Consider the following 49,896-nt stretch of genomic DNA (forward strand, 5'->3'; position numbering starts at 1 on the left):
ACAGTATTTTGCGGCCAAAGCCGAGCTGGAGAGCCTGAAAGGACAATTGGAGGCGGCACGACAGGCAGTCGGCGAGGCGATCGCCGTATTCTACGATCCCCGCCAGAACGCCGAGCACGCCGCCGACCTGCAACGCTCGCATCGCTTGAGGGGAGAGATGGCGTCGCTGATGCAGCGTGCTGAAGCCTGGGGCAGGGCAGCATCGGGTGCTGACCGGCACGATAGATCGGAGGCGGAAGCGGAACCGGAAGAATGGCAGCCGTTTGAGAGGCGAGCCGATGCACTCTTCGGTACGTCGTCACGGTTAGACGATTAGCCGGGCCGCTCGTCCATTCTTTCGTTCCGCGTTGTTGTAGTAGCTCGCCGCTTGGGTGACCGATTTGTGCAGTGACTGCTGCATCGCTTCCGGCAGGGAAACACCGCGGTTGGCCGCCTCGGTCAGATAGCCGGACCGAAGTCCATGGGCGGAAAATAGTGCCGGATCGAGGCCGGCCTGTTTGCAGCGACTTTTCAGGATCAGGTTGACCGACTGCGGCGTCAGCGCCCGACGATCGAGGTTGCCCCACTGGTCGATGCGCCGGAACACCGGCCCATCGTTGATCTGCGCTTCCGCCAGCCAATGCTTCAGGGCGCTCACTGGTCGACCGATCAGCAGCACGTGTTCGTCGTCATCATGCGTCATCGTTTCGGTGCGACCAAGGCGGATCGACAGGCAGGGGAGGGGAGGGGAGCTGAAATCCGATGGGTCCGTCTGAACAGGCTCCTCGTCGACGAGATCCCCGACGCGCAATCCCGCCACTTCGGAGCGGCGACGGCCGCCGGAGGCGAAGGCGGTCAGGAGCAGCGCCCGATCGCGCACGTCAACCAGTCGATCGGAGGCGCATGTTTCGAGGAGCTTTGCGAGCACTTCGCCAGTGACTGCCTTCCTGCTCTTGCGTTCCCGCGGCCGGGCGCTGGCGCGAACGGCAAGCCGCAGCGCCGACTTGAGCGATGGCGCGGCAAAAGCGCCGATCAGGCCGCGCCAGCGGGTGAGGATCGACCACGAGGTCAGCCGCCGCCGCACCGTGCCTGGGGCGTGCGGGCCGTCGGCCTTGAGCAGGTGTTCGGCGCGCAATCCGACCTCGACGTCGGCCGGCATGCCGTGCGCCGGATCCTCGGCGCGCTTGACCGGATCCCAGAGATGATGAGCGACGAATTTCAAGAGCAGCGATTCCGGCGCCGGCCAGGGGAGGGGAGAGCCGGTTGCAAGCTGGCACCAGGCCTCGAGGTAGCCGAGATCGGAGGCAAGGGCCCTCAATGTGTTGTCGCCCGTGCCTTCGGCTGCCAGATGTTTCAGGGTCGCGACATCGTCGTCGGTCAGCAGCGCGGCGAGCTGATCGCGCCGATCAAACGGCAGGATGGCGCCGAGCGCGTCGAGTTCCTCGGCGCGGCTGGGGATCGATGTCGATGGCACGACAGTCATCGCGGCAGCGCGTCTTCGTCAGAGAGATCATCGTGCGCCGACGTCATATCACGTTCCCATCCCGGCTTGCCTTCCGCAGCGAGCATCCACACCTGGTCGACCGAAGAGACTTTTCCACCCTCGAACAGTTTGCCGCCCGGGGCGGTCGGCCCTGTCTCAGGAAAAGTCCCTGCGAATTCGTCCGAGCGGGGATCATCCTTCGTCCCTGAGAAGGCGCTGAGCTGAGCTACAGGCCGTCCGCCCCGGCACACATAGATTACATCCCGCTGGGACGCCAGGTCGATCAGCTCTTCCAGCCGTTCTGCCGCCTCGTCGACCTCGATCAATATCTTCATCGGCTTGCCTACCAGACCCGCTCATGCAGCACCCCATCGAAAGCGCTGTCGAGCGAAACAAACGTGCAATGTTCCAGCCGCGTCTGGGCGGCTAGAAGGCGGTCCCATGGGTCGCGGTGATCCCAGTCGAAGCTTGCGGCCAGTTCGGCATGCAGATCGGTGATGGCAAGGGTCTGCAAACCGCTGGCCGTGACGGCGGCGCGCAACTCTTGTGGCTTGAGATCGAGCTTCTTCAGCCGCATCTTGTTGTCGAGCTCGTAGAAGGAGACGGCGCTGACAAGAATCGTGTTGGCCTTGTCCTCGATCATGGAGCGTGCCGTGACGGAGAGGCGATCGCTGCCGATCGTCCACCAGTAAACCGCGTGGCTGTCGAGCAGGACCTTCACTTGGAGGGTTCGCGGTCGTTGGATTTGCCCTGCCAGACGCCGACATCGTCGGTCCAGTCGCCGGCGTCGATCGCCGCCTGTTCGGCGTCGACCTCGTCGAACAGGTCGTCCGGCAGGCCACGCTGGCGTAAGAGGCCGAACGGGCGCTTGCCGCCGTCGGCCGGGCCGATGCGGGCATAGACTTCGTTGCCGCGCATGATGATGATTTCCTCGCCGTGGTTGGCGCGTTCGAGCACCTCGGCGAAATGCTTGCGGGCTTCGCTGATCTTGTAGGTGATCTGGGGCATCGCAACCTCCGGCAATTTGGCGCGTGAGGCAGCATAGCATTGCTCTACGGTGCGTACAACTGACATGTACATATCACTATCGATACTTGAAACCTATCGATAGTGACCGAAGGGAAAATGGGCGTCCGGATGACGGAAAAATGTTTGGAGGTAGCTTCTGTTTATGGAAATACGGGCGTTAATTCAGATGGTTAATTGATCGTGAATTCGCGTGGGGGTTCACCACAGCGCCACGGCGCACTCGGTCCCCGTTAACGGGTCAGGCCAGCCAGAATCGAGAAAACTGGGGACGCAAAGAAGAGGAGAGACGCACCGTATTCGCTGACAAGATTGCAAATCCGGAGAATCCACCCTTATCTGTCGATTGTACGAAATGGCGGGGCAAGCCCAAGGAGAAGCACGCGCGCTAACTAGCCGGTATCTATGAAGTTGCGGGTGTCGATAACACGCTCCTCGGCCCGACGATGATCGTGATGCATATATTCGAGGATTGGTTTCGGTCTCATGAGTCGCAAGTCTAGTCGGTTGCCGTCGTCGCGACATTCAGTGGCGAGCAAGATTCCACGTCAGACCGTTCGCAACGCCCTGCTCAAGCTGGCCGCAACGCACAAAGGTTTCGAAGGTCTAATCGACTCGCTGCTGGCCGCCGAAACTGGTGATGCCCTCCGCCTCATGGCGTCTGGCGATCAACATGGGCTCGACGCGGTAGGTTCAGCGGGGCGCGGTCCGAGACGAGCAATGCAAGCCAAACGGTACGGCGATACCGCTAAGCTCGACCAAACGTATCTGCTCGGTGAAATGGATCGTGCTCGCGCTGGTTCGGCGGCATAGACTGCTGGCTTCTTGCAACCACGCAGCCCCTGCGCGGCAAGGAAGCCGAAGCGCTAAAAGCTCATGCCGAGAACCTCGGTTGGGGTTTCGTTGCGTTGGATTGGTCCGAATTGCAGCCGGGGCTTCCCTGCCTTGCTCTGCTTTGCGCGTCGCCCATCGACCTGGCTAGTGGCTGGACCGAGCTCGCCGCGGTTCGCGGCGAGCTCGAGGCAATTGCCAGCGATCCGAATTTCGGTATGGCGCGGCGCAAATTGCAATGCCAGCTCTCAGCAGGTGACACGGGGTTTGTGGCGGTACAACGCATCAGCCGCACCCGCCTCGCAGCGATCTACACAGACCCGGCAACCGCTCGCACCCTTGCTGGGGCATCACCTACTTTTCTCGCATCGGCTCCGCCCGTTGGACGTCCGGAGCTGCTAGTATCGGGGCAAAACTGGTGGGCGAGCCCACAGCAGGTGCGGGTTCAGCTCGGCCTGGAGGGCATGGGAAAGACGTGGAGTGCTCTCGAGCTTATGCGCGACCTCTCCGCGAGTGATGGCGGACCGATCCCTGTCATCATAACTTCGAAGCGTGCTGAGCACGCACCCGATGGCCTCGCTGCTGTGCTCGATGGGTTGGTCGCCTTGGGCGAACACGCTGGGCTGCATCTGTCCGATCCGCGCGGCTTCTGGCAGCGCCGACTTCGGCTTTGGGCACATCCTGCGGCGGGGTCAGATCCAAAGTTGCTCATTCTCGTCGATGGCCTTGACGAACTCGATCCTTTCGATTGGGAAGGTTGGCTGGCGCCTTTGTTCGCCCTGGAATGGCGTAGTCTGTTCCGGTTGATCATTACTTGTCGCGATGACGACTGGGTGCGCCGCGTCAGAGCTGCCTCAGTGCTACCCCGGGACACTGCTCCGGTTTCCGTGGGGCGGTTCGGCACGGCGGAACGCGACGTATATCTGTCGGCCCGCGGCATCAATACGACGGTGGTTTCGGAGCAGGTTCTTGAGGCGGCACTCCATCCACGCACGGCCTTCCATCTAACGCGCCTCGCAGCGGAGATCGGCGATCTTAAGCGCATAACCCGCGAGCAACTGCTGCTTCGCGACTTTGCCAACCGGCACATGCTCAAGGGGGGCGAGCTTGATGGCGATGGCTTCATGGCGCTGGTGTCCGCGCAGGCGCAGGCGGCACAGGCGGCAGCGCTTGCACAGCAGGCTTACCGGGTGACCCAAGGTGCGATCGTCGAGCTGGCGGCAGAGATCAGCGGCTATGACCGCAATCGAATGCGTTCCGTGCTCGGCGATTTGATCGGAGCGAGCTGGTTCGAACGTGATTCGAGCAAGCCGCATCTCCTCACCTTCAAGGATACCGCCCTGCCAGATGCGGTTGGTTTCGCGCTAGCCGACAAGATTCGGGGGTTATCGGTGGCGGACGCCGTTGTCGAGATCGACCGGTTCCTTGAGCCATGGAATGCCGACGATCTGGTCGAAAAGGTTCTGAGGACCTGCGCGACTGCGCTGGTCGTCGACTCAGCGGTCGAGGACGCGCTATGCATGGCGGTGCTCGAGCGCTGGGAAGAAAAGCCATTCCATGGGGACGCCGGTCAGGATTTTTGGCGGCGTCTCCACATTTTCCGTCCCACGCTTTTTCTTGACCTATGTGGGCGGCATGGCAGCTTCGACGGGTCTTGGCTCCTCCCATGGGGCATTGCCTGTCTTTGGGATGATCATCCATCCGCGCGCGGCGAGGTCGAGCAGCACATCAGCCGGTGGCTATCCGTCGTTCCCTTGTCCGATGATCGCGATTCTGGCGACCGATCCTACAATCGCGTGGTTAACCGCGAGCGTCGCAAACAGCGCCGTCGCTTGCGAGCGTTGGAGAAAATCCAACCCGGACAGTGGGCGCCGCGCATTGGTGTGCCGACCAGCGACTGGCCCCAAGGTACTGTGCGCTTAGCCTCCCGGATTGTTGGTTTTCTACCGCGTCTCTCGTTCGTTCCCGCCATCGCGGCCTGGGCCGAAAACCATGCTGCCGCCGGCCATGGCGGGAATGAGCGCGAGATCCTCGCTCTGCTGCGTTACAATGAGCTCGATCATACCGAAACCCTGACTGCCGTCCGGACCGAGGCGCATCGGCTCCAAGCACTGGATACCGATCTCGGACGCACGGCCGCGGCCATGCTGCTGCGGTCAACGAGCGAACCCGATGACGCGGCGAGCGCCGAGACGCTGAAGGCCGGACCGACAAAGAGATTGCCTTCCTACCTGACGCGCGGCAGAGACCGCGGGAGCAACCGGATTTGTTTCGTCCTCGACCGAACGCCGCCGTCCGGCCAAGCTCTGCTTCGAGAGCTGTCTGCCTATGCCGCCGATCCGTGGTCCCACCTCGATCCAGCAGTCGCTGCGGCGCTAGAGGGTGCTGTTGCCAATCTGAATGCTAAAGATGTGCCCACACTGTTCGAATTCAACGGGCAGGCGCTCGCGACGGTGCTGCGCTGGCATCCCGAAAGGTTCGATGCCCTTTATCGGGCATATCTGCGCGCAAACCGAGCAGGCGCAAGAACGGATGGGAGTGGGAATCCTGATCAAGTGAATCGCGATCATGCGCTTCACGCCCTTCCATTTTTTGAGGAGAGCGAGCTCACGTCATTGGCTGACCGCCTCGCGGTGAGCGCAAACAGCAATCATGCCGGCCGTGACTTCACCGATGCGTTCCGGCTCGCACATAGGCCGCTTTCCGAGCAGGTCGCTCTGTTGATCGCTGCTCCGATGACTGAGTGGCCCCAAAACTACAAGCATTTGCTCAACGAGCCAGAAGGGAGTGAGATCGCAGATCTGATCACCGGCATTGATTTTAAACAGGCGCGTGACGATATCTGGCCGGACCTGACGCTTGCTGACACCCTTGTTCGTCGGTTTGGCGCGGGCTGTACTCCGATCGAGCGGGATTGGCGGATCGGGCTCGGTCACGGCGACGAGGACGTCCGCCGCCGGGTCATCAGTCTTGCTACCCACGTCGCCCCCGCTGCAGCCGCGCTCGAGTTGGTTGCATTGAGCGGGCCGGGAGCGCTGACTGTGTCGGGCCGGCTCCCGTTTGAGGAGTCGGCGCCGCTGCTAGCGCTGGACGACGAAACTCTGAGGCGTTTCTTGCCACGACTCCACCCCGAAGTGCTGATGCGGGCCTATCAGCGCCGGCCGAATCTGCGAACTGACATCTCCGGACCGCTGCGTGCCTGGATGGCGGACAAGCTGCTTGTCAAGCGCAGCTCCCGCGCGTTAGGCAACGCATTCATGCAGTATGTTGACCGCGACGAGGCATACGCCGAGTTTTGCCGCGTAGAGCATGCCGAGGCGGTGCGCCTGATCCGTAGCGCGTGGGGGGATAAGCACTTTCGAGACAATATTCTCTGGGAGCATGGCGGAGGGCCAGCTTGGGCGATGATCAAAGCCCTGGCGACATCAGAGATTCAGCTGGTAAAGGAGATCTGGCGCGGCAGCCTGGACGAGACCAGTTCCATATGGGTCGGCGATGTGGAGATCTTCCCTGCGACTCTCCCTGTCGGCGAGACCTTTGATGACCTGCGTGCCGAAATGCTTCACCGGGCACTTACTGACGAGAGGCTGTTTGTGGCGGTGATTTCACTTGAGCGCGCTGGCCATGGCGCATTTTTGCGCGACTGGGTGCGTGCGCGTCTCGATGGGGGGCGTGCCCTCGACCGGGCGCGGGCATTGGCTGTGGCCGGTTTTCTCGACGGCACGGATGAGGCGATCGCGCTGTGGGCCGAGATCGAGGCCAGCCCGGTACCGGCGGGATGGCTCGGCGACGTCCGGACCACCGCTCGCAAATGGTTCAATCGTGCACTTGCCGCACGCCATTGGTACCGCGAGATGAGCAGCGCCACCAGCGAGTTCAGCGCTTATCGCTGTTTCTGGCTGGCCAGCAGACATTTCGACGACCGCTACGAACTCTATTTCCGAGCCCCTGGACTTCGGGTTGACAGGAACAGCTGGCGCGCGCAATGGCTCGATTTTTTCGGCGATATGATCAAGAATTTTCGGAGCAATGCCGACAAAGATCTCAAGAAAAGCTTCGCGTTCGATAAGCGCGCCAACGATATCATTCATGGCGCGTGAAAGCGTAGCCAAACCGCGTAATTGGAATTTGCTGCGGGACTCTTAGGTAGAGAAGCTCGTATTGGGTGATACGCTTTCGGCGGGCAAGCGTCAGAATGATCAGTGCATAGCTACTCAATCGACCAGGTCATAGCTTGCAGCGGCCTGTGCCTGCGCGCTACGGTACCGAGACTTCCATTCTTCACCTTTCATGCACAGGTATCCGCGTGAACAAACCTTATATTGACATTGCTTTTATTATACCACTTCGAGAAGAATTTGATCGCCTAACTGCAACGTTCCCAATAAAAAGGGACTTTGTTGATGGACTGAACTTCTGGGCTGAGCTTGATCTAGGGGTCGAGGATTGTTCGGCAGTCGCCTTACTTCAGGACGCTATGGGGAAGGCAGCTGCGGTTCGAGCGACCAATGCTGTTCTTGCGAAGTACGAGGTGGGATTTTTTGCGGTCGTAGGGATCGCAGGCGGGCTCAGCAGTGACGTTGCGATCGGGGACGTGTGTTTCACCGGCCCTCTCCTTGACATTCTTGAAAATTCGAAGGTTTCCGATAGCTCAAAAGGAAAACTGAAGATTGAGTTTAACTCAATTCCTTTCAAGACGGACGCTCTACTTACCTTCGCCTTGAAGTATGTTTCGCTTGGTAGCGATACCAAAGGCGCTTTTGAAGAGTGGCAGCTTACGCAGCATTACGATGGGGCAAGGCTAGTGCCGGGCGAGTTCATCGGACGTAAAGATAAAAATGAGAAACTCGGCCTCCCGCAAATTCACGAAGGAAGTATAGTTTGCGGAGCCGTCTCCAAGAGCGAGGTATATAAGAGTAACATATCGGGCCTGGATAGAAAGCTTCTGGCGATCGAGACTGAAACAGGAGGCGTATTTTCTGCTGCAGATCCGCACAAGGTGCCCGTTGTAACGATCCGAGGGATATGCGACTACGCCGATAAAAACAAAAATAAGCTTGAGGAACAAACCAACGGACATTGCCGCGCAATCGCGGCATCCAACGCCGTTAGCTTTGTAAAACTGCAATTGTTCAATCCTCAGCTGAGAAAATTCTTGGAGCATCGACGTCAAGAGTTGTCGGGCGTTGCCGAGCTTGCACTGAGAAGGCAGGCGTTGGATGAGCTAGTTCCATCAGCACTGTCCTCGCTCAGGATAGACGTCCACTCACAACTTTCTCAGCTGTCCCCGGAATATAATGGAAAGCCTGCTGGCTATCGCCTGCCACTGCCGCGCGTGAAGCCGTCATCGGCAAACGCTTCAATAAGCCCCGCTGCGCGAGATTACAGCCCTCAAAGCATCCTCGAGGCCGTGACCAAACATCGGACACTCCTGATCACTATCCCCAAAACTTTTCCAGACAATAGTCTGCCCTGGATCGTTGCATATGAGCTTAGTCTAATTGAAATCAACGGCAAACAAGCCGTTCCGGTTATGATTTCGGGTGAGGCGCTGAAGCCACCAAACGGATCGCTCGCAAAACAGTGCGACCTCGACCTCGAGGCATTAAACGCACGCCATGATGCGAGGCCAATCTTTATTATTCAAGGATTCCCGGTTGAGGCCAGAAACCGCGTCGATTTTCTGCATGGACAGATGGAGGTATACAAGGAAGCGTCCTTTGTAATCATGAATAAGGAAGAGGGGACGACTGCCGATTCCACCGCGCTCGTATTCGCGACGTCGGCGGAGCGCTTTGACGTATGTGACATCTCCTTCGTAGAGCTTTCGTCGTTTTTCAAGAGAACTTTTCAGTTGGGAGATCAGGAGGCTGGGGTCATTGCGCTTCGCCTCCAGGAGATGTTCCGCAAATTCGAATTGAATGCGCATCCCAGCTACTTTGCAGGGCTTAGCGTTGAAATCCTGTCTTCACTGCTAAAAGCAAACCGCAGAGCCGAACTGTTGCAATTGGCTGTTGGGGGCTTTCTGAGCTTCGTAGTTGCCGGCGACGAGGACAGTGTTGTCCTGAGTCGAACAACAAGAGAATCGTTTCTGAGAAATCTTGTGTTCCGAATGGAGGTCCAGAAAGAACGCTTTGACCGTTCCGCCCTAATAAAGCTCGTTGAAGACTTCGCATTAGAGAAAGACTTTGAGATTGATAGCATTCTGTTTATTAAGGCGTTCCAAGATAAGGGTATAATTCATTTTACTGACGGGTCTGTGCAGATTTCCTTACCCTTTATGGCTTCGTACCTGCTTGCAGCGGAGCTGGCGTCGCGGCCAAGTGACGCGAAGACATACTTTGATGTGCAAAATGATGACTTCGATTATCCAGCGTTTGACGTATACTGCGAGGTCAACCTAAATAACGAAATCACTGATAGAATAATATCTACATTAAAAAAGGTAGCTGACGACGAAAAATCACACAAGCCGAATCAGCACATTCTGCTAACCAACGAAATTCGGCCTGTTTTAGTTGATCATCCGGAAAGGCACCGAAGCCTTCAGGAACAGCTCGAGAAGGCTTTTAGCGATGTAGTTAATAATCGTTCGAATAGCGCGGAAAAGCAGAGAATCTTGGACGTTGCGCAAAACGTCGAGGCGAGGGCGCGAGAGGCACAAGAAACAGCTCAATTGGCATACCGAGAGGAGACCAAGGCTGAAGAACGCAAGTTCAATGACCTTCTTCGCATCTGGAGCATTGCTATTGTCCTGTTAGGTTCCGGGTCAGAGCGCCTAAACCGTGAACCGAAGCGAGAACTTGCGCGTCTAATTGTTGAGCTCAGTAGCATTCTGTTGGAAAAGCTCCTTCGGGGATTCCCACGTGAGCAGTTTAAGGAATTGAAGGATAAACTCAAAAGCGATGATGTAATTCGGGCCGTTTTCGAACTTTCAGAGCAGGAGTCTGTAAGTGAAAAACAACGCGGCTACATTGAGCTGCTCGTCGACGCCTATGAATTTTCCGTTATGGGATATCCGATACGTGTGATTTTTGAACAGCTAGGCAATCTCGCCGGTCAGGCGGTACTTCGCGCGAGTGTCGCGAGCGTCGAATCCGACGATGCGATGGAAAACCTCATTGCGCGGATATGGGCGGCGGAAATTAACGCGGCGCAAGAGAAGTCTGCTTTGTTGCGAGCGTTGCATAATCTTCCTGTGGTCCCGTTCCTTCGGTATTCCCTATCAACATATTTTTTAACTCGCGTCTTTTGGAATCATTGGGACGTTGCTAACCGGTTGGCATTACTGGATGCCGCTGAGGAATCGCTTCGCCCGATAGCGGCCGGGATCGACAAGGGCAGAATGCAGCGAATCATTACCAGCAAGCGTGACGAGGAAGAGCAAGAATGACCCCCTGGTCGGGGAGCGCGGTGAACGGGCCGCTCATCGTTCTGCTCGAGCAGCAGCGAGCCGACCAGGCGGATGATGGCGTCGTCAATCGGGAAGATGCCGACAACTTCTGTGTACCGCTTGATCTCGCCGTTGAGGCGTTCGATTGGCTTGGCCCAATGCGGCTTGGCCCAATGTGGCTTGGGAAAGGTCCTGTAGGCGAGGACGTCGTTCTCGGCCTCGTCCATGATGGCGGAGAGCCTGGGCCCTTTCGGCCGGATCCGGTCGGCGATGTTGCGCCACTGCTGGCTAGCGGCTTCCGGCGTGCCTGCGCGAAGGCCGTGGCGATGAAGTGAACCCCGGCAGCGTTGCCAGATGGCGCTGAGCACTTGGAAACCGCTGCCTTGATCATGCGCATCGGAGACGACGAGCTTGACGCTGCGCAGGCCCCGCCGCGTCAGCTTGCGCAGGAATTCCGTCCAGATCGGCTCAGCGTCGGAGGTCCCGATCTCCGTGCCCAGCACCTCGCGGCGGCCGTCGGTGTGGTTGACGGCGACCGAGACGATGCGCCCACAGCGCCGAACCTTGAGAAAGGTGGCATCGAGCGCTTCTTCGCGGCACCGGGATTACCCCAGTTACACAGGGCTCTGCTGCATTCGTCATAGATGCAAAGGGCGTGTCGTCGTTCGCGTGGACGGCAATGAGCTGTGAAGGAGTTGATCTGCCCTGCTGACAAGAACCTACTTATCGTCCTTCTTCCCGATCACGGCAGCAACGAGCTGGCCAGCAACCGAAATGATTTGCGGATCAATCTCGGCTGCATTCAACGTCGAGAAGGTCGAGCCGCGATCAATGTTCCAGTTCGCGAAAGCTTCTCGAACCTCTTCAGGCGAAAGCCGCGAGCCATAGGCCTTTAGGTAGAACTGGCCGAAGTGGATGGCATGAATCCGATCTGCGGACTTTAGGGCCTCGCTCATGAAAGACCTGCCGAGCGAATAACCGTATTTCGCAAGGGCGCCGAGAAATCCGATGGCTACGATATTGGCGATTCCGGCAGCGATCATCCGCGCAGGGTCTAAGACCGTCTTAGGGTCCATTGCCCGCTGAAGCGCCTCGATGGTCAGCACCAAGCCAGCAAACAGCGACAGCGCTCCGCCGAGGTAGCACAGGTAGGCCACAAGCTTGTTGTTCTTGCCTTCTTTCTTCTGCGTCTCAATCGCATCGTCCACGAATTTGGACAGGTCTTGCTCGACCTCGCGCAGCCTTGTTTCCTGATGCTCGCGTCTGCTTTCAAAATTGGCAATGCTCAGGGCGATTTCGCCAGTCACTTCCCTTGCAGGACGACCACGACCCATCAGGGCCAGCCATTGGCGGAGGATGTCAGGAACCGGTATGTTATCGATGATGACGGGGATGAGAAGCTTGCGCCCACCGCCAGCCAGTGCCTTGGCGCGGCCAATCTCGTTCAGCACCCACGAGCTTTCCATGCTCTCCTGAGAAATTAGGAAGACGATGACATCGGCGTCATCAAGCGCCTGCTCGAGGATCTTGTTCCACTCGGAACCGGGAGACAGCAGCGTACCATCATAAAGGGGCTGATGGCCGAACTCGATCAGACCATGCGCGAGCTGGTCGGCATATTCTTTATTTCTGCTGGAATGGGAGATGAAGACCTTGGCCATGCGAAGTCCTGGAGCGGCTGGTATTTCCTTGACAATATTTTGCAGGTTTACCGCTCACAATCTCTGAATAAGCGCATGGCGAGTAATACACAATTTTGCAAGTGAAGCTTGAAGATCGGCAAACGAATTCTTTTTACGGGGCTGGCGGACGCGCCGGCGCATACGAACCTGCGATCTGTTCAATCTGTCTATACGCCGAAATCTGAACCTACGCTCGAACCTAAAAGCGCTCCTACGTCTCAATCGAACTGTTGCTGAAAGCCGACCTACGCTGAAAAGAACCTACGAAGCTACGCTGAAACGATCTCTAAAAAACGCGCTCACGGACCTGATTTGAAAACGAACCTACACTCTTACGAACAAACGACATGAAAGGTTCTGCTCCGGTCGGCCGGCTGGAGGTTCCTTCCCGAAATGCCTCACTGACTTAGCCCGCACTCATTTTTGAGAAAATGCAGCCCAAGAACCGGTTACGCTGCTAAAAATCGGCGCATATCTCCAACGCAGTGGGCCTCATTGCTCGACAACGAAAATGCATCGCAAGGCTGAAAACGGCGGCCGCCCTCATTGCGTTCAATCTCCCAGACCCATACCTGGTATTTTGGTTGGCCAGCGTCAGTATCGGAGACTGCAGCCGTGACGCTGTAGGGGTATGAGTAGGGTTGCTTTAGGAAAATGTCGCTTGGGAACGATCCGGTTGCGTACTTTTCAAAGTAGGGCCGCAGCTTCTGCAAATATTTTCCAGTCAGTTTTTCGACCGCAACACTAGCCCGATCGACGCGGTCAAAAAGCAACCCCTCGACTAGCCTGGCGTTTTGCCATTGATAACGAGCCGCTTCGAAAACTTCGGTCATTCGGTCTCGCTTGCCCGCCAACACAAAGTAGGCCTCAGCATTCTCGGCATGGGCGACCATTTCCAAACGGATCAAATCCCAGATGATCGCCTCAACTTTTACACCCGCGTCATTCAGCCACTTTGATTCAACCAACGCGCGGACTTTTGGATAGTGTTCAATCACGGCGAAATCTACAGATGGCTTCGCGCCCCGCCCTCCACGCACTGGGCCCAGAGTCGGATGTGGATGCTCTGCCGAAACGCCACACTTGAATCTGTACGATAGCACTTGGGAGATTGGCGTGCTGATATAGCGCTCATTAAACAATCCGCCTCGGCCGAGTGCATATTCGTACTGAAGCCAGGAACCGAGAGCTTGCGCGAGGACCTTTGTTGTGGTTGGCATTCTTTAACCTTGACTAACTGCTTGAATAAGTCGCGAGCAGACTAGTGCTGGTCGGTAACTGATATCCTGAAAATATTGGCTTAAAGGACACGATTAACAGAAGCTTGCCCGAGCGAAACGCTGCCCATTTACGCTCGAAGATTGATCGAGCTGTCACCAGTTTTGCTCTAGGTCTTCGAACTATTTCAGGCTTGTGGGCACTTTAGAAAAGGGGTCGTTGGTTCGAGTCCTTTCAAGGCGAGGGATGCAAAGTCCGCTTCCGGTGACAGCCGGGTAGGTTCTGTTGAATCCACCCGCTCGGAGCGGGCACGTTGTGACGATCACCGCCACGATCGAAGCGTGAATTTTCTCTCGCCTAGGTGGAGCGCAGGCTGGTATAGTGGCGTTATATTTGCGGCACGAGCACTGAGGGGCTGAACGTGCGTGCAGCGCTGTCCTTGATGGGGAAGAAATCTGCAGACGCAATCCCGGTCGGGGAGGGTGGCGAGGGATATAGATACAGGGCCTTCATCAGTTACTCCTCCAAGGATCGCTCGGCAGCAGAGAAGCTTCAAAGGTCATTGGAGTCATACAGGATACCTAAGCCACTCCGCAGGTCCGGGATCCATCGGAACGAAAGGGTCTCGCCGATCTTCCGAGATCGATCTGATCTAAAGGCCTCTGCAGACCTCGGGCAAACAATCCGGGAAGCACTGGAGAGCTCCGAGTACCTGATAGTGCTATGCAGTCCAGCAGCCGCCAACTCGCAGTGGGTGGACAGGGAGATTTCGTTTTTCAAGGAGCTTGGCCGATCGGGCAACATCATAGCGGTGATCGTGCGCGGTGTGCCTGCCGTTAACGATCCCGTCCGAGAGCCGCAGGGAGCTTTCCCAAAAGCCTTGGTCGGCCTACTCGGCGGCGATGGCTCGTTGACGGAACCTTTGGCCGCCGACATCCAGGAGCCGGCCGCGGACGGACGAGGCGGTGATGGTTTCAATCTGGCGAAGCTCAAAATTGTCGCGACGCTGCTTGGCGTTTCCCTTGCCGAACTCACGCAGAGACAGGCTGAGGTGGATCGACGTCAACGTCGCGTAGCTCAAGCCGTTGCCGTTGGAATGCTTGTGCTCGCCGTTGTCGCGGGTATAGGGGCATGGATCGCAGTGGAGCAAAGTAGGGCCGCCGAGCGACGCCTTCAGAACGCTGTCGAAAGTGCAGCTAGGCAGATAGGGGCCACAGTCCGATATAGAGATCGATACGGCGTGCCGTCAGACGTAATCCAGGAGCTGCTGAGATCTGCGGAGCTAGATTTCGGCAAGCTCATCTCGGACGATGACACTTCGCCAATGCTCGTGTTTCAACGCGCGCGACTCAATCTGGAATTCGCCGAGCTGTTTAATCTTGTTGGCGATGAGCAATCGCAACAGAAGGTTGCGCCCCTCATCGCGGAAACGACCACAGCCTTGGATCGGTTGGAGCAAAGGTCCCCGTCGGCTTTGGAATGGATCGGTCTGGCCTCGGCACCGGATCCAGCGGCGCTTGCGATGTTGCGATTGAAACTGTTCGACGTCGTCGGGCAGGAAAAAAACTATGCAGGGAGGTTCAATGAAGCAATCGCGTCGGCGGAATCGAGGATTGCCTTGTCGCAGGCATGGTTCGTCAAGACAGGTGGCCTGTCATGGCTTCGGGAATTGGCACAAGGACATTGCCGGCTGGGAGGATACAATTATCGATGGGGGAAGCTGGCGGCTTCCGCGGCTTCATACGAAAAATGCCTGGAGACAACCAGGTCGCTCATGCAAAAGAGGAACCAGCCACCAGATCGCGGAGATCTGATGGCTGCGCTTTCCTCTCTGGCGACGACACTCGTGGAGATGGACCGTCGTTCCGATGCACTGTCGCGACAGCAGGAAGCTGCGAACACTGCGAAGGCTTTAGTTTCCGCCGAACCTCAAAACACCGAGTACCAGCGAACTGAGCTGGTCACGTTGACGAGGCTCGGCGATATGGTTCTTTCGGTGGAAATGAATGTTGCCAGGTCCCTAAAGGACTATGAGCAGGCTTTATTCATCTCTAATATGCTCACAAGATCCGATTCCTCGCGGCTCGACTGGCAACGGGACCGCTCTCTCCTGCTGGAGCGACTGGCGAGCGCCCACCTCCGTTTAGCAGATAATGCGGATATCACGAGATCCTTGGAGAACTTGCGTCAAGCGGAGCAATACGCTCGGGATGCTTTCGAGATCGCCGAGCGAATTCTGAATAACGATCCTCTTAACCAGGAATGGTTAAGAGATAGGAGCGTGCTCGAGGAAAGGCGAGGTCAAATAGCTTTCGCGAGCTACAAGCGCGGTGGCGATACGAGAATATTGGAGGACTCTGCGCGGTGGTACGCCAAAGCGATCGCCGATCGCCGCGTTATTCTAAAAGCGGATGCGGAGCGCTCGTTCTACAAACTCGACTTGGCTGTTGTGTTGATTCAATTCGGCGAGGTTGCGGTGGAAAGGCGCGAGAGCGATAGCGCGGAACGTTCACTGCGAGAAGCGTTGTTGCTTTTGGAGGAGCTGACGAGCGGCAATGAAGCGCAGCCAATATGGTTGCGTGAGACTGCTAAGGTCCATTCTGCGCTTGCGAACCTCTTTCAACAAAGGGGAGATATAGTGAGCGCCCAGGCGGAAATTCAGCGCGCTATAGCGCTAATACACGATTTGCGTGGAAAATTCCCGGACATTGTTCAGTATCGACGGGACGAAGAATACCTAGTGGGCAAACAAAGCGAACTCGCGAAACTCGCGCCGGAAGTCCCGGAGTGGCCGCAGCCGTAGGCAAAACGCGCGCTGTGCTTTTCAGAAAGATATCCGCAATCCTCCCGTAACCCCGTAATTGTCTACAAGTTCATTCGCTAGGATCGCCCGCCCATCGATGTAAGCCACTCCCCCATTAAATACTTCGGCTATGACGCCGGTTCGTAGCTCGAAGAAATCACGGTCCGGTGGATTTGTCTTAAAAGTAAACCTAAAAGGGTCAGGTCGACCGTCCTCGACAAAAGTCGCCCTGATTGTGCGCTGATCATTCGCGAACTCATGGATGTAGTCCAACTGTGCGAACGGAACGACTGTCATAGTATTAAACGTGAACGGCCTCGACACCGCTACGCCGATGCGCGTCTGTACGGACGAGATGTCTTGGTCCTCATAGTTTAGGCTAGCACCCGTGATTGGATAACCCAAGGTGCCTGGCTCCTCTGTTTCAGAATAGCTATCGACCTTCTTCCATTTGGCGCTAAAGGAAAGCCGGGGTCCGACAATTATACTGTTGTAATCCCAATCGTATCCGGCGTTGATGTCTGCGGATAATCCCAAAATATCCGGATTGCCGCGAATTATACCGGCTGTTTGATCAATCGGAAATGGAACAAAAACGTCTTCTGCTATCGTCTCAAAATCCAAGTCGAACTTACAGAGGCTGTTCCGATACTTTAAGCGCGTCTTGCTTACACCTAGCTCGGTGTTGATGAAGCCATCTTGCAGAAACATGGTTTGATAGAATACAGATCCCCCGAACTCGTTGGTATCTATTGTGCCTTCGTGGGGAACGCCGCAGATATTCTCAAAGTTACCACTAAATACTTGCCCACCGATTGCATTACCTGTGCCCAAGATAGTAATCGTCTCGGGTCGCGGGGATGTGCCATTCCCATCCGAATACAGCCCCTTGAATCCCGCCACACTGTCAACCGAGACGTTCCAAAAGGCTCCGGCTTCCGCGGTAAAAATATCGATTTTCTTTCCTGGTTCAAATTTAGAGTTGGATTGGCGATAGTTTTGATACTCAATCTGTCCAAAGATGCTAAAACCGTCGAATGGTACAAATCCACTTGCGCTAAGTGCATCATCACTATCGCTGATAAGACTAAAAGCTGAGTCTCCCGATGACGTGATGCTTCCTTGGTAAAAGTAGTTGGAAATAACGGTGTTCCTACTGTCGCTGTCGTTGCATTCTGGATCTTCTGCCGGATCACATGGTTCGGATCGGCGGCGCGTGGTGTCGAATTGCGATACGGTTCTGGTTGACTGCAATGACGACAGGCTTCCCCCGACGACGGAGCCGCCAGATAGATTGGTGTTATCTGTGTTCGGATGGCAGTGACGCGAAAGATTCGGGCCGATTAAACCCGTGCTCGGAGGAAGACCGCTTACGTTACCCGGTAATATTGTGAGGGCGGGATTGGGGCCATTCGGAGTACTTGTCACAAACCCACAAAATCTGTCGCCCGCTCCAAGGAGAAAATTTAGCGCTTCGCTGTACGTCTCGAAGTTGTGTCTAACTTGAGTGGGAGCAATTTGAGCATACGCCCCGCCGGTATACAGCAGACAGCAGCAAGTTGCTGCAATGACCAGTTTTATTCGCATCACGTCCCCCTCGACGCGTTGACGTTCCCGTAATCTGGTTCGCGGGAAGAAAAGAGTGCTCCGATGGTGCGGCTCACGCTCTCAATGGCCCGATGATCACATCTTTTTGAAGGAAGACAATAGTTATCCCACCGCTCCTCTAGATTGCAGCCGAAGGATGCAGAAAAACAACAGTCGCTAATCTGATGGGAGCGTGCCGCGAGTCCGCCACTCCAATCCGATAGCTGCGCTGGTTGCCGACGGAACCTCTTGCAGCGTAGGTAGTGCCGAAGCTCAAGCTATAGCTGAAATCCATGCGCAAAAGGTGCAAGATGGACTTGGTGGACGGAATAGACGACCTTTTGGCAGTGAGGAAGCGGGTCCCTGCGAAGAAGGTACTTGGCTCAAATTGCGATAGCTTCATTTCAGGTGTGGCGTACGGACGGACCCGCGAAGCGCACAGCGTCCGCGCTCGAGAGACTCGATTGCTAGAGCGGCGCACGTAGAAACTCGTTATCACTCGTGCACAGTGCGGCGTTTGAGGTATTCTGTCGCAGATGGAGATCCCTTAATCGGAGCGGCGATGGCGGTTTCTATTCTTTTCACCGGCCACATGATCGATAAGCCAGGCCGCCCGAACGCGCGTTTTCCATCTGAGCTGGAGGCGGCGGCTGCAGCACGCATTGCTACAGCAATTGTACCGTATGCAACCATAGACAAGGCAGCCTCTGTTATTGGGTTTGCAAGCTGCGCCCGGGGTGGGGACATACTGTTTCACGAACAATGCAGGGCCGTTAGAATCCCGACGTCCATCGTGCTACCGTACTCTCCAGAGCTTTTTGTCCAGACGTCGGTGAAAGGGATTCCCGGGAGCGATTGGGAGCAACGCTTCTGGCATCTGTGGACCACGACATCCGAGGCGCAGCGTGAAACCATGAACCTGCCTCGGTCTGACGAAGCATACAGCATCTGTAACGTCCACCTCCTTGAGCGCGCTCAGGAGCATGGCGCAGTTCATTTGATCGCTTTATGGGACGGCCAACGCGGCGATGGGCCCGGCGGGACGGCCGATCTCGTGGACCGCGTAGGTCTTTCGGATAAGCCGGACATATTCACGCCGGCGGGTCTAGCGGCGGACCAGTAGCACCTGCGACACGGAGACAGGGGTGTGTCCTGATCCGGACTTCGGTCGCTACGAACCTCGTAGTGATCCCTGGGGCATTGGCAGAAAATCTCCCGCCCAGAAATTGATGTTCGCCCAATCCGCCGCCCGCCCATCATTGGCGAGCTTAGATATACTGTGTTACGGTTAGATTATTTGACTTGTGAATTTCAGGAAGTCAGTGACGTCACAGCAAGTAAGCGCAGCCAAGAGCAACGCTTTGCCTGGGGGATGGCGATGTCATCGGAAACGCTGGCCCAGAAGCTGAAGGCGGCTGGAGCCAAGCCGGCGCTGGAGCAAAGGCGCTAGCCGGGCGGTACTGCGCAGCTGAGACGCCTTTGTGAACTCTGAGCGACTAGAGCGCGTGGCAGTGCGGCAGGGACCGAGGTTGGTGAGATCAATAGCGGAGCTACCGGGGCGGCTGCCAATTCTTCGTCGGCGCGTTCCGGCTTTGGACTTCGAGGAGGGTGTGCATGGCGAGGGAAAGTCTGCCAGATTCGATGCGCTTTATTATGAAGTGGGAGGGCGGCTTCGTTGACGATCCCGATGACCGCGGCGGTCGCACGAATAAAGGGATCACGCAGGAGGTCTATAATTCTTGGCGGAGCCGCATTGGTCAGCCTTCGCGCGACGTCAAGCAGATCGACGATGAGGAGGTCCAGGCCATCTACGATGGCAACTACTGGACTCCCGCGGGATGTGATCTGCTGAGGCGTAGGCTCGACTTGGCGCAGTTCGACACAGCGGTGAACATGGGAACCGGCCGCGCGATTCGGATTCTTCAAGCGGCTGTTGGCACGCGGATTGATGGGCAGTTCGGACCCACGACGAAGCGCGCCTGCGATGCCTGTGATCTCGGTACGACGCTGATTCATTACACTCAAATACGGGAAGGTCTATACCGGAGATTTGCTCAGGCGCCAGGGCAATCTAAGTTCCTAAGGGGTTGGATGAACCGGTTGAACGATCTTCGCCGCGAGATCGGGTTACCAGGTTTCGAACGGATTCGGCAGGAATCAGACTTCGGGGATATGCCCTACATCGCTCGCATTCCCGATTTGCCGGAAGGCGCGCCATTGGAACGCTGGGATTAGCGAAGGGGACCCAAGGGAGGAGAGGGGACGCATGGCACATGTCACAATGATCCATGGCATCGGTCAGAAGCCCGAGGAGGCCGCGCTCCTGGCGGTCTGGCGACGCGCGTTGGCGGGTGGTCCACAAGAGACTCGGATCGATTTAGGCGCGAAGGGCGTAAGCAGCTCCATGGTCTACTGGGCCGATGTGCTCTATCCGGCACCCGATCCGAATGTCGCGGCTCATGAAAGTACAGATGAGCTGGAGACGTTGAAGAGCGACGTCGGCCACATTGGGCACGCGATAACAGTGAATGGGGCGGCAGACCCCGAGTGGCTCGCGAGACTGGCAGGACGGCTCCTTCTTGAGGATCCGGCATTGGACGAGCCGGAATATTCGGTTGGTTCCGCATCACGTGTGGAGGAGCGCTTTCCTCTCCCTTGGGCGCTCAAGCAACGCTTCCTTGCTGCTTTTCTGCGCGACGTGCACCACTACCTTTTCAACGTCTCCTGGACGCCCCGAGCGGGTGAGACCTACCAGGTTCAACACGAGATTCGGCGGCGATTCGTTGAGAAGATCGCGGCTGGCGCCGAAAGGGGGCGACCTCACGTGGTCGTCAGCCATAGCATGGGTACGGTGATCGCTTATGACTGCCTAATGCGGGTACCGGCGTGCCCTACCATCGACGCGCTGGTGACACTCGGCAGTCCGCTCGGCATCGACGAGGTACAGGACAAGCTCACGCCAGAATGGACGCGGTCGGATGGGTTCCCCGCCCAAAAAATTGAAGGCGACTGGGTAAACATCTTTGATCGCCTCGATGTCGTGGCGGCGCTCGATCCGGAGCTGGCTAACGATTTCCGTCGCGGGGGACTTGATGTGATCAGGGACATCCATGAGCCTAATAACGGTCTGTGGCGTCACAACCTGAGAAAGTATTTCGAGGGGCAACTGTTCAGGACAGAGCTCCGGAGACTGCTGAAACTGTAGGGAACGTCGATGAACTGCTCGGCAGAGGCGATGAAGGTTCTCGTGGCGGCCGCGAGCCTTGAGGAAAATCAGGTTGAGACAGCATGCAGCGACTGGGTCGAGTGCCTGAGGGACGGGGGCGAGGTTCCGAATCCAGAGATCGCTCGACAGGTACTGGACGGACTGCGAAGGCACCGGCACATGGGCGCGCTAAAGCGGCTGGCCGACAATCTATTGCGCCTCGGATCTCGAGAGGACGTTGTCTATCGTCACTACAGCCAGGCCCTGATCGAGAGCGGCGAACTCATTGCAGCAATCGCGATGCTTCAAGGTTTGGTCAGGAGAGCCACCCCTGGGGCGAGCGAGTGGAATGAAGCTCAGGGGCTGCTCGGTCGCGCCTACAAACAGATTTACATTGACGCCTGCGGCTCCAAGTTGGGAATGGCAGAGGATGCGTTGGAAGCTGCAATTGCTGCCTATCGTCAGGTATTTGACCGTGACCCAACGCAGATCTGGCACGGGGTGAATCTGGTCGCCTTGTTGGCGCGGGCTGAACGCGACGGTGTTAAGATTTCAGACTTTCCGCGAAAAGACACCCTTATTGAGGGATTGCGTCGTGAAGTCGAGCAGCTCTGGTCGGCAGGCACACTTGAGGCGTGGGACTATGCGTCCGCCGCTGAACTGTCGCTGGCGCGTGGTGATCTGGCCGGAGTGCAGCGCTGGCTAAAGGAGTACCTTAGTGCGGCCGATGTCGACGCTTTCAAGATCGCCGGGACCCTGCGCCAGTTCACCGAAGTGTGGAGACTTCGCGCGGATGAGGGCGAAGCGGGGGCTGTGATAGCTGTTCTCAGAGCGGCATTGCTCCGAACCAGGTCCGGCACACTCAGCCTCACGCCACAGCAGGTCCAACGCACTGCCGAAGCGGACATGGTGTCCTTCGAAAAGATTCTCGGAAATACGGGAGTTCAGACGTACTGGTGGATGCGAGCGGCGATGAACCGGGCACGTTCGGTTGCGCTGATCCGTCAGCCTGATGGGCGAGGCGTCGGGACCGGATTTCTGGTCCGCGGTCGCGACCTCCACGAACCGCTCGGCGACGAACTCTTCCTGCTCACCAATGCTCATGTGGTAAGCGATTCCCCAGAACAGAGGGGAGCGCTTCGAAGCGACAAGGCATCCGTAGCCTTCGAGGCAACGGCCGACTCGGACCGGACCCCGCGGCGACATCTGGTGCGTGAGATTGCATGGAACTCGCCACCTGAACTCCTGGACGCCAGTCTGCTGCGCTTTGTGGAACCGCCAGTCGGGATAGAGCCGTGTCCCGTGTCGGATTCGCTTCCGGTGACAGATGAGGATCAGCGGGTTTACGTGATCGGCCATCCACTTGGGGGCGACCTCAGCTTCTCGCTTCAGGATAATCGACTGCTGGACCACGAAGGTCCGACCAGCGGCAAGCCGACAATCGCCGGGCGGGTTCTCTTGCATTACCGAGCTCCTACCGAACCGGGAAGTTCCGGCAGTCCGGTATTCTCAGCTGATTGGGACGTGATCGGTCTCCACCACGCGGGAGCGGACTTCATGCCAAAGTTGAACGGGAAGCAGGGAACCTACGCAGCCAACGAAGGAATATGGATTCGTTCGATCAAAGAGGCGATTGCGCGCAGCTTCATTGGTGGAAGTCACTGAGCCGACGGACGGAACGCTGATTGACTGTATTAGGTCGGCGATAGCCCCGAATGCGAGCGCTAATCGATAATCACGGACGTTGTTGCGTCACGAAATAGACGTCGGTGACGAGACGTTCTCGTTTTGTGCCAAAAGGATCGCATAATGTATCAACGGGAACCGCGTTGCTCCACGCCGGCATCATGAGCGACTAGGTTCTGTTGACAAAGTACGGGAGCCAGATTTTTGCTGCAGCTAAGGCGAGGAACGCTGCGTATGAGGTTCTCGTCTTGTCATAGCGCGTAGCGATCCGGCGAAACTGCTTGATCCTGTTGAACAGAGTAAGCGTGGCGTGATGACCGCGGGGATGCGTTCGGTCTGGGGCCGGATAGTGTCCACTATGGATTTAAGTGGGCACTATGATTGGGCGGACCAGTTCCAAGGAAGGAGTTCGTCGATCCTGTTTACGGGATGATCGGCGATGCGATTGATGATGTCGGCGAGGTAGGCGTGCGGGTTGATGCCGCCCATTTTGCAGGTCTCGACGATGGTGTAGATGACGGCGGCACGCTCACCGCCGGCGTCTGAGCGTAAGCGGCAAGCAGACCCCGTCTGGCGGAGGGGGTGAGCGGTCGGATATTGGTAGCGGACACAATGAACTGCTGTGAGCTTCTATGTCTGCGCCTAGTTCTGGAACTAGAACCTTCCATATGATCGAAGCTGTTGCCGACCGCCTTGAGGGTGCGCCGCGGCAGCTTCGCCGGCGCTGGTCGGATGAGTTCAAGGCACGGGCGGTGGCGGAGGCATTGGAGTCAGGCGCGAGCGTCTCGGCGATCGCGCATCGGCTCGGCATTCACCCGTCGCAGCTCTTTGGCTGGCGTCGTGCGGTCTTAGATGCTCGAAAGGTTTCCACGGAACCGGCGCGTCGCGAGGTAGTCGCGGCGTATGCTGGCGAAGCGGTGATCGAGGTTGTCATCGGCGAGGTGATCGTGCGTGCTCGCGCTGACGTCAGTGAGGCGCACTTGCAGCGGGTGATCCGGGCGGTGCGTTCGGCATGATCCCCTCCGGCGTGAAGGTGTTCCTCGCCAGTCATCCGGTCGATTTCCGCAAGGGCCCGGACAGCTTGCTGTCGCTGGTGCGTGACGCCGGCAGTGATCCGTTCAACGGTGCGCTTTACGTCTTCCGGGCCAAACGAGCGGATAGAGTGAAGATCGTCTGGTGGGACGGCTCCGGCGTCTGCCTTTATGCCAAGCGCTAAAGCCATCTTTTTACGAATCCATCACACGCGGCCTCACACCCTTTTGACGGGGACGGAGGATCGTTGCGGACGACGCCGCACGTCGAGGTTGGAGGGTAGTGCAATGAGTTTCATCCGTAAAGGCGAAGAGGAGATGCGCAAGGGAGCCGAGAGGCCCTGGTGGTGGACGCGCCTGCATGATCTATGGATTGCTGCCCTCAATCCGGTTGTCCTATGGCACCGACAGAGCGAGCATCTTCTGCGGGATATCGGCAAGACCGCTGCCGATGCCGAGTGGGAGGCGTATCGGAGAAGCTTTGGCTTGTTTCGCCGATTTCGTTTTCCGGATCGCGAATAGGCGTGTTTTTGGCAAGCGGCCCTGACCGGGCGTTCGTCCGACGTGTGAACGGCACCCCTGTGCCCGGTCACCGCGGCGCTCCGCGGGCGGCGGTGCGTGTGCGTATAAACGCCCAGTTGATCGATGCGATTGGAGGGGACCACCTTTGGGCCGAACGGTTCGACCGTGGCTTGGAGGACATCTTCGCCGTTCAGGATGAGGTGACGGGCAAGATAGTCGAAGCGTTGGTCGGCAGATTGACGGCCGCGCCGGTGCGCAACAGACTCACGAACCTGACTTCTGCCGATCTGCGAACCAGCTTCCGCATTCACAGCATGTCGCTGCACGAGATATGATAGGCGAAGTCATTTTGACCGATTTCAGGTTAGGCCTTGGATCAGGAAATCCGACTTTTTGGCGCTGTTGCTGTCCGGCCCGCCGTCCTTGCTCTCATATCTCCGTTCGAAACAGCGACAGGATATACTGTTGCGGCCAAGTTCGAACCCAATCCGACAGTAAAGAAGCAGATTGAGGCCGGTGAGCCTTTTGACGTCGTCATCATCAATCCACATATGGTTCAGCATCTGACCGCCTTGGGAAAGGTGAAGGTGGGGGAGTCAGGTTGCGTTTGGCCGGATAGCAATGGGCGTGGCAGCCAAGGCAGGCAGTCCACCGCTCGACATAGCGTCCGTGGAAGCGTTCGAACACGCATTGAAGAGCGCCAGATCAATCGCCTATGCCGCTGACGGAACCAGCGGCGGCTACTTCTCCGGGTTGCTGGAGCGCCTGGGGATAGCGGACGAGGTGAAGCCTAAGCTGGTGGGCAGAACGGGAGGGCAGACAGCGCTGGCTGTAGCCCGCGGGGAAGCCGAATTGGGGGTCGTTCCCGTGACTTCGATTCTCGCCGCCGCACCCGATGTCATGCTCGTCGGCCGATTTCCCGCGGAACTGCAAAGTTACATCGACTTCGCCATTGGCATCAGCGCCGATCCAAGGGACGCAGAAGCTGCCAAGCGACTGTCGGAGTTTCTGATGGCGGATGAGGTCGATGACACTTTGCGGCAAAGGGTGTCGAGCGCCGCCAATCGCATGCTTGATAAGCTCGGCTCACGGCCGCCAGCCGATGGGCGTCGTGGTGGCAACTCTTGCTGGTGCCCAAGCGTCCGCTCTGGGTCGAAGCGAGCCGTTCTTCACGAGCCCTGTGCGCCCTTGTTGGGATGACGTTCACGTTCTGGGCTGAGAAAATCGCATAATATATCGACTGGAACACTGGAATTTGCGCGATGAAGGGTCGCCGCCAGACAGGCTTTCAGCGTACCGGAAAGAACGCCGAAAGCCGTAGGGGCGAATGCCATAAAGCGCGCGAGCGCGCGCCGTCGCATTCGCCGTGTAGGTAAGCCAACCTGAGTGCATCGAAGCTCGCGCCTTTCTTCCTTCCAGAGTGTGCCGACATATTCGGCGAAACCCCTCTTTGCCTTCCCTAGGTGTGAGCTTCCAATAGGTTGTCCATTCGGTCCCGGCGGGGAAAGCTGAGGTTGTCGAAGCTTCAGTGATTCTCGGGAGACCGAATGGACATCCATAAGAATGCCCGCCTCACGCCGCGCAGTCGAGCGGTAATCGCGCACCGCGTGCTCATCGAACGACAGCGGCCGGCGGCGGTTGCCGCGGCTTTTGCGATCTGCGTGAAGACGGTTCACAAATGGGTGGGGCGCTATCGTCGGGAGGGCGAGGCCGGCCTCAAGGACCGCAGTTCCCGGCCGCATCGGCTGCATCGACCGACGCCACAGGAGACCAGCGCCCGGATCGAGGCGTTGCGCCGCCTGCGCATGTCTGGCCGACACATCGCCAAGGAGGCCGGTGTCTCGCCCGCCACGGTCAGCCGCGTCCTCAAGCGCCTTGGCTTGACCAAGCTCAACGCCTTGGCGCCGGCTGAGCCGGTGCGCCGCTACGAACGCGACACGCCCGGCGAGCTCATCCATATCGACATCAAGAAACTCGGCAAATTCAACCGCACCGGCCATCGCATCACCGGCGACCGCACGCGACAGAGCAACAGCCGCGGCATCGGCTGGGAATACCTGCATCTGGCCATCGACGACCACTCGCGCCTGGCCTATTCGGAAATATTACCGACGAGACGCGGCGCTCCTGCCTGCGCTTTCTCTTCAATGCCTTGCGCTTCTTCAAAGCCCATGGCGTCAAGGTCCATCGCGTCATGACCGACAACGGCACAAGCTTCCGTTCCCATCGATACGCCAAGGCGCTGCGGCGGCTCACCATCAAGCACATCCGCACCAAGCCCTATACGCCCAAGACAAATGGCAAGGCCGAACGCCTGGTCCAGACCGCTCTGCGCGAATGGGCCTATGCCAAGGCCTACGAAACCTCGCAGCAGCGGGCCGCCGACCTGCCGGTCTGGCTCCACCGCTACAATTGGCATCGTCCGCATGGCAGCCTACAATCCAAACCGCCTATCAGTAGACTCGGCCTGACCGAGGACAACCTGTTGAGGCTCCACAGCTAGGCGTCCAGAAATCTTCGAAGCTGGCGAAGTCCATGCGAATGGTGATCATGTCGATGACATCGTTGAGGCCAGCATCCCGCCAAGCGCGCGAGATCGCCAGGTCGCGTTATTGTCGCGAACCTCGACATAGCCGGAGCGCTGCACGCGCCTCCTCCATGTCCATCGAGCCGGATATACCGGGTGTTTTCGCCTCAGCGGCGCGGTGCGGCAGGTTTTAACGGACCGTCGGCGAAGACGTGAACACGCTCGGTATCGATGAGGAACGCTCCATGTCCGAAATCGAACGAAGCCCGCCTATAGGGCGCCGTACCTCGCGAGGATGAGCGGCCGCGACCCGCACGAGAGGGGCCACCGTGCGGCGCCGCCGCAGGAGCCGCTCTTCGACCTGCAGTCGGCGTATCCGGGGAGGCAGCAACCTTGTTGAACATGCGAGGAGGCGCTGTACGCCTAGTGTGTGGTCGCTACTCTCACTCGTCCCGACCGTTCAAGAACGTCGACGACGACCTGGGATCTGGAGCGGCGCAGCGCGATGTCGACGAGTCCTGAACCGGTCCGCAGGCGTCGCAGCACGACCTCGTCGAGAAAGCGCGGCAGCGTCGGCTCGTTCAACGTGACATGCCCCTTAGCGGGATCGAAGCCGAGGCCGATCATTGACTGAAGCAGATAAAGCGGCGCCGCTGCCGCCCAGGCCTGAGGTATGCAGGAAACCGGATAGAACGTCGGACCACGGGCACGCCGGCGTGGGAAGCCGCAGAAGAGTTCGGGCAGACGTCTGAGGTCGATGTAGGTCGATGCCGAAAACAGCCCCTCGAAGAGGCTGGCCGCTTCGGCACGGAAGCCATAACGCACGAAACCCGACGCAATCAGCGCGTTGTCGTGGGGCCAGACGGAGCCGTTGTGGTAGCTCATCGGATTGTAGCGCGCCTCCGAGGTGGCAATCGTGCGCACACCCCAGCCGCAGAAGGAAGATTGCGCCATCAGTGTCGAGACGACTTTGTCGGCGCGTTCCGGCAGCGCGATACCGGTGAAAAGTGCATGTCCGGCGTTGGAGGAGCGGACGCGGCAGGGCTTCTTCTCGCCGTCGAGGGCCAGCACATAGGTTGCAAGTTGCTCGTCAAAGAAAGCATCGTCGAAGCGGGTGCGGATATCTTCCGCTCGTCGTTCAAACCGCAACCCATCGTCGACATGGCCGAGCTTCCGCGACAGGCGAGCGGCCGCCTGCCAGGCGCCGAAGACATAAGCTTGTACCTCGGCAAGCGCGATCGGCCCCTCGGCCAATCTCCCGTCGGAATGAAAGATCGAATCGTGGCTGTCTTTCCAGCCTTGATTGACCAAGCCCTTCGCGCTCCGGCTTCCGTACTCGACGAAGCCGTCCGAGTCGCGATCGCCGTAACGTTCAATCCAGTCGAGTGCCGCCACCACGTGTGGCCAGAGCTTCCGGGCCGTCTGCAGATCGTCGGTGCGATCGAGGTAGGCGCCGGCGAGCATGATGAAGAGCGGTGTCGAATCGATGCTGCCGTAATAGCGCCGGAAGGGCACCTCGCCCAGCTCCGCCATTTCGCCATAGCGCATCTCATGTAGGATCTTCCCCGGCTCCGCATCGGCGGTAGGATCGAACTGGGTTGCCTGATTGGCCGCGAGATGGTTGAGCACGCCTTTGGCGATTTCGGGATCCAGCCACAGCGTCTCCAGCGCGGTGATGAGAGCATCGCGGCCGAAGGCCGTGCTGAACCAAGGGATGCCAGCGTAAGGGTAAGGACCTTCGGGTGTCTCCGTGATCAACATGTAGAGATCGGCGACGCTGCGCCTGATGGCTTCGTTGAAGGCCGCATTGGAGGTGACGATAGCGGTGGCGCGCGAGGACGAATAGCGTAGCGCCCGCCTTGCATCGCGAAGCGCGAGAAAAAAGGTGAGGGCCGGAGGGTTCCGGTGCTCCTGGCGGGCATTGCAGATGATCTCGATGAAGATTGATTGCGCCTGGTGAGGCGCCAGTTCGACGACGAAGCTCGCCTCGCCTCCGGAGAGGGCATTCGGCTGCGGGTCGAAACGGAGGAGCGTGCTGCGGGTCCGACCGTCGAGGCCGTCATAGGCCAACAAGACCCGATCGTTGCCGACCAGCGGACTATGATGCATGCCGCGGCGCTGGCGCGGCGTGCCGCGCACTTCGAAGAGGTCGGCGAAATCGGCGGCGAACACTATCTCGACCTTGAGCGTCCTCGGCACGTCATCGTAATTGCGAAGCATGAGGCGCTCGTAGCATGCCTCCTGCCACAGAAAGCGGGTGCGCCGCGCATGAATGAGGTCGTGCATCAACACCTCGCCGTCACCAAGCACCAGACGCGGATTGGTGAGATCACAGTCGAGCGTGGCGTTATCGTCCCGCAAGGTAGAACTCAGCAACAGTGGCCGAGCGCCGTTCAACGACAGTAAGAATTGCGAGAGATGGCGTGTGTCGCGGTGGAAGATTCCCTCTGGGTTGGCCGGAGAGGAGAACGCATCACCGAGATAGTCGAACACGGCGAAGGTGTCGCCGTGCTTTAAAGATCTCGAGCTCCGCTCGTACCGCGAGACTGCTGCAGGCACGAGATTGTCGGCAATTATTTCGCCTGGACCGGCTTCCGCCGGTCCCCCATAGATATCGGCTGCCATAGGTTCGGTCTCCGTTACATCAGACGACCTCGGTCAAATCACTGCCAAACCCGCTGTCGCTGATAGCGGGAATCGACATGACCTTTTGACGTCCGCCCGCCAGGCCGCGATAGATTTCGAGATAGTCGCTTGCCATGCGCTGCGCAGTGAAGCGCTCCTCGAAGGTCGCCCGAACAGCGCGGCGATCGATGCGGTCGAGGCTTTGGACCGCCTTCACCGCTTCCTCCATGCTGTCGATGACGAAGCCTGAAACGCCGTCATCGATGATTTCCGGCACGGAGCCGCAGCGGAAGGCGATCACCGGCGTGCCGCAGGCCATAGCTTCGATCATCACCAGGCCGAAGGGTTCCGGCCAGTCGATCGGGAAGAGAAGAGCGCGCGCATTTCCGAGAAATTCAGCCTTCTGCTGCTCGTTAATCTCTCCGATGAATTCGGCATTCGCAGACCGTTGCACCAGCGGTTCGACTTCACTGCGCCAATAGTGCTCGTCTACCTTGTCGATCTTGGCGGCGATCCTGAGCGGCAGATTGACCCGATCAGCGATTTCGATCGCGCGGTCGGGCCGCTTTTCGGGTGAGACGCGGCCAAGAAAGGCGAGATAATTGCCCTTCGGATGACTGTTGAACGGCAGGACGTCCGGTGGCAGTCCGTGGTGCACCGTGCCGACCCAGTTGACCGGCGGCATAGGTTTTCGCTGGTCGTCCGAGATCGAAACCAGCGGGACATCGGGGAAGACGTCGTAGAACGGCTTGAGGTCGGGGAGATCGAGCCGCCCATGCAGCGTTGTCAGCGTCTTGTGGGCGAAGCTGCGAACGACCGGGAAGTGCAGTAGGTCAATGTGAAAGTGCAGGATATTGAAACTCTTCGCTAGCCGGCGCACCTGTTCAATCATCATCACGTGATAGGGGATCGGATCCTGGATGGCAGGGTTCAACCTCAACGCCGTTCTCGAGCAAGATATGAGCTTCGCCGATGTCATCGAGTCGCCGCTCGCGAACAGTGTGACCTCGTGCCCTTGTCGAACGAGCTCTTCCGTCAAATGGTGGACGACCCGCTCGGCTCCGCCGTAGAGCTTCGGCGGGACGCTTTCGAACAGCGGCGCAATCTGGGCGATCTTCATGAACAAACCTAAGTTCAAGCGATGAACAACACCGGGCCAAGATTGCCGATGCGGAGAAGCGGGCATTCTGTTGGCTCCGGAACCTCCCCCCAATCGCTGCGCCGCCGCAATGTTCCGCCGCGAAAGGGCTCTTGGCAGGATTGTGTTTCCGACGTGAAGTGGGACAGCTACAACCTTACAGTTCACATTGAGCCCGGCCGGAACACTATCATCACGCGCGGCGGCATGACTGGAGTGACCGTTCACCTCGACCGCTGACGATGCGCGGCGGCTTTGCTGTGGAAACGCCATCCTCGACGGCGAGGACGATCCGGCGGAGCAGGCCGCGTCCGCTCACGCGTTTCCGGCCACGAGCGCCACCGAAGGAACAAAGCCGTTCCGGCAACGTTCGATCTATTACGGTTTCACCGGTTCACAGTCATATTCTTGCGGCTCCAGGCCGAAGACGACGTTTGAGAGCGGAAAGGGAACCTTATCGATGAGCGAGCCAAAATCGCACTCGATCTGGCGGTCGTACAGTTACGCGTGGATTACGCTAGCCTTCTTTATTCTGACCATCGTCGGCCACTGGATATTCGGCTGGTTTGCTTATGTCGACGAGCAGACCGCCCTTGGTCAGCCGGCAGATACCAGCGGTTACCTCATAGAGATGTCGCGCGATACGCTCGAAAATTGGCAGTCGGAATTCCTGCAGTTGCTCTGGCAGGTCGGTGGTTTGGCTTTCTTGCTGTTCGTCGGCTCTCCGCAATCCAAGGAGGGCTCCGATCGGGTGGAGGCGAAAGTAGACGAGCTTCTCAGGCTAGTCGACGAAGAGAAGGGAGAGGCTCTGATTCACGAACTGGACGAACAGTACGGCGGCCGGCATACCGACAAACCGCATCAGCACCGGGGGTAGGCCGCCGGGAGCTCCGACAGAACAAGACGAGCCTGTCCCACGCAGGTGCGATCCCCTCCAATCAGCACCATTTCGGGGTTCACCGCCGTGCACGGCTGCCCGCTGGACCGCTGAGCCAACCCCAGTGATGATTGATTGCACTCCCACCGAGCACGTTCCAAAACAATCAGATCTCGTCGCGGATGTTCACTGTGCGCCCTGACGCAAGGTCCGGACGCGGCGGACCGGGGGAACTTCACGGCCGCTCAAAGATTGGGTGAGCCTTACGGAGATGAAAGAATGCGCGATAAACTGCGGACCTCCCGTGCCGGTCCGGGCGGCAAACACGGCGTCAGCCGGGCGACGCTGCTGCTGCGGCAGCGTCCAAGCTGGCAGGAAACGGCACTGGCGGCGGTCGTAACCGGCACGCTGACCAGTATAGTGACAACCGTCGCGCTGGCATTGCTTGCAAGATCGGAAGGGAAGAGCATCTTCCAGCCGACGAATGCGACCAGTCACTGGATGTATGGCGACGCTGCCGGGAGTGTCAGGTCCGCAGACGCGAGGCACACGCTGTTCGGCTACTGCACGCATCACGTGTCCGCCATTTTCTGGGCTGTACCTTTTCAAGTATGGCTGGCGGCCGGCCATTCGAGGGCTCCATCGATTGTGACCCGAAAGCCGCGCTAATCGCCGCAACCGCGGCCTTGATTGACTATGGCTTCGTGCCAAAGCGGTTGACCCCTGGATGGGAGACGGCCATTTCGAAGCGGTCGATCGGGCGACGTTTATTGCGATGGCGCTCGGTCTGGCACTAGGCGGAACGATTTCGCCGGAAGTGCAACGTCGAGGCGAGCGGACGAGAATCTCTGGTCAAGGGGAGGGGCCTTGGCATGCGGCGTGGCTCGCTTCGGCTTTAAAGGCGTCACCCGCACTCGTGCGGCCGACTTTCCGACGCCACAGTGACCTATGAGCGGGCTGACGTACCGACCAGCGTGGAGTAACAACTACTGGGTCACGACACCGGCAAGCTCGTCATGTATGTTCCGGGCCATTTCAAGATGCAGCAAGACGCGAGGCAGGATCTCTGCGGCGTATCTCTGCAGCTCAGCGTCCTCGCCGGAGGATATCTCCCACTGCAGGAGGTGCGACGCCTTTTGGTGGTCGACGATCTGGGCCTTGATATAGGCGAGGTCGAACGCCTTGCCATTGAGCGACTGCAGTCTTTTCCTGATCGCGGCGTGCTCGGCGTCCAGCTTCTCGGGCAGGGGCATCTTCGACGCTTCCGCGAGCTGCTTGAGCCGGTCGTTCGCGGTGCCATGATCGGTGACCATGCGGTTTGCGAACTCCTTGACAGCTTCGGTCTCGGTCTTGCCGGCCGCCAGTTTCCCGAGCTCGACCTCTGCCATTCCGCCTGCTGCCGCCAGCCGGGCGAACAAGCGATCCTGGTTGTTCGTCTGGTGGAGCGCCGGAACGCCGGGCTTAGCCATCCGCGTATCGGCATCCAGCCCCGCCGGGTTGCCGATCTGGGCGGCGGCGGGCACGGCGAGAAGGGCGGTAGCAAGGTAACAACCTGCAAAGCGGGACATCATCTCCTCCTCGGCTCGGCTAGAGCGTCAGCAAATAGGCCACCAGTGCGTCTTTTTCCTGCTGGCTCAGCTTCACGCCAAGCACGAGGTTGAAGAACTCCACCGTGTCCGCCAACGTCATAAGGCGACCGTCGTGCAGATATGGCGGCGTGTCTTTGATACCGCGAAGCGTGAAGGTCTTGATCGGTCCGTCCGGTATGGCGACGAAATCGTTGATGGTCCGGCCAACGTCGTAGAAGCGCTCCAGTTTGAGGTCATGCATGTTGTTGTCCATGAATGACGTCTGCGGGATGTGGCAATCCGCGCATCTACCCTTCCCGAGAAAGACCTTTTCACCTTCGAGTTCCCGATCGGTGGCACGTGCCCGATCGAGGCGTCCGAACATGTCCAGCTTGGGAGCCGGCGGAAAATTAATAATGTTTTGCATCTGCGCCATCATCGCAACTTGGTTGGTCCTATCAGGTAAGTTGGCCCCCTTGCGCGTTGCGCTGACGTGATCGCCATTGAAATACGCGGTGCGCTGCTCGAACTCAGTGAAATCCTCCACCGACCGCAGCGACCGTTTTGAACCGTGAATTTGCTGGTTGAACATGCCGCGCAGACTTGTCGTGTCCAGGCGGAAGCGGGAAGCCTGCGGCCGGATGTCCGGCGTCAAGTGGAACGCACCGTTGGTGCTGAAATTGGCATGGCAATCAAGGCAGGCGACTCCAAGACTTTGCCCTGCCACCTTCCGATCTTCGGTCTGGTTGAATTCCTCTTGCGGGAAAGGTGTGAGCAGCAATCTCAGCCCCTCCATCTGCACAGGGGTGATGATCCCGTTCAAGAGCTCGTAGTGGTTCTTGATCGTCAGCAACTGACCCCGCGAAACGTCACCGAGCTCGGGATGCGTGGTCAGGAAGATAGGCGGCGGGAACTCCGGTGTCATATGATCGGGAAGATCGAAATCAACGTCGAAGCGGCGGAGGTCGCGCGCCTCCTGTCTGTTGATCTCTTCGATCTGCCGGTTCGGAAAGACCTGACCGCCGGTTGCCTGCTTCACATGCGGTAGAGGCATGAAGCCCTCCGGCAGCAATCTCTTCTCGCGGATTTCCTGGGGCGTCATCGACGCAAGAGAATCCCAGCTCACCCCGTCGGGCAACTTCACTCTGACGCCAGACTGGACGGGCCGGGTGCCTCCCGACATCATTGCGCCTTCCTCGGGACGGTTCGAGAGATCGTAACGCCGGTTCAGCGTGTCGAGCTGCCTCTGCATCACGGCTGACTTCTGCGCCTCATCGATCTCCTTCACCTGCGAAAACGGCAGTGTGGCGAGCGGCCGGTAGGTGAGATCGGGCGGCAAGGGGTCCGAATTGGCCTCCAAGCTATAGACTACGGCTCCGAGTGCCGCAGCACCGACCACCGTCAGCGTCGAGATCTTGGGCATGACACTGTCCTCCTGCGTCGGAACCGGTGCTTGACGATGAATGAAGTCCCCCAAACTTTCCGGCGTAAGGAATGTTCCAAAGGATGTGAGGCCAAGAGTTCGCTATCCCAAGGTGATCGCCGGTCGCGTTATCATGAGCCAGAAAATCGCGAGAACCGCCCCAAACGCCGGAAAGCCGAAGGCGAACCACAAGCGGAAAAGCTGGTGATAGCGTTTTGGCAAGGGTTCGTTGCCTTTGTGCGCCGTTTCCGCGAGCCGGCGCATTTGCATCTGCATCCAGACAACCGGCAACCAGAACGCGCCCGTCACGACATACAAAAGCAGCGAAAGCAGAATCCATCCCTCCGTCAAGGCGTAGCCGACATGCCAGGCAAGGGCGACGCCCGTGATCGGTTGCACGATGACGGCGGTTGCTGTGAAGAGGAAGTCGGCCACAACGACGATGCGGGCAACGGCAGCAATGACCTCTGCGCGGCCGGTGCGATGGGCGAGCAGCATGAAGAACGCGATACCGGCACCCGTGCCCAGCAGGACTGAGGCACCGATGAGGTGCAGATACTTGAGCAAGAAATAAAGCATCACCGCTCCTTGAGGATCGCCAGGGCGGCGAAGTGCAGCGCCAGGATCGGGAAGATTTTCGTGAGGGGTCCAAGCGGTTCATTCCACAACTCGGGGAGCAGGACCGTTCCAGCGAGCGCGTAAAAGACCGACAAGCCGACCGCTCCATAGAGTCCGATCCGGCTGGTTCTACGAATGGCGATCGCGAGCCCTACAATGATGTCCGCGAGCGCCCCGGCAACGACGCTCGGCTCTGATAGCATACCGGCTCCGGTCCGTCGCATCAGATCGACGCCGATGCCGTATCCGGAGGTAAGGGAGACAATGCCTGTACTGGCCCAGAACAGCGACAGGATAACGAAGATGATGGGTTTCAAGAGGTAGAGCTTCGCGAACCAACGTTCCTGGACATGCACCGGCGTTCTCGCGAGTGCTTCGGACAATGCCAGTGGCTGAATTTGCGTTGTCTCGAGCCAGAGCCGATTATTGCCAACGGCCCCGCGCGCAATCTCTTTTTGCGCCGTACTTCTCGTCGGCGGACGCCAGCCCAGAGCTCCGGCGAAGTCGCTAAACCCATAGATGAGCTCGGCCAGAAGGTGAGGCACCCTGATTACTCGAGCAGGCGGCCAACCAAACCAACGCCGGTAGGTGCCTACAACGTCCTCAAAGGACAGGACCTCCGGACCGGCGAGTTCCAGCACGAGGCGCTTGGGAGCATCCGGACTGAGGAATATTTCGACCGTTTGCACCACATCTTCCAGGCGCACGACCTGAAGCAGCCCGGTGTTCGGCATGAGTGGCAAGACTGGCAAAGCCGCCAACCCCCTGAAGAGGGCACTGGCTCCATAGGCGCCGGGACCGAGCACCACCGAGGGGCGCAGGATGACCCAGTCCAGATCTCGTGCCATCAATTCCTTGTCGCCTTCGAGCTTCGTCTGCGAAAAGGACGAGGGCTGTTCCTTTTCGACTCCCATCGCAGAGAAGTGGATTACGCGGTGCACACCTGCCTGTTCACAGGCTCTAAATAGAGCCGCCGGGCCGCGTTCGTGAACGCCGGACGTATTCTCGCCGGGACCGTCTTGTAGTGTGCCTGCGCAGTACACCACCGCTGCAATCCCTGACAAATGAGGTAGCCAGGCTGCCGGCTCGCCGGCCTGTGCAACATCGAGTTCGACGACATTCCCACCTGCTCCAGCCGCCAGCGCAGAGCCAGGCCGAATTACGCGCACGATTTTCATGCCGCGTTCGGAGAGCATTGCGCATACCGCTGAGCCGATCAGGCCGGAAGCGCCTACCACAAGCACTCTCATGGTTCGTCCTTCGATATATCTGCTACGACAACGGCTTCGCGCGAGCGAGGTTCTGATCGTCTCCTGCAGTCAGGACGGGTTGTTCTTGTCGCCGGCAGCGTTCGGCGGCTCTTTGTCGATCGTCCTTACACCATCATGAACTGACCACCAATGCCGTAAAGCATGGTGTCGGTCGGGAGACCGCAACATAGCGGAGTTTATGTATGCCCCACGGCCGAGGACGTTGAGCGCAATCACGCAGGAGATTGGGCGACGAACACACCTTCGAGTTATGCTATCGCGATCTGAGGCATTGTGCGCTCGCGCGGACTACATCGGCCCACCGGTAACCGGATTAACTTTCGGCTTTTCGCTCGTGTCCTTAGCGCCGGGAGGCTGGACCGTCGGTGGTGCAATCGACTCCTCGTCCGGATGCTTCTTGCGATCCGCAGGTTGACGGACGTCTTTCGGCTTCGCCTGCTCAGGCTTTGCATTGGTGTCTTTCGTTGCCATTGAGCATCTCCTTCGGAAGAAAGAACGGCGTCGGGAGCTTGGCGGTTCCGGCAGGAAGGGGCTCCACCCGCTAGCCCCTCTTTCCAACACAACCTTCAACGTTCTTATGGGTCGGCCGCATACAAGAGTGCGTCTCTGACTTTAGGCTATCGGCGCGCCGCGGCAACCTGCAGATCGACAACGACATTCTTCGTCCGGTTGCTGCCCGAGATCCCGTTCTCCTCGCGCATGTCGCGTATCGGCGATCGACCGATTGAGCAGCCCTTTGATCTCGAACGTGGTCAGCCTGTCCGCTTCGTTGGCGGCACTGATTAGCTCGGCAATGAAGGCGGTCGTAAGGCTCATGCGCTTATCCTACCGGGATAAATCAACAGTCGAACGGCAATTCAGGAACGTCTTCGCCATCATGGATGAAGGCCGCCGGCACGGAGGCGGCCTCGCGTTACTTCCGGAGCGATGCTGATTCCGCCTCGCTCCGCGCAGGTCAGCACGGGCGTTGATGGCGTCGCCGCCTCCGTGCGCGAGGCAGTCTACGGGTGACCGGCATCGACAACGCTCTCCAGCATCGACCGCACCTGCTTGGCCATCTCTAAAAGCGTTAGATTGCCGAGCGCCATAGCGGCGACACGACCGATGGCGGCGACCTAATCTTGCTGCGTGTTTCAGTAAGTCCCGGACACCGATTTCAGTAACTCGCGGATGGCGATTCCGCTAAATCCCGGACAGTTTCCGGGGCGGATTTTACGGCCGGTTCTCGGCTGCGCCGTTTTGGCAATGTGGCGTCTCACGAAGACATTGAGAGGCGCCATGCCAAGACGGAAGCAAGCGAGACGAACGAGCGTGAGAGACATCCGGACGATCCTGCGCCTGACCCACGGCTCTTCGAGGACCTAGCGCTCGCCCGCCTTAATGGCCGCTACCCCCGCCTCACCGACAAGCTCACGCGCGTGCAATTGCTCATTCTCGACGACTTTGGAACCCACAACCTCACCGACCAATAGCGCTTCCATCTGTCCGAAATCATCGAGGAACGCTATCGGCGCAAATCCACCCTGATCACCGCCCAGGTTCCGGTGGCCAGATGGCATGACCTGATCGCAGACCCCACCGTCGCCGACGCCATTCTCGATAGGATCGTTCACAACGCCCACCGCATCACCCTCCGGGGCGACAGCATGCGAAAGCAAAAAGCGCCCCCGCTCTTGACCGGCGGCGAAAACGACGAAATCAATCACTCATGAAGACAACCAGGCACCCGAGGACCACCGCCACCAAACTGTCCGCGACTTAGTGAAACGAATGTCCGCGACTTAGCGGAATCCCTGTCCGGCTTTTGCGAACGCAGCTCGAAACTGCGAAACAGTTCACAGAGGCTGACGCAGCCGCAAAGCAGCCTACATGAGGATGCTTCACGCGGCATTTCGCCCCTGTGCTTTTTCTTTATCGCTAATCTACCTAGGGGGCTGACCGGCGCGCTGAATCTTTTTCGAACGGCCATATCCCGACTGGGGACATCCTTGGCGGTGGAGGCGTCAAGCTGCTGGAGGCATAGCTCAAGCATAGCGACGTGGTCGCACTTTGGCTGCACATGAGCAGCGATCCGGGCCCTGAGCTCAGGATAATCTTCAAGCCGCCCGGATTGTTCTGTTAGCAAGATGATCGGCCATTCACACCTGAGGACGGCATCGTAGCATGCCTTCGCTTCGAGCGCCGCCGCCCTTGCGGAATCGGCCTGGCCGTTCGGTGGCATCCAGGTGTTGGCGTTTTTTGCCCAATTCCAGGTCATGTACCAATTCCACCATCCCATGTGGTACCAGCGGATGTGCGATATGTCGGCTGCCGTCGCACCCGGAAAAGTGTTTCGGGACGTCTGGCCATGCCGCCATTGGTATTTGGGTTTGGGTTCTTCAGACATGCCTATTCCCTCCTCGGTTGAGGTTGCCGATATCCCGCATGTCGTGGAGGAGCGACCGCACTGCGCCGTCGGTGTTTCTGATATGTTCCCGTTCTCGATAATGTCAATGCGGTTCTTGGCGGACGTCTGCATCCAGATGAGAGTGCGCCCGTCGGAGGGACTGAGGGCCGCTGCCGGCCATTCGACGGCTTCAGGAAGCTGTGACCAGTTCTATGGCATCATCAACGGACATAGCGGCCACCGCGCTTGGCGCGCAGTCGCGACGCGAACACCCAGCCGAACCAGATCTGGCATTGGCGCGTTATTGAGAGCAACGCTTTTGCGGGAGAACTGATAGTGAATCATTTTCTTTTTGGAATGGCTGATTTTCTTTCTCGCCCTCCCGGCTTCTATTTCGTGATTCTGGCAATGGTTGTCAGCACAGCATTGGTGCCTTTCGGGCTCACGGGCGTCGTCACTTATGCTCTGTCAGTGGCGGCAATAGTGATCACCAGCGTTGTTTTGATCCAAGGCTATCGCGACACGGCGGCAATTCACGCCAAGCTGGACGAGATCATTGTGTCACTGCGTGAGACCCGGAACGGGGTAGTCGGGCTCGAGCACGAACAGCCAGAGCATATCGAGGCGGCAGTCGAGCAGCTCGAAGCGGAAGCGAACGGGCAAACAAGAGCCAGTCGGGAGACCATTTCATAACGGAGTGATCGTTGCTCCGGGCGTTTACCGCCGCGATCGCCATCGCGAGCCCACGAGCCTTCGAGATCTTGCCGCGGACGAACCGGGTCCTATCCTTCATCAATAAAGTCGGAGGAAGGAAATGGCAGACGATCCGAAGAAGAAAGGCCGCGACCGATCGCGTGTTTCCACCCAGGAGCATGAGGTGGCGTACATCGTTAAGACGGCCAAAGTGACACGGCAGAAGGCGCTCGAGGCGATCCGTGAAGCCGGGCCGAGCCGTGAGAAGGTGATGGGCTACCTTGCGAAGAAGTAGCGCAGCCATCAGGTGGTGATCCACCGGGAGGCGAATATCGCCACCAGTGACATCTCCTTTGGTATGAAGTCCCACGGCCGATGTCCCGAGCAAAGCGATGGCAGTAACCGGGCTCGGCAGGCCAAGACCCGCCGAGCCTTTTGCTTTAGTGAACCGCTTTGGTGCCAGATCTGCCAGATCTGCGATGGTCTTTCTGACCTGCTTGGGCCGGTCAGCTTTTATATGGCAGGATGTGCGGACCGATCGTTCCGATGAAAATCTCGGATGGTCGAGGCGGCCCGTCAAAGCTATCTCGTGGCTTCGCTACGCGTCAGAAACTGCCGCGTGACACCTCCTATATGCGTTGCCAGCCAGTCAGCCATCGCTGTTTCCTCCTGGAGGATCTCTTCGCAAACCGACTTTGTCTGCATATCTCCGATCTCCTCCGCCGCCGCTATCAATATGCGGTAGCTGGCAATCTCCATATGTTCGAACGTGTAGCTTGCCAGCGAGCCCTTCACTACTTCGTCACTGGCAAACATGCCGCTCAGCCCCTGCGCCATCGCTGTGGCCTTACCCGCTACGTCCTTGATCGAGGATGAGTCGTCACCAAGGCGATCAAGGCATATCTCCAGTTTACGGGCATGCTCTCTCGTTTCCTCAAGGTGGGTTTCGACCTTGGCTTTGAGTTCCGGATAGTCATCAAGGCGGCCGGCCTCAGCGGTGAGCATGGTGACGGCCTGTTCTTCCATTGCGTGCGCGTCGCGCAGCCAGGCTATGAAATTGTCGCGGGCTTCAGTCACGTGCGTTCCTCCTGTCGTGGGAGCCCTAAAACACTGAGGCTATCTTTTTGTTCCGACGGCGGCTGCCTCCAACGGCGAGATCGAGACGCCGCGGGCCTTTATGGAGTTCGTGGATCGGATCCCAATCGGCTACGCGCGCTTCTGAGCACTCATCCCACTGCTGGTTTATCCGATCCCGTTCTCTGACCGATTGCCCATAATCCTCCGTTAGACCTCACCACATTCCCGACGTCTCGCGACTTCTGGCTGCTGCGTCAGGCAGGGCCAGTGGCCGCAGCTTCGTAGACGCCCCCGCGGGCCATGAGAGCCCAGGCGATACGCGCCAGTTTGTTGGCCAGAGCGACTGCAATCAGCTTTGGCGGTTTCGTCAGAAGCATTCTTGCCAGCCAGGTACCAGCCGGCGCGCCGCGTCGCCTCGCCCAGCGGACGACGGTCGTGGCTCCAATGATGAGCAGCCGCCGCAGATCCCGCTGCCCATTTTCGATGTCTTTCCCAGACGCTCCTTGCCTCCGGACGAGTTCTGTTTAGGCGTGAGCCCGATCCACGCCGCAAAATCACGGCCCTTGGAAAAGGCCGCCGCCGATGGTGCCAAGGCTTCCATTGCTGTGGCGCAAATTGCACCAATCCCTGGGATGGTGGTCAAGCGCGAGGCAACCTCGTCCTGTCGCGCTCTGGCTCGCAAGTCTTGCTCACCGCGTTGATCTTATCCGTGAGAGATTCGATGTGCTGCAAAAGTCCGAAGCTCAGGCTTCTGGCGGTCTCTGGCAGGTCCGGATGCGTTTCGATCAATTGCCGCAGGCGGGGAACGTTTCGCATCCCTTGCGCGACGACCAAGCCGTATTCCATCAGATGCCCCCGCAACGCGTTGATCGTTTGCGTTCGCTGTCGGACCAAAAGGTAGCGAACCTTGAACGTCATCGAGGAGGCCTGCTTTTTTTTCAGCGCTCTTGATCGGGACAAAGCGCATGGTCGGACGGGAGGCAGCTTCCGCGATGGCTTCGGCATCGGCGGCATCGTTCTTCTGGCGCTTGACGAAAGGCTTCAGATAGGACGGGTTGATCAGTCGAACCTCATGTCCCAATTTGCCGATCTCTCGTCCCCAGTAATGCGCGCTGGCGCATGCTTCCATCGCGACGATACAGCTTGGAAGCTTGGCAAAAAACTCGAGCATTCTGCCGCGCCCCTACTTCTTGCGGAGAACCACCCTCCCATCGGGGCTCGCGCCATGGATCTGGAATACTTGCTTTGCCAAGTCTAAGCCGATGATGCCGATCTCGTTCATAACCATTCTCCTCGCAGGAACACCCTCCAGATACTGTCACATTCGAGGCCGTCGAGGGGCGTCCACCCCATCGGATACCGCCTCGCGGTTCACGTGGAGCCGGGGAGGGTGCGCGTCATCACACGCGGCGGCTATGACTGGACCGAGCGCGTTCCCTCTATCGCCGACGATGCGCGGCGGCTTGCTGTGAAAACGGCCATCTTCGACGGCGAGGCCGTCGTGCTCGACGACAAGGGCCGTTCAGATTTCGGAGTGCGGCAGCGTGCTCTTGGGCGCCTACCGTCGTCGCATGAAGCGGGCGCGATCGTTCTTTACGCATTCGACCTCCTTTATTTCGACGGCCGCGACCTGCGACGGTTACCGCTTCGCGAGCGCCGCCGGCAATTGGAGCCGCTCCTCGCCGGCGGTGAGGGGCAATCCGGCTTTCCAAGGAGGTCCAGGCGGACGGTTCTTTCGGGTTGCCTGCGCGCACGGCCTGGAAGGCATCATCGCCAAAGACAGGGAGAAACCCTACCGCTCCGGTCGTGGCGGCTGGCTGAAGATCACTTGCCGGCAGCGCGACAGCTTCGTGATCGTCGGCTATGAGCCGTCGACCGTGCCGGGCGCGATCGGCCGGCTGCTGCTGGCGGCACGAAAGGGCGAGGGCCTCGTCCGTGTTGGAGGCTGCGGGACGGGCTGGAGCTATCAGGAATCGATCAAGCTGCGCGAGCTGCTCGACGAGATCAGGACCGACAAGCCGGCGGTGTCGCTGCGGCGCAAGGGTGCTGTATTCGTGCGCCCGATGCTCGTCGCCGAGGTGGAGTATCGCACCTGGACAGGTGACGGGAAATTGCGGCATCCGTCATTCAAAAGGATACGGAAGCGAGCGGATGATGCGACGGTGTTTGATGTCCCTGTCACGCCCTCCAGGTGGTGAACGTGCGCCCCCGCGGGACCAGCTTTTCACGGGCGGGTTCCGCTCTACGGCGTTGCCAGGGAACAGTTTCACGGGACCTTGGTTTGGATGGGCGGCGTGAACACAAGGGAGGATTTTACGATGAGCGAACCCGTCGCCGTTCGTCAAACCCGCGAGACCGATTACGCCGCCGGTCTTTCGGCCAATGCCGCCATCAACGAAATCTCTTGGGGAGCTGTATTTGCGGGCGTGGCGCTTGCCCTTGCGGTGCAATTTCTGCTGAATCTATTGGGCGTCGGGATTGGAGCCGCGGTGATTGAGCCGACAACGTCCGCTAATCCGAACCCGAGCACAATTTCGATAGCCGGGGGTCTCTGGTTCGTTATCTCTGGTATTGTCGCGGCCTTCGTCGGCGGATATGTCGCCAGCAGGGTCTCCGGCCGTCCCAGTACGACAACGGGGAGTTACCATGGGCTTACCAGTTGGGCGGTCACGACATTGATCATTCTCTATCTGCTGACGACCTCGGTCGGCGCCTTGGTCGGCGGGGCCTTCAGCGGTCTTAGCAGCGTCATCGGTGGTGTCGGCAAAACTGCCGCCACGGTCACTACTGCCGCGGCGCCGGCAATCGCTACGTCCGCTGACCCGATGGCAGACATAGAGCGGCAGGTCAGAAGTGTCACCGGAGGCAATGATCCGGCAGCTCTTCGCGATGCTGCCGTCGCAGCCGTACGGGCGGCCGTCACCGGCGACGAAGCGACAGCGGAAGAAGCCAGAAATCGCGCCGCTGACGCCATCGCGAAGGCGCAGAACATTCCGGTGGACCAAGCGCGCGCGCAGGTCCAACAGTACGAAGAAAGCTACAGAGCCTCGGTCGAGAGAGCCAAGCAGCAGGCGACCGAAGCCGCCGACGCGGCTGCTACCGCTGTTTCAAGTGGGGCGATTCTCGGCTTCCTCTCGCTCGTTATAGGCGCCGTCGCTGCCTGGTTCGGTGGCGCGGCTGGAACGACGCGCTCTGTGGTGACGACTGACACTACTCGGCGTATGGGTTAGGCATTCCAGCACCGTCACGACGATCGCCATGGCACGATGCCGTGATTAACGACCATGACCAATGGATGACGGAAGCTGCGGCACGTCATTCAAGGGATTCGAGAGCGCGCCGAGGACGCGACGATCTTCGAGGCAATATGAAGCGGTCTCCTGACAAGGTATCGCCGAAAAAAGACGCCCGCCGTGAGGCGGGCGAAGTATGCATGACGAAGCCATGTACGTACTGTCTCCGTGGGGGATTCTGCACAGTAACTACACAGCATCTATAAAACGTGTCTAGGAGAGCGAAGTTCCCACGATGTTGGGCAGCATCGCACTAGTTCGCAAGTCACTGTTCGGCTGCTTACCTCTCTTTCGGCATGGGGTAGTCGTAGTGATCGAGGTATGACTTCAACCTTCAACCTCGCCTTCGCGCCAGAGGTGGAAGTTATCCAGGAGGCGGCCAAAGCGCAGCCTCTATGAGAGCCGATCGCTTGATGAGTTTCGCGACAGCTTTGCAACGCGCCTGGGCGCCCTCTCCAGGACTCAGGACCTGCTGATGCGCGCACCTGCGCACGATGTCCTCATGGCTGAAGTTCTGCGCTTGGAGTTGGAAGCGCAGGGCGGCTATGAGGGAAAAAATGTCAGCTTGACGGTCCAAACGTCACCCTGTCGCGTGAAACCACGCAAGCATTCGCCATGGGGATCCATGAACTGGCCACCAATGCCGTAAAGCACGGCGCCTGGAGATCATGAACGCCCGGGTTTGAGTTTGCCGCTGTTTCCGCTCTTGCTGCCCTTTCCGCTATTTCCGCTTTGCTGCCCGTCCGCCGTCACGTCTGGCGACGCCTGTGGCGCTTCGCCATAGCTTGCGACGTCAGACTCGTTGACAGCAGCAACGTTACGGCTGGGGCGTGATCGCCGCAAAGCGGTCGCAAGCTTTTAGAAGCTCGCGTCTGCGGAACGGTCCCCAATCGGAATCCGCCTTCTCGTCGATGGAGTTCTTCGGTCCGAAGCGGCGGTGCCAAGAACAACCACTCTCGCGATAAAGTGATCGATCTTTTTTGCTTTTATATTGCGGTTTTCGATCCCTCCACAACCGGTCGCAAACCTCGGCTCAATCGCCGACAAACTAAGGTGAAATTAGACGGTCGGTGCTCAGTCAGCATTTTTTGATATGCGTGCGTCAGCTAATTTATTGCTGGCAGCCAGCGCAGAACGCGACTTGCTCACCAGGTTGTGCTGTGTAGCCTCGCCAGCGTTGGGGGATTTTCCCTGTGTGAGGAGGAGACAAAATCAATGAAAGTCATGCTTTGTATGGCGGCCGCTATGACCGCCCTGACATTTGCCATGCCGACGCTCGCTCAAGACGGCGAGCCGATCGACTTGTCGCTGACCGACGTTTCACTCAATAAAATTGCTTTCCTCGTAGCCGGGGATAACGGGCTTTATGAGAAGTATGGGCTCAATATCCACCAGTTCATCACCAAGGGGGCCGCGGACCGCATCAGCCGAAGCGGCGTTACCGTGCCGGCGGAATTCATCGGCACCAAGGAACAAGGCGACAAGGCACCGATTTCGATCGGCGGCGGCAGCCCGCTTATCTATTCGATGACCGCCCACCCCGAACGGGGCGTGGACCGCGTGATTGTCGCGACGACTGACAGCGAGGCGCGCTTTCACATCATCGCCAATAGCGCACTGAATTCGGCTGGTGACCTGAAAGGAAAACGTCTGGGTTTCTCGAGCCTTGGTGCGGTAAGCCATCTGATGACCCTTGAATTCCTGCGTAAGCAGGGCTGGACGCCCGACCAGGACATCACCTTGGTCGAAGAAGGCATGGACTACTCGCGGCTGAAGAGTGGTGAAGTCGATGCCTTCATCGGCAGCGAGATCTACTACACCATGGCCGAACAGAACGGCGCCAAGGACCTGGTCAACCTGCAGGACTACAATTTCCCGATCGCAGGTTCCGGCGTGAACGTCGATCGCGCCTGGCTCGCCGAGCACCGCGAGGAGACGATGAACTTCCTCAAGGCGATGATCGAAGCCTATGCGTTGATGAAGAAAGACCGCGGCGTGGTCGAGGCGGCCTTAGGCAAATGGTATGGCGTATCTGACCCCGAGCAGGTTGACGACATGTATGCCCAAGTGGGCACCACGCCACAGAAACCATATCCCGGCATCGATGGCATCCGCCTGGTCAAGGAACTCTACCACAACCCTGTTTTAGACAGTCATGATGCCGCCCATTTCTACGACGAGAGTTTCGTCGCTGAATTGGACAAGAGCGGTTTCATCGACAAGGTCTATGCCGCTCCCAAGGCGAACTAACCGCCACGTCAACTACCCGGCAGCCAAGCTGCCGGGCCTGCGTTACTTCATTTTGCCAGCGTCACGATATCGTTTGCGTTGCGGTCCGCACCGAGCGCCATATGCGCTGAGGGTGAGCAGTTCGTAATCCGTGATGCCGCTGTCCGGCGGCAAGTAGGCCGCGGTGTCTCGCTGGCAGTCCCATTGGTTCTCACATTAACTGGTTTGCCTCACTTTGTGTCTTTGTGTGGCGAAGCGGTAGCATTCGGGCTCTCTGTAACTTCGGACCGGCGCGAGGTTGTTCGTCGACCAAATGGCGTGAGGATCACCTGACGAGGTTGGTCGCCGGGATTGCGATCGCTGATCGCGATTTGTCGCTACGCGAGATTGCCGCCCAGTTGTACCAGGTGCATGAGCGTCCGCCACGCGGCGGCTGGAAATGGCCAAGGCGAGCCGCGTCGGGTTATTTCGCTCGTGGGCGCCTAGCCATGAGGTGCCCGAGCTTGGAAAGACGTGCCATTGTGGCGAGCGGACGGATGACAGCCTAGTAGGCGGCGGCATTGTGAATCAATAGGCACCCATCTTCAATCGCTGAACGCGGGTTCGAGAACAGCCGTACCTCCGCCAGCCAGGAACGGCGCTGTCGCTGGGCCGAGTCCGTGTGAATTTGGCATGAGACGGTCGCTGCGGCTCTAGAATTTGTCATGCATGTGCATTACATTGGCGTGAAGGAGATTGCACATGGCTTCAAATGCACTTGTTCAGACCCGGATCGATGCCGAGGTCAAAGAGCGCGCCACGGCGGTTTTAGAGAACATGGGTCTGACGGTCTCGGACGCTGTTCGAATCCTGTTAACTCGGACGGCGAATGAGGGCGCCCTACCGCTGGAACTCTTCAGTCACAGCGAGGCGCACGACGCTTGGTTCCGCGCCAAAGTGTTGCGGGCACTCGAGGATACCCGACCCGACGTCGACGATGCCGACGCCGATGCGCACTTTCGAGAGCGCCGGGCGGCAGCTTTGCGCAAGGTTGCGGCGGGTGATCGATGAGGCTCGTCTGGGCGCGATATGCGCTTGACGATCGCGACACCATCTTCAGTTACATCGAAAGGGAGAATCCGAGGGCGGCGGTCCACGTCGACGAGGAGATCGTCAGCGCGGTACGTCGTCTGCTTGATTTTCCGGAAAGCGGCCGCCCTGGCCGGGTTGCCGGAACTCGAGAGCTTGTTATCCCTCGGACCCCCTACATTGCCGCCTACATGGTAATGGCGGATAGAATTCGAATTCTGCGTGTCCTGCATGGCGCCCAGAAGTGGCCCAGCGAGCTCGACGACGAGTAGAAGCAGCCTCACTTGTCGCGTCGTGGCCCCTACGGTTTCCCTGAGCACGCCGATTATCGCGAGGTCGATGGTTCGATCCCGTTCAAGGCGAGGGATTTGCAGTCGGGTTGCCGCTGTCCCGTGGGCAATCCCCGGAAGTTCACATTGCTGGCGACGAGCTGAACGCGCAGAAAGCGCCAACTTGCGCCAGAGTGATGGTGAGCCCGAGCGACTGCGTGGGTCGGACCCTGCCCTTGTGAAACGCTGAGACTGTCGCTTTTCTAACCTGCTGGACGCAGCGCCTCTCTAAATCGCTTTGACGTAGCGCGCAGGGAGCGTTTGCATGCCGCAGCCGAGCGGCAACGCGAGCACGAACCCTACTTAGCAGGGTTCGTATTCCAGATATCCCGATGCAGTCGCCACTCGCCGTCGTCGCCCTTCTTCCATACGACAATGTATTTGCCGATTTCCTCGCTGGTCTTGCCGTCCTTGCCGGGAATCTTGATAGAGTAGGTGCCCTCCTCATACGCGAGATTGCCACTCTCCTCGACCTGCGCCGCTTTCAGTGTCAGATCGGTCAATCCGGCATCAATCCAGCTCTGCCACATCTTCTGAACGCTTTCGCGGCCGGCGACCCGGTTCTCGTTGGGAGGAAACGCTACTGCGTCTTCGGTATAGTGTTGAGCCAGGCCTTTCGCATCCTTAGCGGCAAACTTGGCGACGAAGTCAGCATTGTTCGCCTCTATGCTCGATTGGGCTGTCTGGGCACCGGCAGGTTCACCAGCGCCGATAACGAGTGCGATGAAACAAAAAGACGCTAGAAAGTAGCGCATCGAAATCCTCCCCTGGGCGATTCCGGCACTTGTTCTTGGCCGATGGGCACAACTTTATACCGGCAGCCTCGTGAGAGCAAACAACGCTGCGCGGTTAAGTCCTAAAGTTGCTGGAGATTCACGGGGTTGACCCTTTGCTGGGGGATCAGAGCCCATGCCAGTTGGCGCCGGACGACGAATGGAACAACGCCAGGCTCGGCGCCATGTAGCTGGTCACCTTCAGGGTATTGGCCTCAAGCTTGGTGTCGGGACCTTCTGGGCGCTCTCACTGACCCGCTCGAAAATTGACCGTGCGTACCCGGTAGCCGATCGCACCGGCGATCAGCAGCCTGATCGCGGCTCAACGACCACTCTGCTGGCTAAGATCTCACGAGCTCTGTGCGCGCCTTGTTGCGAGGATGTTCACGTTCCGGGCCAACAAGATGGTGTAACGGGCCGACCCGGCCCGGCAGGTTTGAAGGGCCGGTGGTCGTCCCTCACAATGATGGTGTCGCGGAGTCAGGAGTGGCCTGCTCCATAGCAGCACGGAGAGACGACCATGAAAGAGTATGCCGGCATAGACGTATCCCTGGAATACTCAAGTGTGTGCGTGGTGGATGCGGATGGCCGCATTGTGCGGGAAGCAAAGATCCTCAGCGAGCCCGCTGCGCTGATCGCCTGGTTCGGCGCGCACGGCGTTGCGATGGAGCGAATTGGTCTGGAGGCCGGGCCCTTGTCGCAGTGGCTCCATGCCGGGATGGTGAAAGCCGGTCTCTCGGTCGAGCTGATCGAGACGCGCCACGTGCGTGCAGCCTTCAAGACAATGCCGGTAAAGACCGACAAGAAGGACGCTCGGGGCATTGCGCAGTTGATGCGGCTTGGCTGGTTCAGGCCGGTCCACTGCAAATCTCTTGCGGCCCAGGAGGTGCGTGCGCTGCTGACCGCCCGCAAGCTCATTCAAGGCAAGCTTCACGACATCGAGATGAGCATCCGGGGCATCCTGCGCGGCTTCGGCCTCAAGGTCGGGCCGACGACGCGGCGCACTTACGCGGGGCGCATCCGCGAGCTGATTGCAGGCCATTCGACCTTGGAAGCGATCGCCGCTTCGCTGCTGAAGGTGCGCGACGCGCTTGTGCATGAGTTTGCAGGGCTTGAGCGCCAGCTGCGCGCCATCGCCCGCCAGGATAACAACGCACAGCGGTTGATGACGACGCCAGGCGTTGGTGTCCTGGTGGCGCTGACGTTTGTGGCGGCCGTCGATGCGCCGGAGCGCTTCCGCTCATCACGCGCGGTGGGGCCGCACTTCGGATTGACGCCGAAGAAATATCAATCGGGCGAGACCGATCATAGCGGTCGCATCTCGAAGATCGGCGATGGGAGCGTGCGCACCGCGCTCTACGAGGCGGCCAACGTCATCCTGACGCGACCGGTCAAAGGTTCCGATCTGAAGCGCTGGGCGTTGGCGGTCGCCAAACGGGCCGGTCCCAGAAAGGCGCGCGTGGCGCTGGCCCGCAAGCTCGCGGTGGTGTTGCATTGCCTGCTCAGGGACAGAACCAACTTCATTGCTCATAAGGGAGCGCCAGCCGTGGCGGCT

38 protein-coding genes and 11 pseudogenes are annotated in these 49,896 nt (G+C 58.8%); 27 read left to right on the top strand and 22 right to left on the bottom strand.

The features are described from left to right. The coding region (locus GHK62_RS22655) for a hypothetical protein (RefSeq protein WP_234887004.1) at window positions 1–316 on the top strand (316 nt) is incomplete at its 5' end. Here the strand turns inward: GHK62_RS22655 and GHK62_RS22660 are convergent. Genes GHK62_RS22660 through GHK62_RS22675 form a run of 4 tightly spaced genes read right to left on the bottom strand, consistent with a single transcriptional unit; the run spans window position 305 to window position 2,470 of the window. Further along, window positions 305–1,462, bottom strand: a complete 1,158-nt coding sequence (locus GHK62_RS22660) for a tyrosine-type recombinase/integrase (RefSeq protein ID WP_153441326.1) — start codon at window positions 1,460–1,462, stop codon at window positions 305–307. The genes GHK62_RS22655 and GHK62_RS22660 overlap by 12 nt on opposite strands. Continuing rightward, the gene (locus GHK62_RS22665; RefSeq protein WP_167528336.1) at window positions 1,459–1,797 is read right to left on the bottom strand and encodes a type II toxin-antitoxin system Phd/YefM family antitoxin; all 339 of its coding nucleotides are present in this window, start codon (window positions 1,795–1,797) and stop codon (window positions 1,459–1,461) included. Before GHK62_RS22665 ends, GHK62_RS22660 begins: the two co-directional genes overlap by 4 nt. 8 nt (window positions 1,798–1,805) lie before the next feature. Next, a complete protein-coding gene (locus GHK62_RS22670) occupies window positions 1,806–2,183 on the bottom strand; it encodes a type II toxin-antitoxin system VapC family toxin (protein WP_184108488.1) in 378 nt (125 codons plus the stop codon). Further along, entirely contained in the window at window positions 2,180–2,470 is a 291-nt protein-coding gene (locus GHK62_RS22675; protein WP_153441328.1) for a type II toxin-antitoxin system Phd/YefM family antitoxin, read from the bottom strand. The genes GHK62_RS22670 and GHK62_RS22675 overlap by 4 nt, the downstream gene beginning before the upstream one ends. 926 nt (window positions 2,471–3,396) lie before the next feature. Between GHK62_RS22675 and GHK62_RS22680 the strand changes: the two genes are divergently transcribed. Then, window positions 3,397–7,419, top strand: coding sequence for a hypothetical protein (locus GHK62_RS22680; protein WP_153441329.1), 4,023 nt, complete (start codon window positions 3,397–3,399; stop codon window positions 7,417–7,419). 206 nt (window positions 7,420–7,625) lie between these two features. After that, window positions 7,626–10,712 (top strand): 5'-methylthioadenosine/S-adenosylhomocysteine nucleosidase family protein, encoded by a 3,087-nt coding sequence (locus GHK62_RS22685; protein ID WP_153441330.1) that lies wholly within the window; start codon window positions 7,626–7,628, stop codon window positions 10,710–10,712. A 14-nt stretch (window positions 10,713–10,726) separates the two neighbouring features. Here GHK62_RS22685 and GHK62_RS22690 read toward each other — a convergent pair. The 3 genes and pseudogenes from GHK62_RS22690 to GHK62_RS22700 form a co-directional block, all read right to left on the bottom strand. Next, a pseudogene (locus GHK62_RS22690) lies at window positions 10,727–11,296 on the bottom strand (transposase); the annotation flags it as partial. A 135-nt stretch (window positions 11,297–11,431) separates the two neighbouring features. Further along, a complete protein-coding gene (locus GHK62_RS22695; protein WP_153441331.1) occupies window positions 11,432–12,373 on the bottom strand; it encodes a toll/interleukin-1 receptor domain-containing protein in 942 nt (313 codons plus the stop codon). 470 nt (window positions 12,374–12,843) lie between these two features. Further along, a complete protein-coding gene (locus tag GHK62_RS22700; RefSeq protein ID WP_167528337.1) occupies window positions 12,844–13,614 on the bottom strand; it encodes a hypothetical protein in 771 nt (256 codons plus the stop codon). A 440-nt stretch (window positions 13,615–14,054) separates the two neighbouring features. On the opposite strand from GHK62_RS22700, the gene GHK62_RS22705 reads away from it, so the two are divergent. After that, the gene (locus GHK62_RS22705; RefSeq protein ID WP_234887010.1) at window positions 14,055–16,415 is read left to right on the top strand and encodes a toll/interleukin-1 receptor domain-containing protein; all 2,361 of its coding nucleotides are present in this window, start codon (window positions 14,055–14,057) and stop codon (window positions 16,413–16,415) included. A 21-nt stretch (window positions 16,416–16,436) separates the two neighbouring features. Here the strand turns inward: GHK62_RS22705 and GHK62_RS22710 are convergent, their stop codons facing one another. Next, window positions 16,437–18,002 (bottom strand): autotransporter outer membrane beta-barrel domain-containing protein, encoded by a 1,566-nt coding sequence (locus GHK62_RS22710; RefSeq protein ID WP_153441334.1) that lies wholly within the window; start codon window positions 18,000–18,002, stop codon window positions 16,437–16,439. 562 nt (window positions 18,003–18,564) lie between these two features. On the opposite strand from GHK62_RS22710, the gene GHK62_RS22715 reads away from it, so the two are divergent. The 4 genes from GHK62_RS22715 (at window position 18,565) to GHK62_RS22730 (ending at window position 22,872) form a co-directional block, all read left to right on the top strand. Next, on the top strand, window positions 18,565–19,125 hold the full coding sequence (locus GHK62_RS22715) for a hypothetical protein (RefSeq protein WP_153441335.1): 561 nt from the start codon (window positions 18,565–18,567) through the stop codon (window positions 19,123–19,125). A 491-nt stretch (window positions 19,126–19,616) separates the two neighbouring features. Further along, on the top strand, window positions 19,617–20,237 hold the full coding sequence (locus tag GHK62_RS22720; protein ID WP_153441336.1) for a glycoside hydrolase family 108 protein: 621 nt from the start codon (window positions 19,617–19,619) through the stop codon (window positions 20,235–20,237). 31 nt (window positions 20,238–20,268) lie between these two features. Then, window positions 20,269–21,207, top strand: coding sequence for a lipase family protein (locus GHK62_RS22725; protein ID WP_153441337.1), 939 nt, complete (start codon window positions 20,269–20,271; stop codon window positions 21,205–21,207). A gap of 30 nt (window positions 21,208–21,237) precedes the next feature. Beyond that, complete coding sequence (locus tag GHK62_RS22730; RefSeq protein ID WP_167528338.1) at window positions 21,238–22,872, top strand: S1 family peptidase; 1,635 nt, start codon at window positions 21,238–21,240, stop codon at window positions 22,870–22,872. A gap of 190 nt (window positions 22,873–23,062) precedes the next feature. Here the strand turns inward: GHK62_RS22730 and GHK62_RS22735 are convergent. Beyond that, window positions 23,063–23,188 (bottom strand): annotated as a pseudogene (locus tag GHK62_RS22735) (IS5 family transposase); the annotation flags it as partial. Between the two features lie 80 nt (window positions 23,189–23,268). Continuing rightward, a pseudogene (locus tag GHK62_RS22740) lies at window positions 23,269–23,439 on the bottom strand (transposase domain-containing protein); the annotation flags it as partial. A gap of 122 nt (window positions 23,440–23,561) precedes the next feature. On the opposite strand from GHK62_RS22740, the gene GHK62_RS22745 reads away from it, so the two are divergent. The 6 genes and pseudogenes from GHK62_RS22745 (at window position 23,562) to GHK62_RS22770 (ending at window position 26,949) form a co-directional block, all read left to right on the top strand. Continuing rightward, on the top strand, window positions 23,562–23,909 hold the full coding sequence (locus GHK62_RS22745) for a transposase (RefSeq protein ID WP_234887005.1): 348 nt from the start codon (window positions 23,562–23,564) through the stop codon (window positions 23,907–23,909). Continuing rightward, the gene (gene tnpB / locus GHK62_RS22750) at window positions 23,906–24,109 is read left to right on the top strand and encodes an IS66 family insertion sequence element accessory protein TnpB (RefSeq protein WP_153441339.1); all 204 of its coding nucleotides are present in this window, start codon (window positions 23,906–23,908) and stop codon (window positions 24,107–24,109) included. The genes GHK62_RS22745 and tnpB overlap by 4 nt, the downstream gene beginning before the upstream one ends. A gap of 103 nt (window positions 24,110–24,212) precedes the next feature. Then, window positions 24,213–24,446, top strand: coding sequence for a hypothetical protein (locus tag GHK62_RS22755; RefSeq protein ID WP_153441340.1), 234 nt, complete (start codon window positions 24,213–24,215; stop codon window positions 24,444–24,446). Between the two features lie 77 nt (window positions 24,447–24,523). Then, window positions 24,524–24,736 (top strand): annotated as a pseudogene (locus GHK62_RS22760) (adenylate cyclase); the annotation flags it as partial. Window positions 24,737–24,817: 81 nt separating this feature from the next. After that, window positions 24,818–25,522: pseudogene (locus GHK62_RS22765) on the top strand (molybdate ABC transporter substrate-binding protein). A gap of 471 nt (window positions 25,523–25,993) precedes the next feature. Further along, a pseudogene (locus GHK62_RS22770) lies at window positions 25,994–26,949 on the top strand (IS481 family transposase). A gap of 447 nt (window positions 26,950–27,396) precedes the next feature. Here GHK62_RS22770 and GHK62_RS22775 read toward each other — a convergent pair. Continuing rightward, entirely contained in the window at window positions 27,397–29,598 is a 2,202-nt protein-coding gene (locus tag GHK62_RS22775; protein ID WP_153441341.1) for an amylo-alpha-1,6-glucosidase, read from the bottom strand. Window positions 29,599–29,617: 19 nt separating this feature from the next. Next, on the bottom strand, window positions 29,618–30,718 hold the full coding sequence (locus tag GHK62_RS22780; RefSeq protein ID WP_153441342.1) for a glycosyltransferase family 4 protein: 1,101 nt from the start codon (window positions 30,716–30,718) through the stop codon (window positions 29,618–29,620). Between the two features lie 478 nt (window positions 30,719–31,196). Here GHK62_RS22780 and GHK62_RS22785 point away from each other — a divergent pair, with 478 nt between their 5' ends. Next, window positions 31,197–31,613 carry a DUF6766 family protein gene (locus tag GHK62_RS22785; protein WP_153441343.1) on the top strand — a complete coding sequence of 139 codons (417 nt, stop codon included), beginning with the start codon at window positions 31,197–31,199 and terminating at the stop codon, window positions 31,611–31,613. Window positions 31,614–31,892: 279 nt separating this feature from the next. After that, window positions 31,893–32,282, top strand: coding sequence for a hypothetical protein (locus GHK62_RS22790; protein WP_184108489.1), 390 nt, complete (start codon window positions 31,893–31,895; stop codon window positions 32,280–32,282). Between the two features lie 317 nt (window positions 32,283–32,599). Here the strand turns inward: GHK62_RS22790 and GHK62_RS22795 are convergent, their stop codons facing one another. From GHK62_RS22795 to GHK62_RS22820, 6 genes and pseudogenes are all read right to left on the bottom strand, one after another. After that, window positions 32,600–33,181, bottom strand: a complete 582-nt coding sequence (locus GHK62_RS22795; RefSeq protein WP_153441344.1) for a DUF4142 domain-containing protein — start codon at window positions 33,179–33,181, stop codon at window positions 32,600–32,602. 19 nt (window positions 33,182–33,200) lie between these two features. After that, window positions 33,201–34,604, bottom strand: a complete 1,404-nt coding sequence (locus tag GHK62_RS22800; RefSeq protein ID WP_153441345.1) for a cytochrome B6 — start codon at window positions 34,602–34,604, stop codon at window positions 33,201–33,203. A gap of 102 nt (window positions 34,605–34,706) precedes the next feature. Then, window positions 34,707–35,183, bottom strand: a complete 477-nt coding sequence (locus GHK62_RS22805) for a DUF2269 family protein (RefSeq protein ID WP_153441346.1) — start codon at window positions 35,181–35,183, stop codon at window positions 34,707–34,709. Then, window positions 35,183–36,472 (bottom strand): SDR family oxidoreductase, encoded by a 1,290-nt coding sequence (locus tag GHK62_RS22810; RefSeq protein WP_153441347.1) that lies wholly within the window; start codon window positions 36,470–36,472, stop codon window positions 35,183–35,185. The genes GHK62_RS22805 and GHK62_RS22810 overlap by 1 nt, the downstream gene beginning before the upstream one ends. Before the next feature lie 309 nt (window positions 36,473–36,781). Further along, window positions 36,782–36,964, bottom strand: coding sequence for a hypothetical protein (locus tag GHK62_RS22815; RefSeq protein ID WP_153441348.1), 183 nt, complete (start codon window positions 36,962–36,964; stop codon window positions 36,782–36,784). 81 nt (window positions 36,965–37,045) lie between these two features. Further along, a pseudogene (locus GHK62_RS22820) lies at window positions 37,046–37,309 on the bottom strand (hypothetical protein); the annotation flags it as partial. A gap of 527 nt (window positions 37,310–37,836) precedes the next feature. Between GHK62_RS22820 and GHK62_RS22825 the strand changes: the two are divergent. After that, window positions 37,837–38,205 (top strand): annotated as a pseudogene (locus GHK62_RS22825) (ATP-binding protein); the annotation flags it as partial. Here GHK62_RS22825 and GHK62_RS34435 read toward each other — a convergent pair. Further along, a complete protein-coding gene (locus tag GHK62_RS34435) occupies window positions 38,196–38,879 on the bottom strand; it encodes a ferritin-like domain-containing protein (protein WP_234887007.1) in 684 nt (227 codons plus the stop codon). The pseudogene GHK62_RS22825 and the gene GHK62_RS34435 sit on opposite strands and share 10 nt — an antisense overlap. 336 nt (window positions 38,880–39,215) lie before the next feature. Between GHK62_RS34435 and GHK62_RS22835 the strand changes: the two genes are divergently transcribed. Together GHK62_RS22835 and GHK62_RS22840 are read left to right on the top strand one after the other, a co-directional pair. Then, window positions 39,216–39,572 carry a low affinity iron permease family protein gene (locus tag GHK62_RS22835; RefSeq protein WP_184108490.1) on the top strand — a complete coding sequence of 119 codons (357 nt, stop codon included), beginning with the start codon at window positions 39,216–39,218 and terminating at the stop codon, window positions 39,570–39,572. 121 nt (window positions 39,573–39,693) lie between these two features. After that, complete coding sequence (locus GHK62_RS22840) at window positions 39,694–39,867, top strand: DUF3606 domain-containing protein (RefSeq protein ID WP_153441349.1); 174 nt, start codon at window positions 39,694–39,696, stop codon at window positions 39,865–39,867. Between the two features lie 287 nt (window positions 39,868–40,154). Here GHK62_RS22840 and GHK62_RS22845 read toward each other — a convergent pair whose 3' ends face one another. Both GHK62_RS22845 and GHK62_RS22850 read right to left on the bottom strand, forming a co-directional pair. Further along, window positions 40,155–40,649, bottom strand: coding sequence for a ferritin-like domain-containing protein (locus GHK62_RS22845; protein ID WP_184108491.1), 495 nt, complete (start codon window positions 40,647–40,649; stop codon window positions 40,155–40,157). Between the two features lie 254 nt (window positions 40,650–40,903). Then, window positions 40,904–41,931: pseudogene (locus GHK62_RS22850) on the bottom strand (IS110 family RNA-guided transposase). 72 nt (window positions 41,932–42,003) lie between these two features. Between GHK62_RS22850 and ligD the strand changes: the two are divergent. From ligD to GHK62_RS22885, 7 genes and pseudogenes are all read left to right on the top strand, one after another. Continuing rightward, a pseudogene (gene ligD, locus GHK62_RS22855) lies at window positions 42,004–42,847 on the top strand (non-homologous end-joining DNA ligase); the annotation flags it as partial. Window positions 42,848–42,967: 120 nt separating this feature from the next. Continuing rightward, window positions 42,968–43,879 (top strand): PhnA-like protein, encoded by a 912-nt coding sequence (locus tag GHK62_RS22860; RefSeq protein WP_153441350.1) that lies wholly within the window; start codon window positions 42,968–42,970, stop codon window positions 43,877–43,879. 505 nt (window positions 43,880–44,384) lie between these two features. After that, window positions 44,385–44,591, top strand: a complete 207-nt coding sequence (locus GHK62_RS22865; RefSeq protein ID WP_234887011.1) for a hypothetical protein — start codon at window positions 44,385–44,387, stop codon at window positions 44,589–44,591. Window positions 44,592–45,157: 566 nt separating this feature from the next. After that, window positions 45,158–46,192 carry an ABC transporter substrate-binding protein gene (locus tag GHK62_RS22870; protein WP_153441351.1) on the top strand — a complete coding sequence of 345 codons (1,035 nt, stop codon included), beginning with the start codon at window positions 45,158–45,160 and terminating at the stop codon, window positions 46,190–46,192. Window positions 46,193–46,491: 299 nt separating this feature from the next. Further along, a pseudogene (locus tag GHK62_RS34440) lies at window positions 46,492–46,719 on the top strand (hypothetical protein); the annotation flags it as partial. 193 nt (window positions 46,720–46,912) lie between these two features. Then, entirely contained in the window at window positions 46,913–47,221 is a 309-nt protein-coding gene (locus GHK62_RS22880; RefSeq protein WP_153441352.1) for a type II toxin-antitoxin system RelB/DinJ family antitoxin, read from the top strand. Next, a complete protein-coding gene (locus tag GHK62_RS22885; protein ID WP_153441353.1) occupies window positions 47,218–47,511 on the top strand; it encodes a type II toxin-antitoxin system RelE/ParE family toxin in 294 nt (97 codons plus the stop codon). Before GHK62_RS22880 ends, GHK62_RS22885 begins: the two co-directional genes overlap by 4 nt. A 356-nt stretch (window positions 47,512–47,867) precedes the next feature. On the opposite strand, the gene GHK62_RS22890 is transcribed toward GHK62_RS22885, so the two are convergent. Beyond that, on the bottom strand, window positions 47,868–48,323 hold the full coding sequence (locus GHK62_RS22890) for a YybH family protein (RefSeq protein ID WP_153441354.1): 456 nt from the start codon (window positions 48,321–48,323) through the stop codon (window positions 47,868–47,870). 538 nt (window positions 48,324–48,861) lie between these two features. Here GHK62_RS22890 and GHK62_RS22895 point away from each other — a divergent pair. Then, window positions 48,862–49,896 (top strand): IS110 family RNA-guided transposase (locus tag GHK62_RS22895; protein ID WP_153439716.1); only part of this gene is annotated, 1,035 nt, incomplete at its 3' end.

The organism is Sinorhizobium terangae (assembly GCF_009601505.1).
Taxonomy (GTDB): Bacteria; Pseudomonadota; Alphaproteobacteria; order Rhizobiales; family Rhizobiaceae; genus Sinorhizobium; species Sinorhizobium terangae.

What these genes read in the sequence shown, in the direction of transcription:
- GHK62_RS22885 (WP_153441353.1), top strand. Translation starts at nt 47,218, where the DNA reads ATGAGGCTCGTCTGGGCGCGATATGCGCTTGACGATCGCGACACCATC.
- GHK62_RS22860 (WP_153441350.1), top strand. Translation starts at nt 42,968, where the DNA reads ATGAGCGAACCCGTCGCCGTTCGTCAAACCCGCGAGACCGATTACGCC.
- GHK62_RS22725 (WP_153441337.1), top strand. Translation starts at nt 20,269, where the DNA reads ATGGCACATGTCACAATGATCCATGGCATCGGTCAGAAGCCCGAGGAG.
- GHK62_RS22880 (WP_153441352.1), top strand. Translation starts at nt 46,913, where the DNA reads ATGGCTTCAAATGCACTTGTTCAGACCCGGATCGATGCCGAGGTCAAA.
- tnpB (WP_153441339.1), top strand. Translation starts at nt 23,906, where the DNA reads ATGATCCCCTCCGGCGTGAAGGTGTTCCTCGCCAGTCATCCGGTCGAT.
- GHK62_RS22755 (WP_153441340.1), top strand. Translation starts at nt 24,213, where the DNA reads ATGAGTTTCATCCGTAAAGGCGAAGAGGAGATGCGCAAGGGAGCCGAG.
- GHK62_RS22700 (WP_167528337.1), bottom strand. Translation starts at nt 13,614, where the DNA reads ATGCCAACCACAACAAAGGTCCTCGCGCAAGCTCTCGGTTCCTGGCTT.
- GHK62_RS22890 (WP_153441354.1), bottom strand. Translation starts at nt 48,323, where the DNA reads ATGCGCTACTTTCTAGCGTCTTTTTGTTTCATCGCACTCGTTATCGGC.
- GHK62_RS22840 (WP_153441349.1), top strand. Translation starts at nt 39,694, where the DNA reads ATGGCAGACGATCCGAAGAAGAAAGGCCGCGACCGATCGCGTGTTTCC.
- GHK62_RS22660 (WP_153441326.1), bottom strand. Translation starts at nt 1,462, where the DNA reads ATGACTGTCGTGCCATCGACATCGATCCCCAGCCGCGCCGAGGAACTC.
- GHK62_RS22675 (WP_153441328.1), bottom strand. Translation starts at nt 2,470, where the DNA reads ATGCCCCAGATCACCTACAAGATCAGCGAAGCCCGCAAGCATTTCGCC.
- GHK62_RS22720 (WP_153441336.1), top strand. Translation starts at nt 19,617, where the DNA reads ATGGCGAGGGAAAGTCTGCCAGATTCGATGCGCTTTATTATGAAGTGG.
- GHK62_RS22665 (WP_167528336.1), bottom strand. Translation starts at nt 1,797, where the DNA reads ATGAAGATATTGATCGAGGTCGACGAGGCGGCAGAACGGCTGGAAGAG.
- GHK62_RS22695 (WP_153441331.1), bottom strand. Translation starts at nt 12,373, where the DNA reads ATGGCCAAGGTCTTCATCTCCCATTCCAGCAGAAATAAAGAATATGCC.
- GHK62_RS22745 (WP_234887005.1), top strand. Translation starts at nt 23,562, where the DNA reads ATGATCGAAGCTGTTGCCGACCGCCTTGAGGGTGCGCCGCGGCAGCTT.
- GHK62_RS22730 (WP_167528338.1), top strand. Translation starts at nt 21,238, where the DNA reads ATGAAGGTTCTCGTGGCGGCCGCGAGCCTTGAGGAAAATCAGGTTGAG.
- GHK62_RS22775 (WP_153441341.1), bottom strand. Translation starts at nt 29,598, where the DNA reads ATGGCAGCCGATATCTATGGGGGACCGGCGGAAGCCGGTCCAGGCGAA.
- GHK62_RS22795 (WP_153441344.1), bottom strand. Translation starts at nt 33,181, where the DNA reads ATGTCCCGCTTTGCAGGTTGTTACCTTGCTACCGCCCTTCTCGCCGTG.
- GHK62_RS22815 (WP_153441348.1), bottom strand. Translation starts at nt 36,964, where the DNA reads ATGGCAACGAAAGACACCAATGCAAAGCCTGAGCAGGCGAAGCCGAAA.
- GHK62_RS22810 (WP_153441347.1), bottom strand. Translation starts at nt 36,472, where the DNA reads ATGAGAGTGCTTGTGGTAGGCGCTTCCGGCCTGATCGGCTCAGCGGTA.
- GHK62_RS22790 (WP_184108489.1), top strand. Translation starts at nt 31,893, where the DNA reads ATGCGCGATAAACTGCGGACCTCCCGTGCCGGTCCGGGCGGCAAACAC.
- GHK62_RS22870 (WP_153441351.1), top strand. Translation starts at nt 45,158, where the DNA reads ATGAAAGTCATGCTTTGTATGGCGGCCGCTATGACCGCCCTGACATTT.
- GHK62_RS22785 (WP_153441343.1), top strand. Translation starts at nt 31,197, where the DNA reads ATGAGCGAGCCAAAATCGCACTCGATCTGGCGGTCGTACAGTTACGCG.
- GHK62_RS22710 (WP_153441334.1), bottom strand. Translation starts at nt 18,002, where the DNA reads ATGCGAATAAAACTGGTCATTGCAGCAACTTGCTGCTGTCTGCTGTAT.
- GHK62_RS22800 (WP_153441345.1), bottom strand. Translation starts at nt 34,604, where the DNA reads ATGCCCAAGATCTCGACGCTGACGGTGGTCGGTGCTGCGGCACTCGGA.
- GHK62_RS22705 (WP_234887010.1), top strand. Translation starts at nt 14,055, where the DNA reads ATGGGGAAGAAATCTGCAGACGCAATCCCGGTCGGGGAGGGTGGCGAG.
- GHK62_RS22715 (WP_153441335.1), top strand. Translation starts at nt 18,565, where the DNA reads ATGGCGGTTTCTATTCTTTTCACCGGCCACATGATCGATAAGCCAGGC.
- GHK62_RS22780 (WP_153441342.1), bottom strand. Translation starts at nt 30,718, where the DNA reads ATGAAGATCGCCCAGATTGCGCCGCTGTTCGAAAGCGTCCCGCCGAAG.
- GHK62_RS22805 (WP_153441346.1), bottom strand. Translation starts at nt 35,183, where the DNA reads ATGCTTTATTTCTTGCTCAAGTATCTGCACCTCATCGGTGCCTCAGTC.
- GHK62_RS34435 (WP_234887007.1), bottom strand. Translation starts at nt 38,879, where the DNA reads ATGTCTGAAGAACCCAAACCCAAATACCAATGGCGGCATGGCCAGACG.